Genomic DNA, 56181 nt, shown 5'->3' on the forward strand with positions numbered 1-56181 from the left:
AGAACGGCTTCGGAATGGACACCCACGTCGACATCCACGAAACGGACAGCGAACTTCGCGTCGTCGCCGACCTCCCCGGCGTCGAGAAAGAACACATCGACCTCGAGTGTGACGGCAAGACGCTGACGATCTCCGCCGGTAGCGACCACCACCAGTACGACGAACGGATCTCCCTACCCCAGCGGGTCAACGAACACACCGCCTCGGCGACGTACAACAACGGCGTCCTCGAGGTCGTCTTCGAGCCCGCCGAAGAATCGTCCGATATCAGCCTCGAATAACTCGACCGTCGCGGTCACAGCCGTTTTTGTCACCCAACCGTGACGAGCCTGGCCGCCGATCTGATACGGATTCTGTAACGATGTACCGGCGCAACCGCGACTCGTGGGGCGGTTGCGCCGGAATGACTGACAGTAAACCGTATGAGAGGGCCGTCTACCGAACGCCGCGAGACGGTCGTGTAGCGCATCGAATGGACGAGCTACCGAGGTGATCGGTCCGCCGTCGATCGGATCGCGTCCGCGAGCCGGTCGTAAAACCCGGGCTCGTACTTCGTCGCCTCGTCGATCGTCGGTCGTGCGTTCGTTTCGTTGACGACGAGTCGATCCTCGGTCTCGAGTACGTCGACGCCCAGAAACGGGATCTCGAGTTCGGCGGCGACCGCCTCGGCTAGCTCTATATGTGATGCGGGCAACTCGACGCCGCGGGCGTCGGCCCCTCGATGGACGTTGTGTTTCCACTGGCCCTCCCCGACCGCCGCCTCGGGGAGCCGTCGCTCGACCGCACCGACGTACTCGCCGTCTAACACCATCACCCGATAGTCGACCGCGTTCGGGAGGTACTCCTGGACGAGGAAGGATCGGTCGCCGGTCGCCCGGTAGTCGTGGGCCAACGAGAGGTAATCGCAGATGCCGAGAAACGAGTCCAGATCGTGAGCCTTCGCGACGCCGACGCCGCGCGTCGTGGAGTTCGGTTTGATCACGACGGGCGGCTCGAATCGCTCGAACGCCCCGATCAGTTCGTTCTCCGCGACGTCGTTCGAGACGTAGACCGACGTCGGGACCGGCAGACCGACTCCGCCGAGGCGCGTAAGCACCTCGGCTTTGTTCCGCGAGGTGAGCACCGCCTCGTGATCGTTCAGCCACGGAATCTCGAGGAGGGCGTCGGCGACGCCCCCTTCCATCAGCCGGCCGGGGTAGACGAAGCCGACGTCGTACTCCGCCGGCGACCAGGGCGGATCGTCGAGTGCGACGACGCGTTCGCTCGCGGGCACGTGGTGGACGCGAATGCCCCGCTCCTCGAGCGGTTTCGACATCCGCTGGAACGTCTCCTGGGCGTTGGCGACCGCCAGATCGATCATACTCGAGTGTCGCAGCGAGGGTAAAATACAGTGTCGGAGAAGGTACCTCCACGTAACCGTCGACGTTACCACGAGGTAAGATGAAACTTAGGTCGGTTGGCTCGGAAGAGTTTCTCATGGAAGGGAATGTTACGAGACGACGGTGGATGCAGCTCTCTGTCGGCGTCTCCCTCGGTGTGGTGGCGGGCTGTCTGGACGACGACTCAGCTGCAGACGGTGGAAACGGCAGTAGCGACGACGGAGCCGGGGCCGAAAGCGCCGACGACTCCGCGGGTGGGGCCAACGGCGCAGCCAGTGTCGGCGAGACGACATTCGGCGACATCGAGTTCGCGAACTCGTATGCGATAACGATGCGTTTCAGTGAACTCGACGGCACCGAGGGGGAGGTCGAAATGAACGGCCGCTTTTACCAGGGAGATTACTATCAGGAGATGACGGTGGACGGCCGGGTGATGGAGACGTACCTCGTCGACGGCGACGACTACGTCGTCACCGATGAGATGTGTATGAAAAACCCTGCACCGGAGGCAGACCCCGCGGAAGACGCAGGTCCGAGTGAAAACGCTTACGTCGAGAACCACGAGGATCGCGCCGGGGAACACGCCAACGTCGAGGCGGTCGGCACTGACACGATCGACGGCGAGGAGATGTACGTCTTCGAAATCGACGAGAGTGAAACGATCACCTACTACGTGAGCACCGAAACGGGCTATCTCCGTCGCATCGAGATCGAGGCCGGCACCATCGACTACCACTCCTGGGGGGAGATCGACCCGATCGACCCTCCGGAGATGGAATGTCAATCGTTCTGAGCGGTCCTCGCGACCAACTGGAATCTGTTTTGAGAGGAGAGCCCCACGACGGTAGAGCGGGGAGCCTGACAGTCCGTTCGCTCGAGACGGCTCTCGGCGTCTGTGACGACAGAAACGTGTCCGTTCGCTCGAGACGGCTCTCGGCTCAGGCGATGAGTTGCTCTTCGCCTTTCTCGACGACGATGCGACACGGCGGCGTGATCTTGTTGTAGGCACGGCGGAACGCCTCCTTGGCGAAGTCGGCGTCGTCGACGTCACACCAGATCGTAAAGATTCGGTCGCCCTTGTCGATTCGTGCGGCCGTGCCAACGATCTTGCCGAACGACTGACGCATTCCGTCGGAGACACGGTCTGCACCCGCGCCGGTCGCCTGCTTGTTCTCCCGGATGACGTGGTGGGGGAACTTGCGCAGGATCATCTTGTAGTTGCCCTCGCCGGCGTTTTTGAGCATGTGGCGGTTGGCCGACAGGCGCGAGGCCTCGAGCGATCCGTGGCGAATCTGAACCTCTTCTTCGGTGACGAGGCTGATCTGAACCGGGTAGTCGTCGGGCTCGGCACGGATGTCGCCCATCTTGTGCTGTGCGATCTTCGAACCGGGGATTCCAGTAATGTACTCGCGGCGCGTGTAGGCCGGCTTACTGATGTCCCGGTACATCGAGGCAGGTTTATCGGACATGGTTGTGATTACTTACGAAAACGGAAGCCTACCGAGCGGATAAAGCCTTCGAACCACGGATTCGGATCGAAGACCGCGAGACGGGGCAGATGGCACCTCTCGAGGGAACGGTCGGCTGGCCGCGTCTGGAAGCGTGTTCGGAAGAACAAAAGCGCGTGGTCGCTTTCACCGGCCGATGCCGACCGTGTACTCGCCGCCGTTTTTCTCGACGAGACCCTGACTCGAGAGCGTATCGAGGACGCTCAACACCGACATCTTGTTCATCGCCAGCGCCAGGTTGAGATCGTCGACCGTCGCGCCGTCGGCGGCCTCGAGGTAGAGATAGACGAGTTTCCCCTGCGGGGACTCGATGTCGGTCGGAAGGGTGTCGATCCGTTCGGTCGAAGGTTGCTGTTCCAACATAGTACGGACGATGCCGAATATCTGTATAAATCTATGGTGTGGTGGGTGAATATTATCTAATCGATACTATTGGGACTATATGTCTTGATATCTGGTCTCACGTACCGTGTGTCGCTCGGAGAGTCCGAGAGGTTGTAATTTGAACCCTGTAAACGGATACTGGGCCGTTGCTTTCGATCGATACCGTCTGCGGTCGTTGACGTTACAGTTGGTTCGATCGATGACTCGAGCAGGAAATTCTTCGATGGCGAACAGGAAATCTATACGATCGATGGTGTATAACCTGGCGACTCGAGGATGTATTAAGTGTTATAATACGGCCGAAAAGATCGTCGAATGGCGCTCTCGAGGCAGCAAATCGGCGGCGCGCTTAAGGTCGTTCCACCGGAATGAACTGGCATGATACGGAGTTTCCGGATCGGGTCGCTGTTCGGGATCCCGATCAAACTCGATCTCACGTTCTTACTGGTTCTCCCGTTGTTCGCGTATCTCATCGGGATACAGCTCGGGGCGGTCGCCGAGGTCATGAACCTGACACTCGATGCGGGAATCGACGTGGGTGCCGTCACCGAGGGGCCGATGCCGTGGATACTCGGGTTGGCCGCGGCGATCGGGCTGTTCGTCGGCGTCATCCTCCACGAACTCGGCCACTCGCTGACGGCCCAGCGATACGGGTTTCCGATCGACTCGATCACGCTGTGGCTGTTCGGGGGCGTCGCCGCGCTCTCCGAGATGCCCGAAGACTGGCGTCAAGAGTTCACCATCGCCATCGCCGGGCCGATCGTCTCCGTGCTCGTCGGCGTCGTCTCCTACGCGCTGTTTCTCGTGACTCCGGCGAGCCTGGACGGCGTGCGGTTCGTCCTCGCGTATCTGGCCGTCCTCAACGTCGCCCTCGCGGGGTTCAACATGTTGCCTGCGTTCCCGATGGACGGCGGCCGGGTGCTCCGTGCGTTTCTCGCCCGCTCGAAGCCGTACGCGAAAGCCACCCAGCAGGCCGCGACCATCGGAAAGTTCCTGGCGATCCTCATGGGTCTGTTCGGGCTCCTCGCACAGTTCAACATCATCCTCATCGGCGTCGCCTTCTTCGTCTACATCGCGGCTTCGAGTGAAGCCCAGCAGGTGACGATGAAAGCCGCGTTTCAGGACGTCACCGTCGCCGATATTATGACTCCGGTCTCCGGCCTCGATACCGTCTCCCCCAGAACGACCATCGCGGAACTGTTTCAGCGGATGTTCACCGAGCGCCACACCGGCTACCCCGTCGTCGAGAGCGACTCGTTCGGTGACGAGCGGTTGATCGGTCTCGTCACGCTGTCCGACGCTCGAGAGATCGATCCGGTCGAACGGGACGCGTACACGGTCGAGGACGTGATGACGACGGATCTGAAGACGATCACGCCCGACTCGGACGCGATGACTGCGATCGAACGTATGCGCGAGGACAATATCGGCCGATTGCTCGTCGTCGAGGGCCCGAGGACCGCTACCGAGGCCTCGAGCGGGGAGCCCGGCGACCTCGTCGGCATCATCTCGCGATCCGACCTGATGACCGCCTTCGACATCGTCCAGAAAAGCGGCGCGATCAATCCGGCGGGCCAGCCGCCGGCCGCGGACTGATACGGACTACTGTCAGTCATTGACGGTGCAACCGCGAGTCGTCGTTCGATTGCACCGGTACATCGTTACAGCAGACCGTATGACGATTCCACTGTCGGCGTCGAACGTCCGCGATCAGATCGATCCACGGCGGCCGCGAGCGAGCGACGTCCGCTCGGGCCGGGAAAACGGTGCGGAACGGCCGCCTCGAGTGCCGATACCAACATTCTTAACCGCAACCGGGGCCGAAGATTCGCCGATGCCACCGGCCATCGAGACGACGGATCTCGTCAAGGAGTACGGCGATCTGCGCGCCCTCCAGGAGCTGTCGTTGACCGTCGAGGAAGGGGAGTTCTTCGGTCTCCTCGGCCCCAACGGGGCGGGGAAGACGACGTTTATCAACACGCTGGTTGGCCTCGTCCGCAAGACGGGCGGCGAGGCGGAGGTGTTCGGCTACGACGTCGAAACCGAGTACCAGCAGGCCCGCGACGCGATCGGGCTCGCCCCCCAGGAGTTCAACGTCGACCGATTTTTCCCCATCCGCGAGGTGTTGATGCACAAGGCCGGCTACCACGGGATTCCGGAAGACGAAGCCGCAGAACGCGCCGACGAGGTATTGAAGCGAGTCGGGATCTACGACAAGCGAAACGAACGGTTCGACTGGCTCTCCGGCGGGATGAAACGCCGGTTGTTGCTCGCGCGGGCGCTGGTCACCGATCCGGATCTTCTGATTCTCGACGAGCCGACCGCCGGCGTCGACGTCCAGCTTCGACACGACCTCTGGGAACTGGTGACCGAACTCAACGAGGAGGGGACGACGATCCTGCTTACCACCCACTATATCGAGGAAGCCGAACGCCTCTGTGACCGCGTCGCGATCGTCAACGAGGGCCGAAAGGTGACCGTCGCGACGCCGGACGAACTGAAGACGCGGGGAACCGACACGATCTCGGTCCGCCTCGAGTCGCCGCCCGCCGTCGTTCCCGACCTCGACGGCTACGCCCAGGAAGCGACGCTCTCCGGCGACCGACTCGAGGTTCGCGTCGGCGATGGCGGCTCGACCGCACCGCAGTTGCTCAGCGACCTCGAGGCGATGGGCCACGAGATCGCCGATCTCGAGATTTCGCGGACCTCACTCGAGGAGATCTTCGTCGACCTCACCAGAAGCGAGGATCGGACGGTGACGCGGTCGTCGGCGTCGGAGTCGGGCGGGTCGGGCGCTGACGGCGAGAGGCCGGAAACGGATCACGATCGAAAGCGCGAGCAGGAGGGGGTCGCCTGATGCTGTCGGTCGGTTTTCGTGCGTTGTTCCGACGCGAACTCTTGCGTTTCGTCCGTCGCCCGAAGAACACGTTCATGCCGCCGGCGATCACGAACGTGCTCTACTTCGCCGTCTTCGGGCTCATCCTCGGCGGGCGGATCGACGAACCCGTTCCCGGCATCGGCTACATCCTCTTTCTGGTTCCGGGGCTCGTCGTGTTGGGAACCATTTCGAACGCTTTCGAGAACGCGTCGTTCTCGATCTTCCACGGGCGGTGGAACGAGTACATCCACGAGACGCTCACCTCGCCGCTTTCCTACGCCGAGATGGTGTTCGCCTACGTCGGCGCGAGCGCGGTTCGCGGGTTGATCGTCGGCGTCATCATCGCCGTCATCGGCCGCCTGTTCGTCCCGATCACTATCGCGAACGGGCTCTTTCTCGTCGCCACGATGGTCGTCATCGCCGCCCTCTTCGCGGGGCTCGGAATCATCGGCGGGCTCGTCGCTCGAGATTTCGACGATCTGACCGTCATGAACCAGTTCATCCTCCGACCGCTGGTGTTTTTCGGCGCGGTCTTTTACTCGTTGACCATGCTCGACCCCATCTGGCAGTACGTCTCGCTGTTGAATCCGATGGTCTACATGGTCGACAGCGTCCGATACGGTCTGCTTGGTTACTCCGATATGTTCGAGGTCGCGCCGGCGGCCTACGCCGAGATCGCGCCGCTGGTCTCACTCGGGGTCCTGGCGGCGCTCACCGCCGTCGTCCTGACGATCGACGTCTACCTGTTCAAGATCGGCTACGGGTTGACCGATTGATCCGGAGACGATCATCCCACCTCACCGCGCGCTCGAGATTCCAACGCGGGTCAAACGCCGCGGCCAATCAGCCGCATTCTGCGTCGCCAGTCGGCGGCGGAAGTCGCGTCGAGACCGACCGCACCGCCTCGAGTCCCCGTAGTTCTCCCCCACTGTCGGGCACCGTCGTGACCTCGAGATCCGGGAACGTCTCGCGAATTTCGGCGAGGCGACGTTCGTGACGTTCGTACCGGGACCGACAGCGCGAACAGTCGTCCTCGGGGTTCTCGAACACACGATTGACGACGATCCGCTCGACCGGAACGCCCGCCTCGCGGAGCCGGCCGACCAATCGCTCGGACTCCGCGATCGCCATCCGTTCGGGGATCACGACCACCCTGAACGCCGTCGTGTCGGGGTCGACCAGCAGATCCCGAGCGCGCTCGAGGCGGTCCTGGAGGGCCGCGAGATCGTCCGTCCCGCCACTCGAGCGGGTCATTACCGACATCGGGCCGAGCACCGCGCTCTTTGCGGCGGTACCGATCCGGCGAACCTGCGTTCGAAGGGAACGGGTCGTCTCGAGGGCGAGCCCCATCACCTCGGGCATGTCGAACAGCCGCAGGGTGTGTCCCGTCGGCGCGGTGTCGAAGACGACGACGTCCCAGTCGCCCTCGTCGACGTACTCGACTAACAGGTCGAGCGCGGCGATCTCGTCGCTCCCGGCCGGTGCTCCGGAGGCGAAGATTTGTCGTACCTCCTCGTCCGAGAGCCGGATGCCGGCGCTCCGGAGATCGGCCGCGAGCGCCCTCGCGATACGTTCGTAACGCTCCTGTTGTGTCTCGGCGTCGATCTCGACGGCCCAGAGGCTTCCCTCGCCGGCGGAAACGGCTGACTCGAGTTCGACCGGCTCCGGCCCGAGACCGACTTCGAACGAGTCCGACAGCGAGTGGGCGGGGTCGGTCGAGACGACGAGCGTTCGCCGACCGGCGTCGGCGAGTCCGATTGCGGTCGCCGCCGCGCAGGTCGTCTTGCCGACGCCACCTTTGCCGCCGTAGAGGAGACACTCGGTCATGGACTCGAGTATGGGGTCTCCGAGCTATAGTAGCCCTTGCACGCCTGTGCACACCTGACTGCCAGATCGATCGGCGGAGTCGTCACTATCGCCACTCCAAGTCACTGCAGACCGATCGAACGGTGGTGTACGTGAATGGAGTGACGGCCCCACCACGAAGTCGCAGGCAGTCACTACGTGTGTAGGGACCAGCCTTAGACGTCCGAGTCCCGAGAATCGAAACGAGCCTCATGAACGAATTTACCCCCGACGAGCCGGTGGACATCCTGCTTGTCGAAGACAACCCGGGAGACGTCCGACTCACGCTGGAGGCGTTCGAGTCGACGGACAGCGAGATCGAGTTTCACACCGTCACGGACGGGGAAGCGGCCGCCGAGTACGTCGCTCGAGACGACGAACTCGATATCCACCCCGACATCATCCTCCTCGATCTGAACCTCCCGCGCGTTGATGGGTTTACCTTTCTCGAGCACTTGAAACGCGACCTCGATTTCCCGCCGCCGCCGGTGCTCGTCCTCTCGAGTTCCGAGACCGAATCGGACATCCGCGAGAGTTACGAACGCGCCGCCAACGCCTACCTCACCAAGCCACAGAGTCCGGACGAGTTCGACTCGATGGCCCAGGCGATCGAGGACTTCTGGATCGAGTCCGCACAACATCCGCCGGCACCCTCGTAAATCGCCTCGGGGTCAAGCCCCGAGGCTTTCTCCTCATCCACTTGTAAACGGACCGGGTCGTCGCCCGGTATTGACTTCGACCGAGAAACGGAACCTGCCGACCTCGGTTTTCCGAACCCGATCGCCGATCAGAGGTCGACGCGGTCGAGTCTGAACATCGCGACCAGCGTCGGGACGATGATCCAGAACAGGAACACGATCATCGCGAACCAGTCTTCGAGGTAGAACGGAACGTCGTCGAACATCGTCTCGAGCATCATGACCGTCTGGTCGTCCAACCCGCCGAAGGAAGTAAACAGCGAGAGAACGCTCCAGTAGGCCGTTCCCGGATCGAGGCTCCGGTAAAAGAGCGCGAGCTGGGCGATCGTTTCGCTATCCGGGAGATACTCGAAGGCAATGAGGAGGTAGACCGCGACGAGGACCGAATCCCAGACGATATAAAAGAGGACGAAGACGCCGAAGATCGCGGCGCCGGCGATAGTCGTCGATCGCGTGAGCGAGGAGGCGGCGATCGCGATGCTCGTGTACGCGATCCCGTAGATAATCGACATGACGAGCAATCCGAGGTAATCGCCGATATCGAAGCTTCCGACCATCGCGGCGACGACGATGGCCGCGAGCGCGAACCCGACGGTCAACGAGAGAGAGAGCACCGCCGATCGGCCGATGAGTTTCCCGAGGAGCACGTCCTTTCGCGAGTGTGGAAGCGAGAGGAGGATCTTGATGCTCCCGGATTCGCGTTCACCGGCGATGGCTTTCCAGCCGAGCACCAGCGCGATAAGCGGGATCACGAGGCGGGTGATACTACCGACTTCCTCGATGAGCAGAGCAGTCGTCAGCCCTTCGGCCGCGATAACATCGCCGTCGAAGTACCAGAGGACCCCTGTAAACAGGACCAAGAGCATAAAGAAGAAGATGCTCAGTCCCCAGAACAGCCACGACCGGAACGAGTCCTTGAAGTCCTTTTTCGCGATAGCACGGACGCTCTCTAAGTTAACCGAACTCGAGGGGGAGACCGTTTCGTTTCCGTCCGCGTTGGTTGTTTCGGTGCTCATCGCGCTTGCACCTCTCGGCTCGCCGTGTACGTTTGGAAGACCTCATCGAGCGAGGCCTCGGTCGTCGAGAAGTCGTCGATCTCGATCCCGCGTTCCTCGAGTTCGCCGAGGACGGCGGTTTTCGACCCATCGACTTCGACGACGAGTTGCGGCGGATTCTCGCCGTCGACGACTGCATTCGAGACGTCCGGAAGCGAACGAACCGCCTGAAGGGCCTCGTCGTCGATCCGGTCGACGGTCACGCGAAGCGTTTCGCCCTCGCTGACCGAGTCGCGAAGCCCCTCGACGGAGTCGACGGCGACCATCTCGCCGTCTCGAAGGATGCCGACGCGGTCACAGACCGCCTCGACCTGTTCCATGACGTGACTCGAGAAAAAGACCGTCGCGCCGCGGTCGTTTTCCTCGCGGACGATCTCGCGCATCTCGCGGGCGCCGTTCGGATCGAGCCCGGTGGAGGGCTCGTCTAAGATCAGGAGGTCGGGTTCGCCGACCAGCGCCATCGCGAGCATGAGCCGCTGGGACATCCCCTTGGAGTAACCGCCGGCTTTCCTGTCGATGGCGTCGAGGAGACCGACGCGCTCGAGGAGGGTTTCGGGATCGTCCATCGAGCCTTTGGACTCGATCGCGAACTCGAGGTGTTCTCTCGCCGTGAGCCGGTCGTAGGTTTCGACGCCCTCCGGAAGGACGCCGGTCCGCGCGCGGATGTCGCGGCTGTGGGTCTGAGCGTTCATACCCAACACCTCGACCTGGCCGGCCGTCGGGCGGATGAAATCGAGGATGACGTTGATGGTCGTCGATTTACCGGCCCCGTTCGGACCGAGGAACCCGAACACCTCGCCTTCCTCCACCTCGAAGGAGAGCTCGGAGAGCGCGAGCGTCTGACCGTACGATTTGGTCAGGTCGTCGACTGTAATAGCGGGCATAGCTGTGTGGACACACCGTTTCCCGATAAGGTTTGTCACTCACGGCGGAAAATATACGGCAGTGTGAAACGGGAAAAATGGGGGCGAGAACGGAACGAACCGGCGGACGTCACACCGTTTCGTCCGGCTCGTACCGGTTCGCGGTCCGTTCTGCCTCCGTCGCGTACCGATCCCGTGTCTCCTCGTCGTCGACCGGCTCGAGTTGGTCTTCGGGTATCTCGACCGCGGCGGTGACGGGGGAGCCGGTTCGGAGCGACGCCGAGGAGCGCTCCCGTTGGTGGTATCGGGACCCGTCGGCGCTCGCGTAGACGATCGTCACGACGTTGCGGTCGCCGAATGCCCGCTCGACGAACCAACAGCGAACCGTCGACTCGCTCATGGACACACTGAGGAGGTCACGCCCCGAAAACGTACCGTTCCGTGCCAGGATCGGCCGGCAGAAAATGATGGTAGACCAAACATTCAATTACTGAGACGACTCACTGTGTGTCATGTCCACATCCGTTGGAACAGCGCTGATTACCGACTCGGGCGGGAATCCGGGTGAACGTGCCGCGGCGAAGGCGCTGGCACAACTTCCGGGGGAACGGGTGGACTTTTGCCAGGTCTTCTGTCCGGTGGAGTACGAGTTCGATCGGATCCTGGCGGGGATTCGCGACGTCGTCGGACCCGACGCGAAGCTCATCGGCTGTTCGGCGAACGGCACGTTCACGAACGACGCCGTCGAATACGGGGTCGCGGTCGGTCTCGTCACGAGCGACACGCTCTCGTTTTACACCGGCCTCGGAACCGGGCTTCGGGAGAACGTCTCACGGGCCGTTCGAGAGGCGGTCGGCGACCTGCCCGAACGCGTCGGCGACCACCCCTACGCCGCCGCGATCACCCTCCACGACGGTCTCAGCGGCGTCGGCGAGAAACTCGCACTGAGCTGTCAACAGAAACTCGGGCCTGAAGTATCCATCGCGGGTGGCTCGGCGGCCGACAATCACCGCCTCGAGTCGACGTACGTATTCTGTGACGGGGAGGTCGTCGAGGACGGTGTCGTCGTTGCTCTCATCGGTGCACAACAGCGACCCGTAGTCGCGGTCGCACACGGACACGAACCCCTGTCTGCACCGGTCGAGGTGACGCGGGCTTCTGGGCCGACCGTCTACGAACTCGACGGCGAGCCGGCGTTCGACGTCTGGAAAGATGCGGTTCGTGACACCGTCGCCGAGGAGTTCGGCGTCGCCATCGACGATCTCGACGCCGACTCGACGCTCTTACAGGAGATCCTCTGTGAGTTCGAGTTCGGAATCAACCAGGGCGACCAGTACAAGATGCGCTGGCCGTGGATCGAGGACGAGGAGGGTGCGATGCAGTTCGCCGTCGACGTCCCCGAAGGAACGGTGTTGCGGGTGATGCACGGGCGTCCGGAGGCCCAGATCGAATCTGCCGGTGAAACGATTCGCCGGGCGCTTGCGGACGCGGGTGACGTTCGGATGGCCGGCGCGTTCGTCTACGACTGTGCGTGTCGCGGCATCGTCCTTGGCGAGGAGTTCGAACGTGCGGTCGAGGAGATGGCTTCGGAGCTTTCGCTTCCGTTCGTCGGCTTCGAGACGTACGGCGAGATCTGTATGGGTCCTGGACAGTTCAGCGGCTATCACAACACGACGACCGTCGTCTTGTTACTCCCCGAGTGATGGATCACGACGAACTCGTTTCGACGTTCGGCGAAACCGTCGGCGTAGAGAAAGCACAGTCGTTGCTCGAGGACGCACTCGTCGACCTCGATCTCGAGCCCGCGGAATCGTACTCCAGTCACGAAGTCGCCGACATCTGCGAGACGATCGGCCGCCAGACCGAGGGCTACCTCGAGATCGTCGCAACCGAGATCCGCGTCCGCGAGAAGGCCCAGCGTCGTTTCGACGCGCTCATCGAGGAGCTCTCCGAACCCGTCGTCGCGGTCTCGTTTCAGCAATCAGCGCCGGTCGTCACCAGCGTCAACCCGGCGTTCGAAGCGACGTTCGGCTACGGCGAGGACGCGATCGGCCGGTCGCTCCCGGAGCTACTCACGCCGGCAGACGAGCGCACCGACTCGCTCGACGTCTGGTTTCGGTCCGGCGACGACTGCGGGACGGAACTCGATCGGCTGACCGCCGAGGGGGAGCGCCGAACGTTTCTCTTCCAGTCGGTCGTCGTCTCGGGGTTCGGCGGCGAGATCGAAGGCTACGGCATCTACACGGACATCACGGAGCAAAAACGTCGCGAACGAGCCCTCGAGCGCCAGAACGAACAGCTCGAGCGGTTCGTCAGCGTCGTCTCCCACGACCTTCGAAATCCGTTGACCGTCGCGCAGGGAAACGTCGAACTCGCACACCAGCTGAGCACCGAACCGGCGGTGACCGACCACCTCGCGGACGCTCTCGACGCCCAAGAGCGGATGGAACAGCTCATCGACGATCTGCTCGCACTCGCCAGCCAGGGTCGAACCGTCGACGACCCGCACTCGGTCGTCCTCGCGGAGGTGGTCACGAAGGCCTGGCGCTACATCGAGACGACGAACGTCGGCCTCGTCGAGGCGTTTTCCGAGGAGTTGACGATCGAGGCCGACGGCGACCGCCTCTGTCAGCTGTTCGAGAACCTGTTTCGAAACGCCGTCGAACACGGCTCCACGAGCCCTCGGTCGCAAACTCCCAAGGACGCCGTGGAGCACGGCTCCACGAGCCATGCAAAACCGTCAGGTTCTGCAGATGCGGTCGAACACGGAGGCGACGCCGGCGTGATCACGGTTCGCGTCGGGTGGGACGAGGGCGTCCTGTTCGTCGAGGACGACGGGCCAGGGATCCCGGCCGACGAGCGCGACGACGTGTTCGATCACGGTTACACGACGTCCTCGGAGGGAACCGGATTCGGTCTCGCGATCGTCGAGGCGATCGTGGATGCTCACGGCTGGGCGATCGACGTCGGCGAGGGAGTCGAGGGCGGTGCAAGGTTCGAAATCCGCGGAATCTCCGTCGGGAGCCGGCCCTGACGTACTTGGTTGTTGCGGACAGAGTCGGTATCGAACGGATGCGATGGGCCGACCGCGTCGACCAGTTGTTGTACGACGGCGAACGCGTCGAGCACCGCCTCGAGATCGCGACGGCGGAGATCGTCGTCACGAGCCATCGAGTGCTCACGTTTCCCTCCGGGGGTGACGGCCCGGCGTACCGGCACGTCAATCTCCCGAACGTCGGCGCGGTCGACCTCCGACGTACGGGACGGATCGGCTACCTGGTGTGGACGTTCGTCTCGGCGTTGCTCGGGATCGGGTTGCTCGTCACGAGCGTCGCCGTTAGCTTCGTCGATCTGGTTCCGACGCCAGACCTCGAGAGCGGCGAGACGAACGCGCCGACAAATCCCGCCGACGGCATTCTGAGCGCCGTCGAATCGACGCTCGCGCTCGTCGACCTCGCGGTCGTTGTGACCGGCGTCCTGTCGCTCACGATCGCCGCGGCCTTCGCACTGTTGTACGTCCGGTCGCGCTCACGTCGACTCGTGATCGAAGTCCGTGGCGACGACGACGTCGAACTCCCCGTCGCGGGAACCGACGACGTCGGCGCCGCCGTCATCGAACTCGAGGAGGCGATCCGGCCCGAACCCTCACTCGGCGCCATCGACGAACGCACGCCGAATCCGGATCGCGACCGACTCGAGGACGGTTCGACGGCGGACGATCGCCACCGGACGGTCCGCGAACGCGTCGACAGCCCGTTGGAACGAAATTCGCTGGACGACGCCCCGCAACAACGGGGCCCACTGGAGGACAGCCCGGAGGAACAGCGTTCGCTGGAGGACAGTTCGCCCGAGAGTGATTCACCAGCGGACGGCCTCTGGGACCGTGATTCGGTCGACTCAGGCGAGCCGACGGACAGTCCCGAGCCGACGGCGGATTTCTCGCCTCTCGAGTCGGCGGAGCCACCCACCGGCGGGGAGAACCCCCGAACCGACGGTCTCGATGGCGAGGAGTCGTCCGACGCCTTCGAGTGGGATCCCCTCGAGGGATCCGGTTCGGCCGAGGAGGAGAGCACAGAGCGGAATCTCGAGAGCGAACGGTGGTGGAGCAACGACGACGGTGGCGAGAGCGGCGGGGCCGACGAGGATGGCGGTGATGCCGGTAACGACGAGGATGGCGGTGATGACGGTGACGATGAGAGTGATGGGTGTGGGGACGAGGATAACGGTGACGCCGGTGACGGCGAGAGCAACCGGGGGTGACGCCGGTGACGGCGAGAGCAACCGGGGGTGACGTCGGTGGCGACGAGTGTGGCGAGGACGAGGGCGAGGGGTCAACCTCAAAGCCGCCGACTCCCTAGGGCCGCCGATGAACGCAGACGGGGTTCGCGAACGCGCGCGATCGGTGCCTCGTGAGCCCGGCGTCTACCAGTTTCAGGAGGGGGAAACGACGCTGTACGTCGGGAAAGCCGTCGACCTGCGAAGCCGCGTGCGGTCGTACGCCGACCCGCGAAGCGGGCGGATCCGGCGGATGGTCGAGCGCGCCGACGCACTCGAGATCGCGGTCACCGACACGGAGACACAGGCGCTGTTGCTCGAGGCGAACTTGATCAAGCGCCACCAGCCGCGGTACAACGTCCGGCTCAAAGACGACAAGTCGTACCCGATGGTCCAGTTGACCGGCCACGAAGCACCGCGAATCGAGGTGACGCGAGATCCGGACGGACGAGGAGACAGCACGTCGGGTGATGGAACCGGTGCGGCGACCGTTTTCGGCCCGTATACGAACAAAGGTCGGGTCGAGACGGTCCTGAAGGCGCTCAGGGAAACCTACGGCGTTCGCGGCTGTTCCGATCACAAGTACGCGGGCCGCGATCGCCCCTGTCTCGACTACGAGATGGGACTCTGTACAGCACCCTGTACCCGCGAGATCGACCTCGAGCGCTACCGCGAGGACGTCACCGCCGTCGAACGTTTCCTCGAGGGCGAGACGGGAATTCTCGCCGATCCCCTGCGCCGAGAGATGGAGGCCGCCGCGGCGGACCGGAACTTCGAGCGCGCCGCCAACCTGCGGGACCGCCTGGAGACCGTCGAGGCGTTTCACGGTGAGGGCGGCGAGGCGGTTCAGTCGGTCGGCGACGAGCGCGCGGTCGACGTTCTGGGCGTCGCGATCGAAGGGGAAACGGCGACAGTCGCCCGTCTCCGCGCCGAGAGCGGGAAACTGGTCGATCGAGAACGCCACGCACTCGAGGCACCGGGGTCGTCGGAACCTCCGTCTGCAAGTGGCGGTCCGGCGAGCGTGTCCACCGACGAAGCGGGCGACAGCGGTCTGGGTGGCGTCCCAGCGGTCCTCGCGGCGTTTCTCGTCCAGTACTACGCGGAGCGCGACCTCCCCGACGCGCTGTTGCTCCCCGAACGCCACGGCGACGAGGAGGTCGCGGCCTGGCTCGAGGCCGAAGGTGTCTCCGTGCGAGTACCCGGCGCGGGCCGGGAGGCGAAACTCGTCGAACTCGCGTTGAAGAACGCTCGACGGAACGTCGGCGGGCGCGACGAGTGCGGGATGCTCGCCGACGCCCTCGAGATCGACGCGGCCCGCCGAATCGAGGGGTTCGACGTCAGCCACGCCCAGGGGAGTTCGGCCGTCGGGAGCGACGTCTCGTTCGTCGACGGAAGCGCGGAAACGGCCGACTACCGGCGCAAGAAACTCGACGATCGCAACGACGACTACGCCAACATGCGGACGCTCCTCGAGTGGCGTGCGCGACGGGCGGTCGAGGGTCGAGACGATCGGCCCGATCCCGACTTGCTCGTGATCGACGGCGGCGAGGGCCAACTCGAGGCCGCCCGCGACGCGCTCGCGGAGGTCGGCTGGGACGTACCGACGATCGCGCTCGCGAAAGCCGACGAGCGCGTAATCACGCCGGAGCGAGAGTACTCTTGGCCCGACGATGCGCCACACCTGCACCTCCTCCAGCGCGTTCGTGATGAAGCCCATCGCTTCGCCGTCCAGTACCACCGGACCGTCCGCGACGAGGTGAAGACGGTCCTCGACGACGTTCCCGGCGTCGGCCCGGAGACGCGAAAGCGGCTGTTGGGTCGGTTCGGAAGCGTCGAAAACGTTCGAGAGGCGAGCCTCGAGGACCTCCGAAGCGTCTCCGGCATCGGCGAGAAGACCGCGGCGACGATCAAGTCGCGGCTATAAACTCACGGGCCGATCACGTCGCGGCCGCACTCGAGACAAGATCCACGCGGTCGAGGGCGAGATTCCGCGAGTCGAACGGCTCGAGTCGTCCTCGGGCAGTAACGCGACACCCACGGACAGTGCTATGTATCTCGGCGACGTACGGAAACTCGTGTCAAACGACGACTCGCTCGACGATTTGCTCGACGAACTTGACAGCCAGCACGACCTCGAGGCGGCCGAACAGGTGTTATCGGTCAGGATGGAAAGCAGACGCTACGGGAAGCCGGTGACGATCGTCGAGGGATTCGACCTCCCCCAGTCGGAAATCGACTCGATCGCCTCGGATCTGAAAAGCGCGATGGGAACCGGTGGCACGACCGACGACGGCCAGATCGAACTCCAGGGCGACCACCAGGATCGAGTTCCACCGTTACTCCGCGAGCGAGGGTTCGACGTCCGAGACTGAGCCAGGTCGAGAGTCAGCTGACGGTTTGAGCGTCTCTGTCCGGCTCACTCGAGGTCGGCCCGACCGCTCGTCGCGCTTCGAATGCGATCGCGAAGTGCCTCGCTTTCGGCGATTGGAACTCGAACGCTAAAGGAGACGTCGGCCTGGTAGTCGGCGTCGAACTCGTGGCCTTCGCTCTCGAGGATCGACCGGATCGTTCCCGAATCGTCGTACTCGACCGTGATCGCGACGGTCTCGTGTGGTCGCCGTTCGACGACGCCCGCTTCGTCGACGGCGTCTTTTACCGCCTTGGAGTACGCCCGGACGAGTCCGCCGACGCCTAAGTTCGTCCCGCCGTAGTAGCGGGTGACGACTACTGCACAGTTCTCTACGTCTCGCTGTGTGAGGACGTTCAGCGCCGGCTTTCCAGCGGAGCCGGTGGGTTCGCCGTCGTCGCTCGAGTACTCGCGAAGCAGGTCGCCGTCGGCGTCGGCCCGCACCCGGTAGGCCGGGACGTTGTGCGTCGCGTCGGCGTACTCCGTACGAACCGCGTCGACGAACGACTCGGCGTCCTCGATGTCGCTGACCGGCCGAGCGTGGCCGATGAACTCGGAGCCCTGAACGACGAACTCGGTCGTTGCAGGTTCCTCGAGTGCGCGATACGTTCGACTCATAGGCGGCCGTCACCGACGAGTCGTCCGTCGCGTCTCGTCGTCTCCGTCGGCGAGTCGTCGATCATACCGACGAGTACGACAGGCCGAAAAATGAGAACATCGGTCGACCGACCCGCCCACCACTCTATTTGTACTCTTCCCGCTAGCATATACCATGGACGATCTCGCCCTCGAACGAGCGTTCGGAGACGAACTGATCGGCGGCTGTCGGACAACGGTCGGCGACGAGCTTCGGAGCATCACCTACTTCACCGAGGACGGCGTCGAACAGCTGTATCTCCGGTCGGACTTAGAGCAGACGGCCGACTTGGTCGGCTTCGCGGATCACGAACGCCTCGGTTTTCGCTCCCAATCCGCGTACCGAAACACCCAACTCGGCGGCTACGGCGCGACGATACGGATGTTCGAGAACGGCTATCTGACTCGAGTTATCCGCGGTGATCACGGCGTCTGGGTGACGACGGACGATCTCTCGATGGAGCGGTTCGAAGAACTCTCGAGCGTGCTCGCGTCGATCCTCGACGACGCTCAGCCGGCAACCCAGGCCGAGACTGAAAGCGGTTCCGAACCGGCAAGCGACGGGTAGTCGTTCGATTGAGGGCGAATCGAGGACTACTGGATTTCGATCTTTCGGACGAACTCGAGGTTGCGTAACTGCGTGATCGCCTCGCCGGGGAGATCCTCGTCGGTGACGAGATACAGGCGGGGTTCGTCGGTGAACTCCGGATCCTCGCTGATCGTCTGTCGGATCGAGATGTCGTTGTCGGCGAGCGTTCCCGTGACCGTGGCGACGATTCCCTTTCGCTCTGGGTCGGCGACGGCGATCGACAGGACGGTCAGGTCGAGGACGGGCGCGAGATCCATCAGGCTCGGCACCTGCGAGATGTTCTGGAAGATTCTGCGGAGTTCGGGGTCTTCGAGGATGACGTCGGTCGTCGAGTCGACGACCCGTCGATCGACGTCGATCTCGCGGGCGATGCCCGTGTTCGGAATCTCGATGCCGCCCGAAACGACCCGACCCTCGTCGTTGACGGAGAAGCCCCGCTCGAGCAACAGGCGGATGACCGCCTGCTGACTCGGCGATCCTTCGAACTTCTCCATAATCTCGTCGAACATTTGTCGGACGTACGCGTTCGGGCCTATAATGATCGGTGGTTGACGCCGCTCGATTCTAGTAGCCACTGCAGGTCTTGCACACCTGATCGCCAGACGAGCGCGGTTCGGAGTGTGCGCGGTTCGGAGCGAACGGAGTGAGCGAGAACCGCGTCAATGCGAACGGGGAGGAACGACCCGTGAGCGAACGGAGTCGTTCGAACGACCAGCGGTCGTTCGTGATGACGAAAATCTTCGATTTTCGAACCATGAACGAAAACCGCGTCAATGCGAACGGGGAACGAACGTGACCCGTGAGTTCGGCGATCAGTGTGTGAATCGTTTCAGTTGTTACTTTAACCCGTCCCGTCACCGGTCGTCAGCCGACCACCGTCTGACTGACGTTTTTACGGCACCGAACCGTATCGTCGACCATGCGCGCGCTTCGATGCTGTGACTTCTGTGGAGCCGACGCCGTCGGGACCTTCGAGATCGTTCCGCCGGAACTCGAGCCGAGCGAGGACGAACAACGCCGCGTCGTCCTCTGTCCCGATTGCCGGGATCGCCTCGAGGCGCTTCTCGAACCGCTCCTCGTCCGTGCGGGCGCCACTCGGGGACGAGACGATGCCGAAGGCGCTTCGGCGGGCGACGGTGAGTCCGATTCGCCGAAAACCACCGTTGTGTCCGCGAACGAGCCGTCGACGCGTCGGTCTCCAAGCCACGGGAGGACGTCCTCGGACGGCGAGACCGATTCCGACTCGCGGACCGGAATCACCCTCGGGCGCGACGACGAGGCGGATGGAAACGACTCCGATGCGGACGAACCGGAGGAAGGCGATGGCGACGCCGAGTCCGTCCGATCCGTGGAGGCGTCGGCGGGCACGACGGCTCGAGCCGAGGAACCGTCGCCGAATACGACCGACTCGAACGAGCGCGAATCGGGGTCGACGGCGGACTCGGGCCAGTCGGCGACGAACGCGACGTCGGCGACGCCAAGTGGTTCGGGAGAGCAAGCGAGACCACCACAGGGATACGCCAAAGCGATTCGACTGCTTCGAAACCGCGAGTTTCCGATGGAACGTGCGGCCGTCGAGACCCTGATCGCCGGCGCGTATGACCTCGAGTCCCACGAGACCGAGAAGATCGTCGATCACGCACTCGAGGACGACGAGTTCGTCGAACGCGACGGGGCGCTTCACCGCTCGTAGGAAGTGGCCACGTCGCCGGCGGAACGGCTTTCATACGGATTGCTGTCCCGATTTACCGGCGGTGAGTCGAACCGTGTGAGACGACTCTCGATAGAGGAGTGCAGCGAGTCCACCGTTGCAACCGCGACCCGGGTCGCGGGTGTGCCGAAACTGACTGACAGTAAACCGTATCAGACGGACTGCTGTAAGATATCAAAGCGTTCCTTTCGTACTGGGCATCCCGTCGCGGCGCTCGTCGATCCGGGTCGCGTCGTCGAGCGTCCGCGCGAGCGTTTTGAACAGCGCTTCGACCTCGTGGTGGGCGTTCTCGCCGTCGACCGCGAGGTGAAGCGTCAGTCCGGCGTTCATCGCGAGCGACTCGCCGAAGTGTCTCGCCATGTCGCTCGTGAACTCGCCGATCTCGTCCTGGGAGAACGAGCCGTCGAAGTAGAATCGCGATCGCCCGCTTACGTCCACGACGGCATCGGCGACGGCCTCGTCGAGCGGAACTCGCCGATCCGCATAACGGACGATTCCCGATCGGTCGCCGAGAGCCTCGTCGATCGCCGTGCCGAGGACGATCGCGACGTCCTCGACCGTGTGGTGGTCGTCGATCTCGAGGTCGCCGTTACACGCTACCTCGAGGTCGAACAGGCCGTGTTTGGCGAACGACGTCAGCATGTGGTCGTAGAAGCCGATCCCTGTCTCGACCGTCGCCGTTCCGTCGCCGTCGATCCCGATCGTACACTCGATCGACGTCTCCGCCGTCTCGCGCGTTACGGTCGCCGTGCGCTCGCTCATGTCGAATCGATCGCACCACCGATACAAGGCGGTTGCGCTCGCCGCCGACACTCGTCCCTGTCTGGGTTCTGTTCTTTACTATTCTATGCGATATCAACGCCACTCTCGTCGATATCAATTATTGTCCAAATAGTCAGAAATTCGCTTAGATTGGATTATAAAACGTCTCGAGGATTCTAGAACTGTCTCGAAACGACCTTCATCACGGCCTACGCCGATGAAACGGATCGAAACGGAGCCAATATTCTCTCCGTTATATGATGGAAGGGACGAATGTCGTTCGTAAGAAGAGGTGCTCCGAACCGATGTCAAACCACTCTCCACTCCCGAACGAATCCATCGGTCCGTCCGGTCCCGAGACGGATCACAAATCCGGGAGCCGTCGTCTCGTTCGCTCGCTCAAAGGTCCCGCACAGTTTCTCTCGTTCTGGGTCGCGATCGCGCTCCCGTTCGTCCACCTGCCGCTTCTCGCACAGGGACTGGGCGATCCTCAAATCACCCTCACGTTTCTCACCCTCCTGTCGGTCAACGTCCTCGCGCTGTACGTCGGCCACGGTCACAATCAGGAGTGAACGCTGCCGTCCAAAAACGGGGGAACTCCGAATCGGTTATTTCCCTCCCGCGACGATACTCGATGATCGATGAGGATTCGCGTCGACTGGCGCTCGAGTTGTAGTCTCACCGGGACGGTACTGAAGTGGCTCGCCGTTCCGCTAGTCGTTCCCGCCGCCCTCGCGCTCGTCGACGGCGACGATCCGGTCCCCTTCGTCGTCGCGATCGCGGTGACGATCGTCGCGGGCATTCTCTTGGAGCAACTGAGCGAGAATCGCGAACTCGGTCAGCGGGAGTCGTTTCTGATGGTCGCGTTGACCTGGCTGGGCGTCGCGTTCGTCGGCGCGATCCCCTTTCTCCTCGCCGGCCTCGGCTCGGGCGGCGAATCGTCGTTTTCGGGGCTCGTCGACGGGCCAGTCAACGCCTTCTTCGAGAGTATGAGCGGGCTGACGACGACGGGTGCGACGATAATGAACGGCTGGGACTTCGAGAACCAGTCGCGTGCAGTGTTACTCTGGCGCCAACTCATCCAGTGGCTCGGCGGACTCGGCATCCTGGTCGTCGCCATCGGATTGCTCTCGCACCTGATGGTCGGTGGCGCACAGCTGATGGAGACCGAGACCCAAACCCGAAACGTCAGGAAGCTCAGACCACACATCTCCGAGACGGCGCGGCTCATCTGGACCATCTACGTCGGCATCACGCTTCTGGCGATCGTCGTCTTCTACGGACTCCACTTGCTCGGCCTCGCACCGAACATGACGCTGTTCAACGCCGTCTCACACGCGTTAACGAGCGTCGCCACCGCCGGGTTCTCGCCAGAACCCCAGAGCATCGGCGCCTTCGCCCCGATCGTCCAGTGGTCGATCATGCCGTTCATGATCGTCGGCTCGACTAACTTCGTTCTGCTCTATTACCTCACGCAAGGCGAGTTCGACCGGCCCATCAACTCCGAGGAACTCCGATTTTACCTCGGTACCCTCGCGTTCTTCGGCGCGATCGTCGTCGCCATCCTCGCGTTCGATCCCGACATCGAGAAGGGTCTCGAGCCGACGATCCGCCACGGCCTGTTCAACGTCGTCTCGCTGGTGACGACGACCGGCTACGCCTCGACCGACTTCAACCTCTGGACGCCGGGCGCGAAACACGCGCTGTTCCTCTGTATGTTCCTCGGCGGGATGGCCGGGAGCACGACCTGTTCGATCAAGTCGCTTCGCTGGCTGGTCGTCCTCAAGGCGTTCAAGCGCAACCTCTTCACCGCGGTTCATCCCGACGCCGTCCGCCCGCTTCGCGTCAGCGGCGGCGTCGTCGACGAAGAGACCGTCAACGACATCTTCGGCTACGTCATGCTCGCCATCGTCATCTTCTTCGTGCTCACTATCTTCCTCGTCGTCGACGCCGCTCGAGCCGGCGAGTTCGTCGGCGAGTTCGAGGCGCTCGGCGCCGCGGCCTCCATCTTCCTCAACATCGGCCCCGCGTTCGGGATGGCCGGCCCGATGGACAACTACGCCGGCTTTCCCGCGAGCTCTCGAGCGGTCATGATCGTCATGATGTGGATCGGCCGAATCGAGATCGTCCCCGTGCTCGTCTTGCTGTTGCCGGCGTTCTGGCGCTCCTAGACCGGTTCGACGTTGCGTCTCTCGGTCGGTCTCGAGCGCTCTCGTTCGAATCGCGAAACCGCTCGCTGGTCGCACTCGTCAGCGGATGCTGTTCGCGAAATTCCAACGTGTTGGGGAAGGCTATTCGACGCTGTTCGCCCAGGTCGAAGGTATGAACGTCGAGACGACGACCGCGAGGTGGCGACCTGTGACGAAGGGAGGAGGGAGCGTAGAATGATGGCCTCGAGCGCGGGCGTGTGGCTCGCCGATCCGGTCCTCTGGGTTCACGTCCTCGCAGGGGTTCTTGCACTGGCCGCGGGACTCGCCGCGATCGTCACGAGGAAAGGCGGCCGTCGCCACAACGTCGCCGGCAGGGCGTACGCGCTGTCGATGGTCGTCGTGGTCGTTACGGCAGTTCCGCTGGCGGTCTGGACGGAGAACTGGTTCTTGCTGGCCATCGCTGTCTTCAGCGGCTACCTCGTCTTCGGGGGCTACCGCGTGATCGCCCGGCGACGCACCGGGTTGACCGCGCTGACGCCGGTCGATTACTCGGGACACGGCTCGATGGTGGCTGTCGGCGGGTTGATGGTCGCATTCGGCGGGTGGCAGATGATCACCGGTCCACCCGGCCTCGCGCCGGCACTGGCCGTCTTCGGGGCGATCGGTGCCGGGTTTGCGGTCCTCACGCTACTCGAGTTCCGATCGCCACCCGCCGAACGTACGCCGTGGATCGACTGGCACGTCGGCTTCATGGGCGGCGCGTACATCGCGACCGTGACCGCGACGATTACGGTCAACCTGACGATGGTCCCGCCGCTGGTCCGGTGGCTGGGTCCGACCGCGGTCGGCGTCCCGCTCATCGTCTACGCGACCCGAACGTACGGGCCGCGGTTCACACCCGCGGCGTGATTCCGGTGCGGCCGGTCGCCCGAGATCGAGACACCAGGATCGGGTCACCAACGACGCCGTGACCGAAGTCATCGATCAGCCGAAGACGATCAGTCGTCGACTTCGTCCTGTGTCTCCTCGAGCGTGAACTGGCCCTCGTAGAGTGCACTCCCCACGACGGCGGCCGCCGCGCCGGTGTCGGCGAGCGCCCGGACGTCCTCGAGGGTGGCGACGCCGCCGCTCGCGATTACCGGAATCTCAGTCGCCTCGACGAGTTCCCGGACTGGTTCGGTCGCGACGCCCTCGAGTTTCCCTTCGACGTCGACGTTCGTAAAGAGGATCGCGCCCGCGCCCAGTTCCTCGTATCGTTTCGCGGCGTCGACGGGCGAGATTCCCGCCCCTTCGGTCCAGCCTTCGACGACGACTTCGCCGTCTTTCGCGTCGAGACTGACGACGACGCTACCGGGGTACTCCTCGCTAATCTCCGCGACGATTTCTGGCTCTTCGACCGCCGCCGTGCCGAGGATGACGCGATCGACGCCGCGCTCGAGTAGGTCGACGGCATCGTCGACGGTGCGAATGCCGCCGCCGAGTTGGGTCGGCACGTCGACTTCCTCGACGACGGCGTCGATCGCCTCGGCGTTTTGCCGTTCGCCCTCGAACGCGCCGTCTAGGTCGACGAGGTGGAGTGACGACGCACCGGCGTCGATCCACCGCCGAGCGGCCTCGACGGGCTCGCCGTAGGTCTTCTCGGTTCCGCGCTCGCCCTGGACGAGCTGGACGACCTCGCCGTCCTGTACGTCGACTGCTGGAATCACGTCGAACCCGCGTTCGCCAATGGATTCCTGACTCGAGTCGTTCATACGCGTGTGAGTGCGTCCGACGGGAGTAAAGGCGACGGTTTCGCGACCCCGTCCGAACGCGACACTCGAGTGCTGGGCGGGAACCGCGGATCGTTGGGAGGTCGGGCCTGGTCACGGAAGCGTAAGCGATGCATTGTAGTCACAACTGAAACGGTTCACACGCCGATCGCCGAACTCACGGGTCACGTTCGTTCCCCGTTCGCATTTTCGCGGTTTTCGTTCATGGTTCGAAAATCGAAGATTTTCGTCATCACGAACGACCGCTGGTCGTTCGAACGACTCCGTTCGCTCACGGGTCGTTCCTCCCCGTTCGCATTGACGCGGTTTTCGTTCATGGTTCGAAAATCGAAGATGTTCGTCATCACGAACGACCGCTGGTCGTTCGAACGACTCCGTTCGCTCACGGGTCGTTCCTCCCCGTTCGCATTGACGCGGTTCTCGCTCACTCCGTTCGCTCCGAACCGCGCACACTCCGAACCGCGCTCGTCTGTCGATCAGATGTGCAATGGCTTTCATACAGTTTGCTGTAACGATGTACCGGTTCGACCGCAGAACGAGTCGCGGTCGCACCGGAACTGACTGACAGCAGACCGTATCAGTGGCTACTATCGAAGGCGGATAACTGACAGAGACGATACAGAGAACTCCAGTACTTATTTTATCGGAACAGTCGTACTGTTTGTCGATGGTCGAAACGCTTCTACTGGTTGGTATCGTCGCTTCGGTCTTCGTCGGGTTCAACATCGGCGGATCGTCGACGGGGATTACGTGGGGGCCATCGGTCGGCGCCGGTATCGTAAAGAAGACGACTGCGGCGGCGGTCATGACTGTCTTCGTCTTTCTCGGCGGGATTACCGTCGGTCAAAACGTGATGGAGACGCTCAGCGAGGGCATTATTACGATCGACCTCACGCTCTCTGCAGGGGTCGCCGTCCTCTTTTTCATCGGGTTGGGAATCCTCGTCGCCAACATTTTCGGCGTTCCCGTCCCGACGTCGATGACGACCGTCGGCGCAATCGCCGGATTGGGGCTTGCAACCGGCACGCTCAACTACGCGACTATCGCGGAGATCATCTCGTGGTGGGTCGTGACTCCGATCATCGGCTTCTGGATCGGCGGCATCATCGGTCGGTACATCTATCCGGAAGTCAACCGGCGAGTGACGATCGAGAAAACTGATGGTCCGTTGTTTGCCCTCGATCGACGAGGCTCGATTCCGAAACTGGCGCTCGGACCGAACACGACCTGGTCGGAGATCGGGACAACGGCAGTAGTTCTCGCTATCGGTTGTTACATGGCGTTTAGCGCCGGAGCGAGTAACGTTCCGAACGCCGCTGCGCCGCTGGTCGGCGAAGCTGGCTTAGAGGTAACGACCGCGGTTATTATCGCCACGCTCGCGATCGGTCTCGGCGGGTTCACGATCGCGCGACGAACGATGGACTCAGTCGGTGGCGAATTGAGCGACATCCCCCTGCTCGCGGCGCTGTTCGTCATGATGACTGCGTCCACGATCACGACGATCCTTTCCTGGATCGGTATCCCGATCAGTCTCGTGATGGCGACGGTGATGACGATCGTCGGGATCGGCTGGGGCCGAGCGACCCGCCCGATCACCTTTCGCGAAGCTGTCACCCGCGAGCCCGAACTAGCAGAGCGTGAGATCGAACTGGGTGCGATCGTCGCCGAAGAGGAAGAAGACGAACCAGCCCCTCCGATCGGTGAAGAAGAAACCGAAGAAGTGCTCCACGGAAGCGATCTCTTCAACCCTCGAGCGGTGATCAAGTACGTCTCGATGTGGATCATCGGCCCGTCGATGTCGACGATTCTGGCCTACGGGTTCTTTACGCTCCTTCCGGGAGTCGCCTGACGGTGGGGGTACTTACGTCCGTGGCTGTCGTATCTCGATCTATGCTATCAAAAATTCTCGTTCCCATGGACAACTCCGAGCACGCCGCCTCCGCCCTCGAGTACGCACTCGAGGCCCACCCCGACGCCGACGTCACCGTTCTCCACGTCGTGGGCGTTCCCTCGATGATGATGGGCGATGCAGTCGCGCTTACGCTCGAGGACGACATTAGCGACGCCGCCGCCGAACGCGCCGAGCCGGTCTTCGACCGCGCCCACGAGGTCGCGGACGAACGGAACCGAGAGGTCGAGACGATCGTCAGCATGGGCCATCCAGCCCGGAACATCATCGACCGTGCCGAGGAGTACGATGCGATCGTACTCGGCAGTCACGGCGAAGACTGGAGGCGTGCGACACACCGGTTTCTCGTCGGCAACGTCGCCGAGACGGTGTCGAAGCGATCGCCGGTCCCGGTGACGATCGTCCGCTGAGGTCCGCGAAAGGCCCGTCCGATCGGTTACGACTCGGACTCGTCTTCGACCGACTCCTCGACGATCTCTTCGACCTCGTCCTCTCGAGGGCGTCGATCGACTCGCTCGTCGACGGCTTCGACCTGCTCCTGGACCGCTTCGACCTGCTTTCCGACGGTTTCACCGACCGTTTCTTCGACGGTCTCACCGACCGTTTCTTCGACAGTCTCGCCGACCGTTTCTTCGACAGTCTCGCCGACCGTTTCTTCGACAGTCTCGCTGACCGTCTCCTCGACAGTCTCACCGACTGTCTCCTCGACCTGTGCCTGGACCCCTTTGACTTGTTTTTCGACGGTTTTGCCGACGGTCTCTTCGACCTGTGCCTGGACGCCTTCGACTTGCTTCTCGACGGTTTCACCGACGGTCTCCTCGACAGTCTCTCCGACGGTCTCCTCGACCTGTGCCTGGACCTCCTCGACTTGCTTCTCGACGGTCTCCTCGACGGCCTGGGTCATCCAGTCCGGATCGAACCGAGCCATCTTCCAGACGACGTGGACGACGTACGATGCGAACACGCCGACCCCGAACGCGATCCCGACGTTCGTATCGAGCGTCGCGATCAGAACGATCGAGAGTGCGATCAACGCGCCGTAAGCGAGATCGACAACTGCGTCGACACGGACCGGGCTCAGCATCGTCGTTCGTCACCCTTCAGCCTCGAGTCATCCCATCCCCGACGACCAATATGGCCGCTTCGAACCGATCGACAGATCGATTCGATCCGTTCCCCGTCCGTTCCCAACCCGCGTTCCCGATTGGAGTACATGCTACCAGTTCGTACGGTACGTCCAGTTGAAATTCTTTGGTCCGGTATCCGAGTTGCGCTTCGTCACCTCGAGTTGGCGGACGTCTGTCGAGTAGTGTTGCCCAGACCACGCACTCGAAGGTGACGAACCGAACGAGCGGATCGATGCGGTGATCACTCGCTCGCGGCCCGGATGTGCGCTCTCGCCCCCTCGGGAATCACCCACACTCGAACTTCACGCCTCCGGGATCGCCCACCCTCGAACAGGCGAGTTTTTACCGCCGGGTTCCGTGACTATCTACTGTGACGGAAGTACTGCTCATCGTGGGGTTGCTCGTCGCGGTCTTCGTCGGCTACAACATCGGCGGCGCGACGACGGGTCCCGCGTTCGGGCCTGCCGTCGGCGCCAACGTCATTACGAAACTGATGGCGGCGGCACTGATGTCCGTCTTTTTCTTCCTCGGGGCGATCACGATCGGTCCGGCGGTCGTGGACACGCTCGGCCGAGACCTCGTCAACGACACCGCGATCTTCACCCTGCGTTCGAACGTCGCCGTCCTCTTTTTCATCGGCGGCGCGTTGTTTCTCGGCAACTACGTCGGCGTCCCCGCATCGACCTCGATGACGGCCGTCGGCGCGATCGCCGCCCTCGGCCTCGCGACCGGCGAACTCGACTGGGGCGTACTCGGTCAGATCGTCATCTGGTGGGTCGTCGCGCCGATCATCGGCTTCTGGGTCGCCGGCGTCGTCGGGCGGTACTTCTACCCGCGGATCAACGAGTGGATCGCGATCGAAGCCAGCCACGACGGCCGTCAGATGATCACCGTCGACCGCTCGAGCGGTATCCCCCGACTTCGCTTCGGCGACGGTGCGGATCGCCGCGAGATCACCGGGGCGTTCGTCGTCGTCGCGATCGGCTGTCTGATGGGCTTTTCCTCGGGGACGAGCAACATCGCCAACGCGATCGCGCCGATCTACGGCGCCGACGTCGACATGGTCGGGCTCTTGGGACTCGGCAACGTCATCGCGGTCGACACCGTCGCCGGCGTCTCCATCGACATGATCCTCCTCGTCGTGATCGGATCGGCCGCCGTCGCAATCGGCTGTTTTACGATCGCCCGACGAACTCTCGACACGCTCGGAAACGACATCACCAACCTGCCGCTGACCGCGGCGATCGTCGTCGCGGTCGTCAGTTCCGTCATCGTGATCGGTCTCTCCGCGATCGGCATCCCCGCAAGTTTCGTCGTCATCGCCACGATGAGCATCATCGGACTCGGCTGGGGCCGAGCGACGCGGACGACGACGATCCCCGACGCCGCTCGAGGCGAGGAAACCCCGGTCTCCGTCGGCGCGCTCACCGCGGAGGGGGAAGGCGAAACCTCCCCCGAGATCGGTGAGGAAGATCCCGAAGACATCCCCAGCGCGTCGGACCTGTTCAATCCGTCGACGACCGCCCGCGTCATCCTCATGCAAAACGTCGTCCCGCTCATCTCGACGGTCGGCGCCTTCCTCACGTTCCGGTTCGTCCCGATCTTCGGGTTCTAAGCTCGCATCGCCCTCGAGTGCTCGCTTGCAAGCGACCGGCGTCGAACCGGCGACGAACGATCAGCAAATCGTCGTTCGGGAGTCGAGTTCCGGGTCAGGTCGTCCGCAGGGTATCCGTACTCGGCTCGTACACCTCGCCTTTCTGTTTGAGTTTCTCGATCTCGTGTTCGGCTTTCGAGTGGTCCATTCCGATCTCCTCGGCTCGCTCCAAGACGATGTCGACCGGCGCCCCGTCGTCGTACTCCTCCTCGATGTCGCCGATCAACTGTTTTATGTTCTTGATCCGGTCTCGCTGGGACTTCGACGTCCCGGCTTCCACGATGTCCGCGTCGAACTCGCCGGTTTCGGGATCGACGCCGATGTCCTGGAGACACGATCGAACGATCTCGATCACCTGCTCGGCGTCCGAGCGCTCGACCGTATCCGACAGCCGAACCCGGGCGCTGGCCTCCGAGAGTCGGACGAGCGCCTCGAGCTTTCGCGCCGTGACCGGAACCGGCGCGTCCTCGTCGGTCCCCTTCGAGCGCAAGTCGACGTAGAACTCCTGAATCGCCTCGCGGGCCTCTTCGGTCATCCGCGGGTGGCAGTTTTGCTTGGCGAAGGCGATGTACTTGCGCAGGAGCTCCGCCTCGATGTCGGGATCGACCTTCTCGGTCATCTCGTCGATCTCGTCTTGACCCACGTCGAGCGACGGCATGTGCTCGCGTTGGGTGGTCAACTCGCCCGCATAGTTGGTCGTGAGGATGTGCTTTGCGAGGTTCCTGTCTTTCTCTTCGTCGGGCTGGTCCGTCACGGTGAAGATCAGGTCGAAGCGGGAAATGAGCGCCGGCTCTAAGTCGATCTGCTCGCCGATCGGCTCGTACTGGTCGAAGCGGCCGTACTTCGGGTTCGCCGCGCCGAGCAGCGAACAGCGGGACTTGAGGGTGGCGTTGATACCCGCCTTCGAGACCGAAATCTTCTGTTGTTCGAGGGCCTCGTGCATGGCGGAGCGGTCCTCAGAGTTGTGGACGACCATCCCGTTCGCGATGAAGTTGTGGGTGCCCTCTACCGTGAGGTCGTAAACGTGCTCCCAGCCATCTCCGTCGATCCGCCGAATATCGACTATTTCTTTCGGTTCGACGTCACGGAGGCTTGAATTGCCGTCTGTTCTAGCAGTTACAGCACCGCCATCTGCTGCAACGGCTGGTCCGTTATGTGGCGCAAGCGTCTGATCACCGACCTCGAGGTCCGCTGCGCTTCGCTCGAGGATCGATCCGTTCTCTTGAACGAAGAATGGATGATCTGGCGTTGCGCGGAGTTGCTCTCCGTCTTCGGTGACGACCTCGATCAATTCCGAGGGCGCTTCGTACTGATGAACGGCAGTAACTGACCGTTCGACGATCGCACCCGAATCAGTCATCGTCCGGACAGTCAGGTCGACGTCACGGATCGTTCGACCGTTCTCGAGTTCCTCGACTATTCCCTCTGCTATCGCGTTTTGCGCGAGCTCTTGAATTGGTCTGGTTTCACTACTGGTATGAACAATAGTCTCTCCAGTGACACATCTCATCTTGTCGAGTTCGTCGACTGCAGCGATGCCCTGATCGGCAAGAACTAAAGCGCCGGCTTCGAGCGTCCACTGCTGTCCATCGCCGAAATCATCCCTCACAGCCGCAGCGGTGAGGCCGGCGCTGGAGCTCCCTTTACCAGAGGTGTAGACAGACCGTGGTGCAATATTTTGAATATACCCCAACATCTGGGAGTTGTGCGAGATGACGCCGTTCGAGATGTAGTTGTGAGTTCCGTCGATTTCGAGGTCGTACACCCAGTCGTAGTCGGGTTCGAGCGTTTGGATCGAGACGATGCGATCGGTGTCTGCAGAACGGTGTTCGATCACTGACCCACCGTCGGCCAGTACGTCGGTAGCGGCTGACTGGGCGATGAGTTTCTGCCCCGAACTCGTGACAGCGACTCGATCACCGGTCGACAGCCGCTCGGCACGCACCGCCCGAAAACCGTCGGGAGTCGGGCAGAACAACGGATGCGACGGCGTCACCTCGAGTTCCCGTCCGCTCGAGGTTCGAATCCGATACATTCGATCGGGAGCCTCACGTTTCCAGACTTTCGTCGCCTGCTGGGGGGCAATCGAGCCATCGTCTTGCAGGGATGGTACCTGGAGATCGACTTCGTCCCACCAGCCGTCGTCGATCGGCTTCGGGTCCTCGAGATTATCTTCGACGAGATCACGAATCGGAACGGTCCGTCCGTCTGCGAGTGTGACTTTCGTATCGCCGCGAACGCATTTTCCGGTACCCGGATCCCCGATCAGGAGCATGTGCAGGTCCCCACGAATCCTCGAGCCGTCGGGTAACTGTTTCGTCACCCCCGAAAAGAGCTGGAGGATCATCGCGAGTTTCTCCTGGTCGTAGCCGTAGATCGAGGGTGCGATGGAGGCGATCATCCGCTCGTAGACCCCATCATCGTTCGAGATCTCGTAGATGCGCTTTTTGTCCTCGTCGGTGATGTTCATGTCCTCGAACTGCTCTTCTTCGATCTCGACGGACATCCCCTCCATGTAGAAGTCGAAGACGGGAGACTTGTCCTGGCCGTCACCCTGTTGCTCTAAGCGGAGGACGCCGGTTCCCGAGACGTTGTCGCCGGGGGTGACCTGGCCGGTGATGTCGTCCTCGATGTGGACGTCGAGCGATTGGGGCGTCTCGCCACCGCGCAGTCCCTCGGGGCTCTCCTGGATGCGGAGTTTTTGTGAGTCGACGAACTCCGACTGGTCGAAGTTGACCTGAAACGGGCCCTGGCGTTCACAGCCCTGACACTCGTGGGGTTCCTGAAAGTCGCCGCTGGACTGGGGAATGCGGTTGAGCGTTCCACAGAGCTGACACTCGAAGGCGGCCTCTTCGATTTTGGGTCGGACGTCGGTCGCCTTGCGAACGATTCCCCGGACCTGGACGAGGGAGTTCATGTCGCGGGCGCGGATCTCCCTGATCTCGGGCGATTCGGTCTCCGGGAGGTTCTGGATGCGGACGTGGGCCTGCCCGAGGCTGACGTCGATCGGGAGGTCGTACAGCCGAAGCGCTTCCTCGGCGTAGCGCTGGAGCTGTTCGGGCTGGGCCAGGTAGTCGTCCGCGAGGTCGGGATCGAATCGGTACAGATCCTGCCAATCGATCGAAAGCGAGCGCTGTTCGTTGGGGTATCGTTGCGCAAGCTGTTTGATCTCGTTGTCGTAGTAGTTGCGGAAGAACTGCTCGAACGCGTCGACGAGTTCCGTATTTCCCGCTTGCGCCATTGCAGTGGTATACGGCTCTCATCGGGTATAAATGATGGCAAAGCGGGGCGAAACTGATCGCCCTCGGGCCGCGTCGACCGGTCGTTCGTACGGATCGCCGTACCGGGTTGCCTGATAACCGCGAACGGTTCGCGGACGTCGCGGCAAGACGTACGCCAACCCGTATCACACGCCGGGCCCTGTATTCCCTCGACCGGACTGCGGCCTCGATTGTTTCATCGTCGCTCGATCGTATATATTTGTATCCAACGTGCTTTGGCATGACCGGAGGCGATTCTCCGTGTGTTGTGGAGGTCGGTCGGTCCGAAACGTCCGTGAGTCGTTGCTCGAGGCCACCACTTCCCGACGGGCGGGCTGTGACGCCACCGAGGCCGACCCGGCGACGTCAGCCGGGTGGATCGACCAGAACCGATGTCGAGTCGGTGTCGGTCCGCTCGGCTTCGTCGACCACCGTTACCGACGGTTCGTGCTCGCCGACCGCGGGCGTATACCGAATCCTCGAGTCGGTCGTCACCCGGTCGGTCGATCCATCGCCGTCGAGATCCCAGCGATACTCGACGGCACCCGCCGGGACGGTGCTGTCGCCGGCGTCGAGGGTCACCGGCGTCCCTTCGAGCAGCCAGTCGCGGTTGCTCGAGAGGGCGGCCTCCGGCGGATGGCTCTCGATGACGACCGTCTCGGTACGGTTATCGTCCGCGACGCTGACGTTTCTGGCGACCGGTTCGTCGACGTACGGGCCGTCCTCGGGTGGCTCGACGACGATGCTAGTGGGGCCCGCCAGCACGACGCCACGAGCGTCGTCCTCGCCGATCGATAGCGCCCCGCTCGATCCGGTCTCCGCCGTCGCCGTCACCTGTCGGTGTTCCCCTCGATAGCCGACGCGAACGGTCGCGTTCGGAACGGACTCGTTTCGGTCGTCGACGACGCGGACGTCGAGTCGCCGCGGTTCGGGGAGGGTTCGATCGACCGTGACGTCGGTCTCGGCGTCGACACGACCGAGATCGACCATCGCCGGGCGATCGTCGTCGGCCGGTTCGCCGATCGACCAGGGCTCGCCCGCGTCGGGGACGATCTCCCGCGGAGTGCCGCGGCGATACGAGAGGTCGTACGACTCGTTTTTCGCTACCTCGAGTTCGAACGCTCCGTCTTCGTCCGTCCGAACGACGGTCCCGGTGTCACCGTCGACGGGTGTCACGACCACTGAATCGTTGTCCGCGGGCGTTCCGTTCGCGGTCCGGAGCTGGCCGCCGATCGTCCGGGCCGACGTGTTCGGCGCCGAGCCGACGTAGAACGCGTTCGTCGTCATGGTCCGGCTTCGATCGTCGCGAATCGTCTTCAGTTCCGTCGCCAGACTCACCGTCTCCGCGCTATCGGGTACCTCGAGCGTGGCGGTGAGCAGGTCGCCGTCACGGCCGGTCGAGGCGCGTTCCCAGTCGGTCTCCCCTTCCCAGGGAGGCGCCTCGATCTCGCCCGTCGCGTACCAGACTGTCGGGCCCGAAACCGAACTCAGTTCGTCCGCATCGATCGTGACGGTGACCTCGCCGGGATCGACCGCGTTGGTCGCGTCGGTATCGATGACCGAGACGTCCCGGACGAGCGGCGGCCGCTGATCGATTCCGGGCTCGTAGCCGTGGATCGTCACCTCCGTCAGCGTCGTCGTCGAGAGCCTGTTACCGGGAGCCGAGCCGTTCGCTCGGATCGTCACCGACTCGCCGTGTTCGACGTCGATCTCCGAGATCGACAGGTCGGGGCCGCCGCGGGCGGTCTCGATCCGCTCGCCGTCGACGTCGACGGACATCGTGTGTTCGTCAGTCGTGGTGAACCGCGTCCCAGCGCCGTCGGCGATCGGCCGGCTCTCTACTGTCGCGTCGCCGTCGTCGATCGAGACCTCCTCGACGAGCGCGATCATCGGGTGTGCGAGGACATCGACCGACTCGGAATCGTCCTCGAGAACGGCCCGCCAGCCGTCCCCGCGTATCTGGCGCTCGTGGACGGCGCCGTCGACGTCTCGATGGACGCGCTGGGTTTCCCTGTCGCCGAGTTCGAACCAGTACAGCGACGGGTTGTTCCAGACGGTTCGCACCGTCGTTCGATCCTGCACCTCGAGCGTCCGATCCCGGGTCGTCCGGTGGATGCGGTAGGTCGTCGTCTCGAGGTCGTCGGGGTGGACCTCGACGGGTGACGTCCAGTAGGCAGTCGACTCGGCGTGATGGAGCTGGAAGACGTCGGCGCTGTCGAGGCGGTCGTCGGAGCCCGACGCCGGTGCGAGCAGATACGTCGTGGAGATCGACGTCTGGGGATCCTCGGAGACGCGCACCGTCCGGTTGTCCGCGTCGAGTAACGTCCGCGAGAACTCCGCCCTGTCGCCGTCGGTGTCGGTACTCATCGAGGCGGCGACGGAGTGGTTCGCGAGCGGCCCGTACTCTTCGACGATCGGTCCCGCGTCGACGCCGACGGAAATCGTCTCCGATTCCTCGAGGACGACGTGCTCCGACCCGTCGACCGCGATGCGCTCCGAGAGCATCACGAGCGAACCGGTTCGGTCGTCGACGCCGGCGGACCAGAGCACGTAATCGTCGCTTCCCGCGACGAACGAGGCGCGTCCGTCCTCGAACTCGAGCAGTTCCGAGCGGCTATCGTCCTCGCTGAAGGCGAGTAACGCGTCGCCCTCGACTGTACCGCCCGTCGAGAGCGGTCGTTTCTCGACGGTTACGACTCCGCCGCGGACGAACCCAACGGCGATCGATCGCGGTTCGCCGTCGACGTCGTATCGGATCTCGCCCGCGTGAGCGCCACCGTTCTCCGTCCGGCTCCCATCGACCGTCACCGCGAGATCGGCCCGTTCGCCGGGCGAGAGCGCGAGTTCAGATCGGTTCACCGAGACGGCTTCCGCCGCGTCGATTCCCTCCTCGACGTTCCGAGTCGTCGTCTCGAACGAGAGGTCGTGACGACGGTCTCCCCGATTCTCGAGAGTCACCGTCCGCGTCACGGTCTCGTTCGGGCCGACGATTCCAGCGTCGACTACGCCGTCGCTCGCGACGACGTCGGCCTCGAGTGTGCGATCGACGTCGAGTTCACCGCTTCCGCTCGCGTAGGCGTTCGCGCCCTCGAGCGGGCGCGCCGTGCTCGTCAGCCGACCTTCGAGTTCGGCCGGCGACAGCGTCGGCTCGGCCGCAAGCGCCAGCGCCGCGACACCGGCGACCTTCGGGGCGGCGAAACTGGTCCCGGTTCGCGTGGTGTAAGCGTCGTCTCCCGACCCGTCGTAGCCGGCGCTCGGACCGACTACATCCTCGCCGGGCGCGACGAGCTCGGGTTTGAGGTGGCCCTCGAGCGTCGGTCCCTGCGAGGAGTGCGTCGAAACCGCCCCGTCAGCGTCCGTTGCACCGACCGTGATCGCCTCCGGTTCGGTTCCCGGCGTTCCGATCGTCCGGGGTTCGCCGTCGTTGCCAGCCGACGTGACCACGACGGCGCCGCTGTCGACCGCCCACGCGACGCTCTCGGCGATCCGTTCCTCGTCAGTCCCGCCGAAGTCGAGGCTCAACAGGACCACGTCGGCGTCCGCCTCGTCGACGGCGTACTCGATTCCCGCGGCGATTCGGTCGGCGTCACCCTCGCCGTCCTCCCGTAGCACCCGGACGTCGACGAGATCGACGCCGGGTGCGACGCCGACGTGACGCCCGTCGCTCGCCTCGCCGCTTCCCGCGAGGACGCCCGCGACGTGGGTTCCGTGGCCGTACTCGTCGCGCTCCGCGCTCGCTTCTCCCTCGGTGAGGTCGATCCTGTCGACGACGGACCCCTCGAGGTCGGGATGGTTGTCGTCGATCCCCGTATCGACGACGGCGACGGTGACCGATTCCCCCGTTCGGTCGGTCTCGCTCCAGGCGTCGGAGGTGGAATTCGGCGCCGACTCGACCGAGTCGACGCTTTTGCCCGGCTCGTCGCCCGCCGGAAAGAGCATCGGCTGGTCCCCACCGACGTTCGTGAGGGGAACTGCGAACAGAGCGACCACCGCCACGACGAGCGCAACGGCTGAGACGACGATCAGGGTGGACCGGATGGAGGGCATAGGTGGACCACTATGATGGAGGGCATACTATGAAGTCACGTACACGGGGCTGAACGGTACGTAAATAAAAGAGTAAAGACACCATAACCGTTTTTATCGGAAGAAACGGTTCCTCCGGAGACGTCACTCTCTCGAGGGCGCTATCGAAACAACCGATCTCGGTCGTCCGGTGCGTCGACCGCCGCCATCACTGTCTCCCCTCGAGTGACCTCGCTCGAGTTCCGCCCGCGGCCCCTGCGGTCGGTTCGCGCCGCCCGGTTTCGACTGCGGCCAGCCACTCGTCGACGGTGAGCGTCCGTTGGTCACCCGTGTTTCGATGTTCCGTCCGCGGAATCACGTCACGAAGCTCGGCCGTCTCCGACGGCGGACCGTCGTACAGCGCGAGCGCCACGACCGGAACCCGAACCAGTTCGTCTGACGCGGAGTTAGAACCGACGTCGAGCGGGGACGACGGTCGTTTTTTCCGTCTGAATCCGGGCTCGAGCGAGCACCCACGTCGCTCGGCCCACCGTTCGAACTCGCCGAGCAGTTCGCTACGGTCCGTCCGGTCCGACCTCCGAGCGAACGCGTGGCGCTCGGGTGGCCAGTGTTCGATTCGACACCCACCGAGGTGTCCCCGCTCGTCGAGTCGGCTGAGTCGCTCGGTGACGGCTTCGACCGTGCCAGCGACCGGACCGGGAACGCTCGATCGGACGTAACAGACGACGTGACACTCCGTCGGCGAGTCGACCGTCACTGTTTCGGCGGTGGCTGTCTCACCGGCTGGCATACCCGCCCTCCGTACGCCGGGCGTACTCCCTCGAGACGAGCGACTCGAGCGTTGGGAGGAGGGTAAGTTTCGAAAGCCCTAGCAACCGCTGGAGCTCCGACAGCGTGGTCTCCCCGGTGACGAGAAGTGCGACGTAGACGAGTTTGGTCTGTGGAGAGGTAAGATCGTTCGGCACTGCCAGTTTCTGTTCACTCGTGGACATCATAGCCAGCCAAGACGGCAACGAGTTAACACATAAAGGTTGGGTGAGTGATGTGTACGTATCTCACGACGGATCGAGTACTACTCTTCTCCGGAGTCGCCGACGCCGACGAGGTCGAACTCGAATCCGGCGCCTGCCTCGCGTGCACGCTCGTAAACGACCCGCGCCGCGGCGACGTCCTGAATCGCCAGCCCGGTCGAATCGAAGACGGTGACGCTCGTCTCCGGCGTTCGGCTCGGTTTCGATCCGACGACGAGTTCTCCGATTTCGCCGTAGATGTCGCCGGCCGTGAGCACTCCGTCGGCGAAGGGGACGTTGATCTCGCCGGAGTGGGTACACTGCTCGTAATCGTCGATGACGATCGTCGCCGACTCGAGCAGTTCGTCCGACAGTTCGTGTTTTCCCGCGGCGTCGGCGCCAATCGCGTTTACGTGGGTCTGTTCGCCGACGTCCTCGAGACCGACGATCGGCGTTTCGACGGGCGTCACCGTCGAGAGTACGTCGCAGTGGCCGGCCTCCGAAACCGATCCGCCGCGAACGTCGAACTCGTTTGCGTACGCCTCGAGGAAGCGTTCGACGCGTTCGTCGACGGTGTCGGCGACGACGACCTCCTCGATCGGTCGAACCGCGGCGATGGCCTCGAGTTGCGTGTACGACTGGACGCCGGCCCCAACGATGCCGAGACTCGAGGCGTCGTCGACGGCGAGATAGTCGGTCGCGACGGCGGCCGCGGCGCCGGTGCGTTTCATCGTCAGCGTCGTCCCGTCCATGATCGCACGCGGGAAGGCGGTCTCGGGGTCGGAGTAGATCATCGTCCCCAACACGGTGGGAAGATCGTACTCCGTGGGGTTGTTCAGGTGGACGTTGACCCACTTGACGCCGGCGGCGTCCCACTCGCCGGTGTCGAGGTACGCCGGCATCGACCGGAAATCTCCATCGTACCGCGGTAGCTCGATGTAGGATTTGACCGGCATCTGCGTGTCGCCGCGTTCGAAGGCGCCGAAGGCTTCCTCGACGGCGTCGATGACGTCCTCGAGTTCGGCGAACTCGTCGACGTCGCCGCTGTCCAACAAAAGCGTATGCATACCTGCGAATATCGCGGGACACTACTTAGTTCGTCGGCATCCCGACGCCGATCGACGGACGAGGCTCACTCGAGGATAAAACGCCGTTCGGGAACGACAACGTCGCGAAACAGCAAATGTGATGGGCCGACTCGAGCGGTAGTGTCTCCCGCCGCGAGGGCCGTAGGCCCGAGCGGGCCGACGACCGATGTTGAGGGACGCGAAGCGTCCCGGAACGGAGGGAGGAGTGCTTTTGTACTAAATTTTGCCGAGTGCGCGGCGAAGCCGCGCACGTGGTTCGAAAGGCGCGAAGCGCCTTTCGTCATCAAGCGAAACCGAAGGTTTCGCGGACATCGCGAATCTCCGATTCGCTCAGTCACGAGAGAGCGAAGCTCTCTCGAACGACAGAGCAAAATTTAGCCTCACATCATGCCGCCCATGCCACCGCCCATGCCGCCCATGCCGCCGCCCATACCGCCGCCTGGGCCACCGGGCATCTCCTCGTCATCGTCGTCGTCGGCGACGGCGAGGTCGCCGGCGGCGATGACGTCGTCGATGCGCAACAGCATGACTGCGGCTTCCGTGGCGGACTCGATCGCCTGGGTCTTCACCCGCAGAGGCTCGTAGACGCCTTCTTCGCCCATGTCGATCGTGTCGCCGGTAAAGGCGTCGAGGCCGGCGGCCTCGTTGCCGCCGTCGTGGTCGGCGCGAAGCTCCACGAGGGAGTCGATGGGGTCGAGTCCAGCGTTCTCGGCGAGGGTTCGTGGGATGACCTCGAGCGCGTCGGCGAACGCCTCGACGGCCAGCTGTTCGCGGCCGCCGACGGAGTCGGCGTAGTCGCGCAGGGCAAGCGAGAGTTCGACTTCGGGCGCGCCGCCGCCGGCGAGCACTTTACCGTCCTCGATGGTCGTCCGAACCACGCCGAGGGAGTCCTCGATGGCGCGGTCGACCTCGTCGATGACGTGCTCGGTGCCACCGCGGAGGATGAGGGTGACGGCTTTGGCGTCTTCGACGTCCTCGACGAAGATGCGCTGGTCGCCCGCGATGTCCTGTTGGGCGACGCTCCCGGCGAAGCCGAGGTCGTCCTCGGAGACGTCGTCGACCGAGGAGACCGGTCGGGCACCGGTCGCGCGGGCCAGCTGGGTCTGGTCGCTGGATTTGACGCGGCGGACGGCGATGATGCCTTCCTGGGCGAGGTAGTGCTGGGCCATGTCGTCGATACCGCCGTCGACGAAGACGACGTCGGCGCCGACGTCGGCGAGCGCCTCGGCCATCTCGCGTAGCTGTGCCTCTTCTTGCTCTAAGAACTGCTCGAGCTGGTCCGGGTCGGTGACGTTGACCTCGGCGTCGATCTCGGTCTCTTTGATCTCGAGGTCGCCGTCGATGATCGCGACGTTGGCGTCCTCCGCGAAGTACGGCATGTTCTCGGAGACGCGTTCCTTGTCGACGATGACGCCCTCGACGAGTTCGGAGTTCTCGATGGAGCCGCCGACGACCTTCTCGACTTTGATGTTGTCCGTGTCGATGCCGTCCTCGTCCGCGACGGACTGGATGGCGTCGACGACGAGTTCGGAGAGCAGGTCGCGAGCGCTCTCTGCACCCTTGCCGGTCATCGCCGTCGCGGCGATCTGGTGGAGAATTTCGTCGTCGTCTGCCTCGACGTCGATGGCGATCTCCTCTAAGGCCTCGGTCGCCTCCTCGGCGGCCTGGCGGTATCCCTGCGCGAGCGTGGTCGCGTGGATGTCCTGCTCTAGGAGGTCCTCGGCCTGGCTCAGCAGTTCACCGGAGATGACGACGGCGCTGGTGGTACCGTCGCCGACCTCGTCTTCCTGGGTCTCGGCGACTTCGACGATCATGTCGGCCGCCGGGTGGTCGATATCCATCTCCGAGAGGAGTGTGACACCGTCGTTCGTGACGACGACGTTACCCGTCGAGTCGACGAGCATCTTGTCCATGCCCTTCGGTCCGAGCGTCGTTCGTACGGATTCGGCGACGGCCTTGCCGGCCTGGACGTTCATCGACTGTGCGTCTTTGCCCGAGGTCCGCTGACTGTCCTCCGAGAGAACGATGAGGGGCTGGTTACCCATCTGTTGTGCCATAGTCACGGAAAGATTGATTGTTATTCTATATAAGTCTTTTGAGTGCGCACAAGCCGAATGCCCCCACGTGGGTATCGTGTCGCAGTTCCAGGGGAGTTCACCCGGCGACGTTTATACTATCGTCGCCGTGTCGACAACGCAAGCGACGTGCTCCACCCGAAACGAGCGAGTTGCGGTCCTCTGGATCCGGGTATGGCGAGTTCAAGCCGACTCGAGATGCCGCCGACGAACGTAGGATCGATTCGCCGTTCGACCGATCGGACGAACGATCAGGCTTCTTCGGAGCCTGAACCGGGAAACCGGTGGTACTCCATCCCCTGGTGTTTCATCTCGTTGTGTCGCTCCTCTAAAAACGAGTAGACCGCGCCGTGTGGCGCGCCATCTAGGAGCATCTCTGCGGCGCTACGGACGGCGTCGACCTGTTCGGGCGTTCCGATGATGCCAAGCGTCGAGCCGTAGATGACGACCGACGCACCCGAGAGCTCCTCCATCAGCTCGCGGGTTCGTCCGGCTTCGCCGATGAGTCGCCCCTTCTGTCGTTTCATGTCGTTTTTGTTTCGCGAGGCGGCGTCGATATCGACGACATCGAACAGCATCATATCGTCCTCGAGGAGTCCCAACGCATCTTCCGGCGGGAACCCACGCCCGATCGCACGGACGATCTCGGGGCCTTTGAGGCCGCGAACGGGGTCGCCGACGGCGTCGACCGCGACAGAGCCGTTCTCGGAGTCGATGTCCAGTCGGACTTCGGCTTCCGCCTCGATTTCCCGCATCGTCTCGCCGCCCTCGCCGATGAGAACACCGATTCGGTCCTGCGGAATCTTCACGTGCTGCATGTGCCCGGCTACTCGCTCAGCGAGGTTAAGGGCTTGGTCCTGAGGTGCTCATCCGTCCGCTCGTCGGTCCTGCCCGCTCGCGTCCTCCCGTCCGCTGTAGTAGTCACTGCACGTCATTGTACACCTGATCGCCAGACGAAAAGTGCGGTTCGGAGCGAGCGCGGTTCGAAGTGAGCGAGAACCGCGGGAAAGCGAACGGGGAACGAACGTGACCCGTGAGCTCGGCGATCAGTGTGTACATCGTTGCAGTTGTTACTATAGTATGAGTCAGCCCGAAACGCTCATGGAAAGAATCTGATGTAAATTTTCACCGACATCAATCTCATCGAAGATATTGGCAATTGCTGACACACGAATCGACTCTATCCCTCGGTGTTGAGTGTCCGGCGACGGTACAGTTATTGCCTTCGCTCCTTATCTTTCGAAGGCGTGACTAACGGTGGTGTGTGATACGATCGATGAGCAGTAGTTCCACTCGGATACCGATCGATTGCCTCGACGATCCCGTCTTCGTCTTCGACGAACGCGGTCACATCCTGGAGTCGAATCGAGCGGCGATGGAGGCGAGTGGGTACTCCGAGAGCGAACTCGAGTCGATGGCCATCGATCGGGTCGTCGACGGACCGGAGACGTTGACCATCGCAGACGCAGTCGAGCGGTGTTCCGATTCCGACGGCCGCGTTCGTCTCGAGACGACGTTCGCCACGGCCGACGGCGAACGAATCCCCGTCGACTGTACGGTGTCGAAATTGGCGGCCGAATCCGGTGACTCTCGTGCCGGAATGGTGGTTGCCCGCGAGGTCGCCGATCGAACGGCTCTCGAGGACCGACTCCGAAAGAAACGCCACTTCATCGATCAGCTCTTTCATCGGGTTCCGACGGCCCTCTACGTCAAGGATACGGACGGCCGCCACGTTCGGATGAGCGACTACGATATCGCACCGAGCGACGCGATCGGGCGGACCGATCTCGAGATCTACGATCGGGACCTCGCCGAGGAGACGTACGCCGACGATATGCGGGTGATTCGGACGGGAGAACCGATCCTCAACAAAGAAGAGTACAACCCGAAAGATCGGGAGTGGACGCTCACGTCGAAAGTGCCGTGGTACGACGAAGACGGCGAAATAAACGGGTTGATCGGCGTCTCGAGGCTCATTACCGAAAAGAAAGAGTACGAACGCGCGATCGAACGCCAAAACGAACGGCTCGATAACTTCGCCAGCATCGTCTCTCACGACCTTCGAAACCCGCTTAACGCTGGGATGGGCTACCTCGAGTTAGTCGCAGACGACTGCAACTCCGAGTACATCACCCAGGTCGAGCAATCGCTCGAGCGAATGGATGCGTTGATCGAGGATCTGCTGGAGCTCGCTCGACAGGGGCGGTCGATCGACGAGCGAACGACGGTTTCGCTGGAATCGATCGCCGACGACTGCTGGGATTCCGTCCGCGCGTCGTCCGCGTCGCTTCGCGTCGATTCGGACGGAACGCTCCAGGCCGACCCGGAGCGGTTGAAGCAAGTCTTCGAGAACCTCTTTCGGAACGCCGTCGAACACGGTTCGACGAGCCCTCGGTCGCAAACTCCCGAGGACGCCGTGGAGCACGGCGCCACGAACGTGACGGTGACCGTCGGACGAACTGCCGACGGCTTCTACGTCGAAGACGACGGGTCAGGGACATCGGCGGACGAACGCGAGCGACTGTTCGATCACGGGTACACGACGAGCGACGACGGGACCGGGTTCGGGCTCGCGATCGTCGAGGAGATCGTCGACGCACATGGCTGGCAGATCGACGCTCACGAGGGAATCGACGGCGGACTCCGATTCGAGATTACCGGCGTCGACCCGGACTAACACTGCCGTCCGTTTCACACCGATCGCTAGGTAACTCGAGAATTTCGAAGAAACACGACCACGACGGCACTCGAACAGATCCGGGACAGCCCGGCGTGTTCACCGTATTCCAATCAGTTACGAACCGGAGCTGTGGCTCGCGTGCTCGAGTCCTGTCTTATCGCGCGTTTGTGAAACCAGTATTCGCTCGGAGCGTCCGCTCCTCGCGAGAAGGTAGTTTCACAAAAGCGCCGAAGCCAGGACTCGAACCTGGGACAACCTCGTTAACAGCGAGGTGCTCTACCATCTGAGCTACTTCGGCTCGATTTCACGTAGTCGGGTGCATTTGATAGGGCTTTCGTTTTGCCTTCCGTCGGTTCGATACGCTTTCACGCATCGCTCGAGTACGGTCTCTCGATGAGCGACGAGGACGCCGACCGCGACGACTCCACGTCCGAGGAGGGTTCCGAGTGCGACGACCCACTGGACGACCGCATCCAGGACGTCATCGAGACGGTTCGCGACCGGGTCGATCCCGACGAGGACGAACGCGCACACCTCGAGGGCGTCGCGGATCGCCTCCTCGAGCGAGCCGAGCGCGCCGCGACCGAGCGCTGTCCGGACGCCGACGTCTTACAGGCGGGTTCGTCCGCCCGCGGGACGTGGATCAGCGGCGACCGCGACATCGATGTCTTCGTCCGGTTCCCGCCGGAACTCGACCGGGAAACGCTCGAGACGTACGGACTCGAGGTCGGCCACGAAACCCTGCCGGACGGCCACGAGGAGTACGCCGAACACCCCTACGTCAAGGGCAAACTCGAGGGGTTCGACGTCGACGTCGTCCCCTGTTTCCGCCTCGAGTCAGCGACCGAGATCCGATCCGCAGTCGACCGAACGCCCTTCCACACGCAGTATCTTCGGGAACAGCTCGACGACGAACTCGCGGCCGACGTCAGAGTGACGAAGGGCTTTCTGAAGGGGATCGGCGTCTACGGAAGCGACCTCCGAACGCGGGGATTCAGCGGTTATCTCACCGAACTCCTCGTCTGTGAGTACGGCGGCTTTCGCCCGTTTCTCGAGGCCGTCTGCGATTGGCATCCACCGGTTTCCCTCGATCCGGAAGGCCACGGACAGGCCCGGTTTACCGACCCGCTCGTCGTCATCGATCCCACCGACCCCGAGCGCAACGTTGCGGCGGTCTGCTCGGCTGAAAACGTCGCTCGTCTCCAACACTACGCGCGCGCGTTCCTCGAGGAACCCGACCTCGAGCTCTTCGAGACCGACGAACCGAAGCCGCTGACCGAATCCGAACTTCGGCGCCACCTCGAGCGACGCGACACGACGCCGGTCGCCGTTCGGTTCGACGCACCCGACGTCGTCGAGGATCAGCTCTATCCTCAGCTTCGAAAGTCACTCGACGGGATCACACGGGGACTCGACGACCGCGGTTTCGACGTCCTGCGCGCGACGGCGTTCGCCGACGGCTCCTGTGTCGTCTTCACCGAACTGGCAGTCGACCGTCGACCGGCTATCGAACGCCACGAGGGGCCACCGGTCCACGTCAGCGACCACGCACGGGGTTTCTACGACGCCTACGACGACGACCCCGACGCGTACGGTCCGTTCCTCGATGGTGGCCGGTACGCCACCGAGCGCAACCGGGAGTTTACCACCGCCCGGGCGTTTCTCGAGAGCGATCAACTGTTCGACGTCGGCCTCGGTGTACACGTCGAGACGGCTCTCGAGGACGGCTACGAGGTTCTCCTCGGCGAAGACGTCCTCACACTACTCCCCGAGTTCGGACGGGAGCTTCGCTCGTACTTCGAGCCGACCCCGTAAACCAAGCGCGGGCGGGCCACTATCGGCGCCGACCGCCACAAGCCCGTCCGGCAGAAATTATAGTAACAACTGAAACGATGTACACACCGATCGTCGATCCGTCTGGCGATCGGGTGTGCATTGATTTACAGTGGCTACTATAGTTTCTCGCAATCGCGTCGACCGTTACGACTCGACTTCGTCGTCCAGACCGTGGGCGTCGACGACGTCCTCGAGTAGCGATTCGACGGCGTCGTCCGGCGCTCGGTCCGGTTCGATCGGCTCCCGACCGTCGAACGTCTCGTGGACGATCGCGACGCTGTCCGCGAGAACGTCGAGGCCGTACCCGCCCTCGAGGACGAACGACAGCGCGGCGTCGGTCTCGTCGGCGAGCGTCCGCAGTCGGTCGGTCATCAACGCGTAGGCCTCCGTCGACAGACGGATTCGGGAGATAGGATCGTGGCGATGCGCGTCGAACCCCGCGCTTACGATCACCAGATTCGGATCGAACGCCTCGAGCGCCGCGGCGATCGGCCCCTCGAGCGCCGCGAGATATCCGGGGTCGCTCGTCCCGGCGGGCATCGGGAGATTCATCGTCGTTCCTTGGCCGTCACCGTCGCCGATCTCGTCGGCGTCGCCGGTTCCGGGGTACAGCCCCTGCTCGTGGAGCGAAACGAAGTAGACGTCGTCGCGGTCATAAAAGATATCTTGGGTCCCGTTGCCGTGGTGGACGTCCCAGTCGACGATCGCGACCCGGTCGACGTCGTACTCCTCGTGGTCGAGTGCGTGCTGGGCGGCGATCGCCGCGTTGTTCGCAAAGCAAAACCCCATCGCGTCGTCGACGACCGCGTGGTGGCCCGGCGGACGACCCAACGAGAACGGCATCTTCCGGCCGTCGGCTCCCCCGAGCGCCGCTTCGACCGCCCAGCAGGCGAGTCCAGCGCTATGCCGGATCGCGTCCCACGTCTGCTCGCTCGCCGTCGTATCCGGATCCCAGTTGCCACCGCCGTCGGCACAGAACGCCTCGACGGACTCGACGTACTCCCGATCGTGAACGGTACCGATCGTCTCGAGATCGCAGGGGTCGGCGTCGACGTACTCGACGCCGTGTTTGCGCTTCAGTCGTTCCCGGATGGCCCGCAGCCGGTCGGCCGTCTCGGGGTGGCGTGAGCCGGGATCGTGCCCAAGACAGACGTTGCTGTAGCCAAATTGCATCTCACTCGAACAGCGAGAAGTACGTCTCGATGTCGTCGTCGATGATGGTTCGCCGGTCGGCGTGTCGCGCGAGGATCGCCGCCGCCCGGGCGACGTTGTCGGCGTAATCCTCGAGGATGTCGGCGAGCGCGATCCGCGCGTCCATCGAGACGCGATACCGATCGTCGATCTCCAGTCTGGCGATCCGGTCGACCGGCGCGACCGGCAACTCGAGGTCGTCCTTGTCGACTACCGTTTCGACCTCGAAATCGGCGGCCATCAGTGTCTTCCGGCCGTCCGCTGTCGCCCGTTCGGCGGCGTCGATTGCGAGCGCGCTTCCGTGTTCTTGTATCCGCGTTGCGAGTTCCCTGGAGGCGTCAGCGCTCACCCGAAGGTCGTCCGCGTTCCGCCTGATGATCGTATCCACCGGCGCGAACGGGAGTTCGACGTTCATACCTTGATAGGCGAATCTAACTCCCTTAACGCTTTTCCTAGCGTCCGATGAGGTTCCTCGAGCGCTCAGAAGACGTCGCTGGCCTCGAGGCGTCCGTCTGAGACGACACCCCGTACCGTGATCTCTTCGCCGAGGCCGACGTCGGTATCCGTCTCGACGCTCATCGTCGTCTCGCCGTCGTCGAGGACGACCGGATCCCCGGCCTGGACGACGACGCCGGTAAACTCGACTTCCTCGCCGTCGTTCGTTCCGTCCGCCTGCTCCGTCTCGGCACCACTCTCCGTGGAGCCATCCTCGACGTCGGTCTCGGTCCGGTCGTCGGTCGATCCGGAGTCCCCTCCGTCGTCCGCAAACGCTGACAGCCCCTCGCTCCTGGTACCCTCCGTCGCGTCCGCTTTCGTATCGCGTTCAGTATCCGACTCGAGCACCGTGATCGTCGACTGCCAGCCGGCCGACGCCTCGAGGTCGTCCTGCCAGCCGTCCTGGATCTCGACGTCGCCGAGTGCGACCTCGTCGCCGGGGCCGACATCCAGGTCCGCTTTCTCGCCCCAGAGTGCGACGCGGATGTCACCGGTCGCGTCCTGGACGCGGACGTTGCGAACCTGCCCCTCGGAGCCGTCGTCGCGGTCGAACGTTCGCTTCGGATCCGCCGAGCGGACGACCCCTGCAAGGTCGACCGTCTGGCCAATCTCGAGATCCTCGATCGGGGTACTCTCCGGAACGTACTCGACGTCCTCGTCGACCTCCTCGATCGCGCCGCGGTTGCCGACGTGAACCTCGAGAGTCCCGTCGCGTTCGCGGACGTAGCCGTCGATCACCTCGATCGTCGTGTCGGGGTCGATCTCCTCGGCGAGGTCGGCTCGTTCGTCCCAGAGGGTGACGCGTACGCGTCCGGTCGAGTCGCCGACGACGAGGTTCGACACTTTCCCCTCGGAGCCGTCGTCACGGTCGAACGTTCGGACGCTGTCGGTATCGAGGACGAGCCCGACGAGGTTGACGTTCGAAAGGCCGAGTGAGAGGCTCTCGACCGTATGTGTATCGGAGATCTGTACGTCAACCTCGGTGTCGTCGTCGGGTTCGACGTCGTCGACGCTCACCTCGACGCCCGAGAAACCTTCCTTGGGTCGGCCCTTGATCCGGAGCACCTGTCCCTCCTCGAGTTCTTCGGTGGCCGCCTCGGCGTGGTCGTCCCAGAACGCGGCGCGGACGGAACCGGTCTCGTCTGCAACTTCGACGTTGACGACGCGGCCGTCCTCGTCCTCGCCGTCGCGTTCGAACGTTCGGACCTCGCCGATGCTCACCACCTTGGCGACGAACTTCGCCTCTTCCATCCCGGGCTCGATGTCGGCGATGCCGCCGACCTCGCTCTCGCCGACTTCGTGAGCGACGAGCATCGCCGCCGTCTCTTCGTCCGCGAGTCCACCCATCTGCTCGACTTTCGCCTCGACGGCCTCGCGAAACTCCTCGAGGGAGACGTCGGCCTCGAGGTCCTCGTAGACGCCCTCGATGTCGCTCATTCTATGCTCGTGCATGCGTAGCCCGCGCATAAGCGTTGTCCATTCGTCCCGCTCGAGGCGGTATCTCTCGAGATTCGGCGGCGCGTTCGTCGTCCGTTTCTCGGGGCAAGACGGGCGAGTAGAGGCGCCTCGAGGTGAACACCGTCGGATCCGCGATCATACCTCTGCTGGCTCCGGATTCGTATATAAACTCTCGTGTCGATCGGCCGCGACGTTCGAGTTGGGTTCGAAAGGGCTTTAATACTGACCCGGCTACGGGTAGATGAGTCCTGATAGGGTAGTGGACTATCCTCTTGGCTTGCGGAGCCAGGGACCGGAGTTCAAATCTCCGTCAGGACGCTCACTCCTTTCGAGTGCTTCACGTTGTTCAGCACTCGCTTCGTCGTTCGGTCCTGACGTGCCCAACACTCACTTCGTTCGCGTTGGACTCCGTCAGGACGCTCGACAGTCAATGCACACACGCTCACGATAGTCTCCGGATCTGTCTGTGAGCGGTGTGTGAATCGCTTCAGTTGTTACTATACGTAGTTCCGAAGCGCCTCGAGCACGGCGTCCGATTCGCTCACTCATCGCCGTGGACGACCGTCGCGTCCGAGACCGACGCGCCCTCGAGGAGGCGAACGACGCCGCGGTAGGCGAAACAGGTGATAACCTGCTGGCAGACCTCTCCGTCCTCGAGCGTCGAGTCGAGACCGACGTCGACGGAGACGTCGTCGCCGTCGTAGTCGACCGCACGGAAGACGACCTCGTGACACGGCGTCGGTGCGACGAGACGTCCGGCGAAGCGAATCTCGTTTCCGTCGATTTCGACGTCCGTCGCTCGGTTCTCTCGTGCTTCGCTGGATCGATTGCAGTCGACTCGTTCTGAGGAAACCGTGGCCTCGAGTACGGAAACGTCGTCGCCGACGCCGGTGTGAACGACGGAGAGGTCGGTGTAGCCACTCGAGTCGGGAAGCTCGAAGGCCTCCTCGTAGTCGGCACAGGAGACGACGTCCGGACAGCCGTTTTCGTCGTTTCGCTCGGAGCCGACGGTCACCGAAAGCGATCCGTCACCGCCTTCGGCGTCCTCGAGAACGGGTTCGTGACACGGCGTCGGCGTCGTGAGCCGCCCCGCGGCGATCGCTCGTCGATCGGACAACTCGAGGGACGTCTGGACGTCCGCACACCGCCACTCGGCTTCGGCGTCGTCAACCGATTGGGATTCGTTCGAGCGGTCGTCGGTCGCGAGCGCGGAGGTACTGAGTCCGGTGGTTGCGAGTACGATACCTGTCGTGGATCGAAGGATGGCTCGGCGTGATGGGGTCATCGATGTTCTATCGTCCGATGTGCGGGCGAGTCGGTTGCACATCGAGGAGATCCACCACGTTCTCCGACTAATTTTCGCTGGCTATACAGTTTGGGTCAATGAACGTCTTGGGAGAACAGCGGGGCACGGTCGATCGAAAGAGCGGCCGCTCGAGGGTCGAAAACGGGTGAGAGGAGTAAGCCCCCTTCTGTTCGTCCCGGCATTCGGCTAAGCGTTCGTACCGTCCGCGGGGATGCCGCGGGGCGTTCGGGCTACCACGGCACGAACTTGCACCGGTGAGGGTTCGCCGTTCCATCGATCCTCGGCCGTCTGTCCGCAGTCGACCGTGTCGTACACAGTCCGCGGTTTCGAACCGCGAGCTTCGACTGCGGGCCCGTCAGCGGGTCAACTCCCCTTCCTCGCGGTCGGGTTCGCACGCATCATCGGTCGGGCCGAGACGTGTCGTTTCTGTTCCAGAGCCAGCGGTCTCCCACTCCGGACTTGCGTCCGGTCACCTGCCCGAACAGGTGGGGGGACTTTCCTCGCGGGCGTTGGGCAACTCGGTGAGTCGGGCAACGGTACGCGTGGGGCGACTCGAGGAGTCGATCCACGGTGAACGATTCCGCCGTCGCCGGCGAAATCGCCGCGGCAGCCAGGCTCTCTCTCCCACGTCCAGTAGGGTCTTCGGTCGAATAAGTCCCCCGGTCGCTGTCCTGGTTTGCCTCTCGAAACGAATGGAAGCGTTTTAGGACGACTACTCCCATGTACTGGTGTATGTCCCAGCGACAGGGCGTCGACCTTTCCTACGAAGACGGGGCGCGAGCCGTCAAACTCGCGCGTGAAGCCGTCGAATCCTACGTAGAACACGGCCAGCGAGAACAACCGGGGAGCATGCGAGAAGCTTTCTACGAGCGAACGGGGGCGTTCGTTCGCCTCGAGTCCACGCGGGGTCGCGGGAGCCTGCGCGGCTGTGCGGGTGGGTATCGCTCGGGCGACCAGCTCGGCCACGTCATCGTCGACGCGGCGATCGAGGCCGCGAGCGAGGACTCCTGTGGCTCGGAAGTGAGCCCGTCCGAGCTTCCGAACCTGACCATCTCGGTCTGTGCCGTCAGAAACGTCGTACTCACGGACGATCCGCTCGCCGACCTCGAACTCGGCACACACGGCGTTGCGATCGACGGCGGCGAGGGTGGCTGGCTCTATCCCACCGTTCCCGTCGAGAACGGCTGGAGCGAGCGCGAGTACCTCGACCGGACCTGCAGAAAGGCCAAACTCGCGCCGACGGCGTGGCAGGACGACGACGTCATCGTCACCCTCTTCGACGGACAGGTCTTCCGCGAGCGGGAGGCCGGCGGGAGTATCGAGGAACTCTGAGATCGACGCAGTGCGATCCCGTTAGTCGTCGGTGTCGACCGACCGATCGTCGAACGCGCCGAGCAAGACGGCGTTCAGGATGGCACCGACAGCCGCCGCGATGTTCGCCACGTGGAGCGAGACGAACGCGCCGACGACGCCGAGTGCTGCCACGACGAGCGCCGCTGGGAGGGTTTCGACCTGGTACTGGCCGACCGTGTATGCGACGTGTGGCTCCGCGTACACCAGCGGCGCGGCCAGCATAGCAGTGACGACGGCGACGATCGTGACGAGTAGCGTGAGCGCGAAGATCCCGTAGACGAACCTGGCGAGGACGACTACGAAGCTGGTCCAGGTTGTCGGGGCGGTCACCAACGCGGCGAGCGCGTCGGCGTAGCCGTCTTCGGCGCGAAGCAGGCTTCGATGGTTGTCGCTTCGGAGGGCCGCGGGCAGCGGGGTCTCCACGCCGACGAGGTGCGTCGCGAGTACCGCCTCGAGGGCGGCGAGTGCGAGCACGGCGAGAAGCGTTCCGAACAGAATCGGGATGCCGACCAGCGTGATCGAGAGGCCGACGCCGAGCGAGAGGCCGGTGACGACGGCGACGAAGTAGACCGTCCCGAGCGGGAACGCGAGTGCGAGGTACAGCAGGTTGACGTACGTCTGTCCCCGGAACGGGACGCCGAGGAACCAACGTAACGGGCGATCCCCCGGGCCGTCGGAGCCGTCCTGGACGAACAGGGAGGCGGAGTGAATCGAACTCATGGCGCACTCAAGACGACGCGTCGAACCCGCGTATAACGGGCCGCCGAGTTGGTCGGTCGCCAACCCTGCGAAAGAGTCATATACGTGCGTTCGTCCCGCCGGAAATACCGGGGCCGACGTCGGCTCGAGTCGGCCTCGAGCGGCGGTACCGACGGTTCGAGTGTGGCTGTTCGCGTCTCGAGTATCGTAGCCACTGCAGGTCTTGCACACCTGATCGCCAGACGAAAAGCGCGGTTCGGAGTGTGCGCGGTTCGGAGCGAACGGGGAGGAACGACCCGTGAGCGAACGGAGTCGTTCGAACGACCAGCGGTCGTTCGTGATGACGAAAATCTTCGATTTTCGAACCATGAGCGAGAACCGTGGAATAGCGAGCGGGGAACCCAGTGACCCGTGAGCTCGGCGATCAGTGTGTACATAGTTGCAGTTGTCACTATCGGTTTTCGTTCTCAGTAGTGGAACGTACGATAGATCGCCGCCAGGCCGAGGGTGTGTGCGAGCGTGATCGCGAGGAGCGCTTTTGCATCGGTGAGATCGACCGCCGGGCCGACGAGGTAGAGGACCAGGTAGGGGACGACAGCGATGCAGACGATCCCGATCGAGAGCGCGCGCATCGTCGGGCTGTCGTTTCGCCGGAACCCGCGGTAAGCGATGAGGGCGACGAACAGTCCGAGGACTGCCGTGAGACCGGACGCGAGCGCGGTGATGGTTTCGAGTGGCATGGTTATCTCGAGTAGACGACGTACAGGATGACGATCAGCCCGGACAGTTCCGAGAGCGTCGTGGTCAACAGCTGTGCGGACAGCGGAATCGTCGCGACGTTACCGACGAGTAGCCGGATGAACATCGGCGCCGGCGCGAGCAGGAACATCCCGACGGCGAGCAACAGGATCGGCCGAGCCTTCGTTCGCCGGTAGCCCTCGACGAATCGGTAAGTGACGAGCACCGAGAGGACCAGTGCGACGAAAAAGGTCGCGATCGCCGCGAGGACGACGAACGTCGAGCCGCCCTCGACTTCGATCTGGAGGGGGGCGACCGGGAGGCTCCCGAGGCGCGTGGTGGCCTCGAGCGTCCCGGTCGACGTGATCGAACCGACCGTCTCGGGCGTCGAACCCGTCGCTCGAGCGAGCGCCGCGAGCGTTCCGGTGGGTGGCGTGTGTGCTCCGATCATCCGGTAAACTCCTCGTACAGTCGCGTGAACGTGTCCGCCGGCTCCTCCTCGGCGTAATCGACCTCGACGTCGAAGCCGTCGTCGGTGACGTCGATCGCGACGCCCTCGAGTCGAGCGACGTACACCTTGTAGTGGTGACCGTTCGGATCGAGTCGTTGCTGGTCGGCCAAGAGCCCGCGCTCCTGGAGCCGGTCGATACGCCGGTAGATCGTCGACGGGTCGGCGTCACAGGCGGCCGAAAGCGACTCCGCCGACTGCGCCTCGCCGTAGGTCTCGAGGATAATGGTTCGAGCGTACTCGTCGTCGAGTAAGGCGAGTAACTCCTCCGTGTCGGGGTCGAGACGGCGACTCATCGCTGGAGAGGGCCTCGAGGGCGAATCCCCGTCGCTGGAAGCCGTTCCGGGGCGTGGTGGCACCGATCGTCGTCGACGACCCCGGTCGAACCCCTCCCCAGCGATGATGGTTGCCGTGTCGACACGTCGCACGAAAATCACGTTGGGAACGGGATAACCGTTCGGGTTTCGGTCACCAGATCGATCCGACGTGCTATCGATTGTGGCCGACGACACATCGTTTCTCGAACATTTATGTCGTGCGAACGAGCTACTGGCTGACGTGAACCTCCGGTCGCCGTCCTCGTCGATCGGTCGGGTCGGAACCGTGTTCCGATCGATCGTCGCGAGTCCGTTTCGCCCCCAGACCTATCGCAACCTGCTGTACCTGCTACTGGTGTTTCCGCTCGGGACGGTCTACTTCGTCTTCCTCGTCGCCGGCCTCTCGCTCGGCGTCGGCCTCTCGATCACGCTGGTCGGAATCCCGATCCTGCTGTTCGTCCTCCTCGCGAGCCACGGGTTCGCGGCGTTCGAGCGGGAACTCGCCCGGCGACTCCTCGGGGTCGACATCGTCTCGCCCAGCTACGCGTTTCTCGAAGATCGGGACGCCACTGCGAGAGTGCGGGCGCTCGTCCTCGGCCGGGAGACGTACGCGGCGGTCGGCTATCTCGCGAGCAAGTTCGTCGTCGGTATCGGTGCGTTCGTCTTGGTGACGCTTCTGTTTTCGATCGTGATCGCACTTCTGGCGATGCCGCTTTACTACGACCAGCCGAACGCACAGGTCGGCCTCGTACTCGAGGAGCCCGTCCAGTTTACGTCCTCGATCCAGCTTCCGTGGGACGGGCTACTCGTCGGCCTCGAGATCGGACTCTCGATCGTCAGCTGGGAGGTCACCAGCTTCGCCGATGCGCTCGCCTTCTCGGCGGTCGGCGTCGTCGCGCTCGTCGTCTCGCTGGCGATCTGCAACGCGGTCGCCTGGCTCCTCGGTCAGTACACCCGCCTGTTCCTGGGTCGGCCGTCGGTCCAGTAAACCGGGACAGCAGTCCGTATCATACGAACTGCTGTCCGTCATTTCCGGTGGGGCCGCGCCAGGTCCTGCGAGGCCACCGGTACATCGGTACAGCAGTCCGTATCAGCCGTTCGTAACGTCGCTTTCCGGATCGGTCGTCCGATCACCGAAGTCGACCGCCGCGGCGTCAGCCAGACACCGCTCGGTCGCCTCCTCGAGATCGAACTCGCGGACGATCTCGCCGTCGCGGAGCAGGGGCTCGAGCAACGGCTCGCCGCCGTCCGGCGGTTTCGCGTCGGCAAGGGCGATCTGGTGGCCGCCGTCGGGCGTCCGGTACACCTGCTTTTCGCCGGAGAGCTTGCCGCGCTTGGAGACGGGCGTGCCCTCGTCGCCGGACTGCGTCCGACCGTTCGAGGCATCGTCCGCCCCCTCGCTGATTTCGACGATGTCGAGGCTGAAGTCCACCGAGTCGGCGCCGGTGATGTGACTGCCGACGCCGAAGCCGTCGGCGACGTCCCGCAGGTTTCGGATGGCCTCCGGATCGAGGCCGCCGCTACAGAAGATGTCGACGTCCTTGCGGCCTCGAGCGTCGAGTTCCCAGCGAACCTCCCGGACGATGTGACGGAGGTCGCCCCGGCGGGAACTCGTGGTATCGATGCGAACGCCGTCTAGGTCCTCGCCGAGCGTCTCGGCGGCGAGCAGGCTCTCGCTTTTCTCGTCCCAGAAGGTGTCGACCAGTGCGATCCGCGGAACGTCCTCGGGGACGGCCTCGTCGAAGGCCGTCCACGCCTCCACCTGGTTCCCTTCGCCGAAACAGAACATGAGGGCGTGGGGCATCGTTCCGCCCGGCTCCTTCCCGAGGATCTCACCCGCCGCGACGTGCGAAAAGCCGTCGAGGCCGGCCAGCAACGCGGCGCGTTCGACCGTCGCGGCGATCGACGGATGGACGTGACGCGCCCCGAAAGACAACACGGTCGAGTCGGGTGCGGCCAGGCGCGCTTCGAGTGCCGCCGTCGCGAAGCCGCTTGGCTGTGACAGAAATCCTAACAGGGAGGTCTCGAGTTCCGCGAACTCCAGATAGGGGCCCTCGATCCGCATCACCGGCCCGCCGTCGAACAGCTGTCCGTCGGGAAGCGCGTCGACGTCGACGTCGCGGCCCTCGAACAGCGTTGCAACGTCTTCGATGCCGGTGAAGACGTCGAACGATCCGGTCGGGAACTGATCGGCGGTCACCTCGGCGACCACGCGGGGATTCTTCCCGGCGTGCTCGAGGGTGGTCCGCGTGCGCTCGAAGTAGGCGTCGGTCGCGGCTCCCTCGAGAATCGCCTCGGCGGAGACGGTTCCGAACGGCTGTGACATAGCGTCGGTTTTCCGCGGGAAGCAAAAAAGCTACCCGTCTGGCGGTTTCCTCGTGTCGCTTCCCGGGTCGTTCTTCCTCGTGTCGCTTCCCGGGTCGTCCGCGATAGTGACAGGGTGCCGATGTCGAACGGACGACACTCTCGCTTACGCCGGCGGACCGGCCACGGCAACGGCCGGTTTCGCACTCGCCGGGCCGACCGTCGGCGTTGGCGGTTG

Annotated in this window: 53 protein-coding genes, 2 tRNA genes and 1 other RNA gene (2 of these 56 cut by a window edge); 24 read left to right on the plus strand and 32 right to left on the minus strand. The window is 63.6% G+C overall.

What is annotated here, in order from left to right:
- A protein-coding gene (locus AB7C87_RS14170; RefSeq protein WP_369730129.1) for an Hsp20/alpha crystallin family protein crosses the window boundary here: on the plus strand, positions 1-281 show its 3' portion. The gene continues 121 nt to the left of window position 1, outside the view; only the last 281 of its 402 coding nucleotides appear in the window; the start codon falls outside the window, past its left edge; it ends in the stop codon at positions 279-281.
- Positions 282-481: 200 nt separating this feature from the next.
- Here AB7C87_RS14170 and AB7C87_RS14175 read toward each other — a convergent pair whose 3' ends face one another.
- On the minus strand, positions 482-1360 hold the full coding sequence (locus AB7C87_RS14175; protein ID WP_369730131.1) for an ATP-grasp domain-containing protein: 879 nt from the start codon (positions 1358-1360) through the stop codon (positions 482-484).
- Between the two features lie 146 nt (positions 1361-1506).
- Between AB7C87_RS14175 and AB7C87_RS14180 the strand changes: the two genes are divergently transcribed.
- A complete protein-coding gene (locus AB7C87_RS14180; RefSeq protein ID WP_369730133.1) occupies positions 1507-2172 on the plus strand; it encodes a hypothetical protein in 666 nt (221 codons plus the stop codon).
- Between the two features lie 145 nt (positions 2173-2317).
- Here AB7C87_RS14180 and AB7C87_RS14185 read toward each other — a convergent pair whose 3' ends face one another.
- Both AB7C87_RS14185 and AB7C87_RS14190 read right to left on the minus strand, forming a co-directional pair.
- A complete protein-coding gene (locus AB7C87_RS14185) occupies positions 2318-2848 on the minus strand; it encodes a 50S ribosomal protein L16 (RefSeq protein ID WP_160048674.1) in 531 nt (176 codons plus the stop codon).
- Between the two features lie 165 nt (positions 2849-3013).
- Positions 3014-3250, minus strand: coding sequence for a MarR family transcriptional regulator (locus AB7C87_RS14190; protein ID WP_369730134.1), 237 nt, complete (start codon positions 3248-3250; stop codon positions 3014-3016).
- Between the two features lie 399 nt (positions 3251-3649).
- On the opposite strand from AB7C87_RS14190, the gene AB7C87_RS14195 reads away from it, so the two are divergent.
- The 3 genes from AB7C87_RS14195 to AB7C87_RS14205 all read left to right on the plus strand — a co-directional run bounded on the left by AB7C87_RS14195 (position 3650) and on the right by AB7C87_RS14205 (position 6925).
- On the plus strand, positions 3650-4867 hold the full coding sequence (locus AB7C87_RS14195; protein WP_369730135.1) for a site-2 protease family protein: 1218 nt from the start codon (positions 3650-3652) through the stop codon (positions 4865-4867).
- A 238-nt stretch (positions 4868-5105) separates the two neighbouring features.
- On the plus strand, positions 5106-6128 hold the full coding sequence (locus AB7C87_RS14200) for an ABC transporter ATP-binding protein (RefSeq protein WP_369730136.1): 1023 nt from the start codon (positions 5106-5108) through the stop codon (positions 6126-6128).
- Positions 6128-6925 (plus strand): ABC transporter permease, encoded by a 798-nt coding sequence (locus AB7C87_RS14205; protein WP_369730137.1) that lies wholly within the window; start codon positions 6128-6130, stop codon positions 6923-6925. Before AB7C87_RS14200 ends, AB7C87_RS14205 begins: the two co-directional genes overlap by 1 nt.
- 67 nt (positions 6926-6992) lie before the next feature.
- On the opposite strand, the gene AB7C87_RS14210 is transcribed toward AB7C87_RS14205, so the two are convergent.
- A complete protein-coding gene (locus tag AB7C87_RS14210) occupies positions 6993-7976 on the minus strand; it encodes an ArsA family ATPase (RefSeq protein WP_369730138.1) in 984 nt (327 codons plus the stop codon).
- Positions 7977-8206: 230 nt separating this feature from the next.
- Between AB7C87_RS14210 and AB7C87_RS14215 the strand changes: the two genes are divergently transcribed.
- Positions 8207-8653: a response regulator gene (locus tag AB7C87_RS14215; protein ID WP_369730139.1), complete on the plus strand. Its 447-nt coding sequence runs from the start codon at positions 8207-8209 to the stop codon at positions 8651-8653.
- Between the two features lie 128 nt (positions 8654-8781).
- On the opposite strand, the gene AB7C87_RS14220 is transcribed toward AB7C87_RS14215, so the two are convergent.
- From AB7C87_RS14220 to AB7C87_RS14230, 3 genes are all read right to left on the minus strand, one after another.
- The gene (locus tag AB7C87_RS14220; protein ID WP_369730140.1) at positions 8782-9708 is read right to left on the minus strand and encodes an ABC transporter permease; all 927 of its coding nucleotides are present in this window, start codon (positions 9706-9708) and stop codon (positions 8782-8784) included.
- A complete protein-coding gene (locus tag AB7C87_RS14225) occupies positions 9705-10631 on the minus strand; it encodes an ABC transporter ATP-binding protein (protein ID WP_369730141.1) in 927 nt (308 codons plus the stop codon). The genes AB7C87_RS14220 and AB7C87_RS14225 overlap by 4 nt, the downstream gene beginning before the upstream one ends.
- 109 nt (positions 10632-10740) lie before the next feature.
- Complete coding sequence (locus AB7C87_RS14230; protein ID WP_369730142.1) at positions 10741-11010, minus strand: DUF7967 family protein; 270 nt, start codon at positions 11008-11010, stop codon at positions 10741-10743.
- A 112-nt stretch (positions 11011-11122) separates the two neighbouring features.
- Here AB7C87_RS14230 and AB7C87_RS14235 point away from each other — a divergent pair, with 112 nt between their 5' ends.
- The 5 genes from AB7C87_RS14235 (at position 11123) to AB7C87_RS14255 (ending at position 17257) form a co-directional block, all read left to right on the plus strand.
- Complete coding sequence (locus AB7C87_RS14235) at positions 11123-12313, plus strand: FIST signal transduction protein (RefSeq protein WP_369730143.1); 1191 nt, start codon at positions 11123-11125, stop codon at positions 12311-12313.
- Positions 12313-13644, plus strand: coding sequence for a two-component system sensor histidine kinase NtrB (locus AB7C87_RS14240; RefSeq protein ID WP_369730144.1), 1332 nt, complete (start codon positions 12313-12315; stop codon positions 13642-13644). The genes AB7C87_RS14235 and AB7C87_RS14240 overlap by 1 nt, the downstream gene beginning before the upstream one ends.
- Positions 13645-13682: 38 nt before the next feature.
- Positions 13683-14870, plus strand: coding sequence for a hypothetical protein (locus tag AB7C87_RS14245; RefSeq protein WP_369730145.1), 1188 nt, complete (start codon positions 13683-13685; stop codon positions 14868-14870).
- 106 nt (positions 14871-14976) lie between these two features.
- The gene (locus AB7C87_RS14250) at positions 14977-16809 is read left to right on the plus strand and encodes an excinuclease ABC subunit C (protein ID WP_369730146.1); all 1833 of its coding nucleotides are present in this window, start codon (positions 14977-14979) and stop codon (positions 16807-16809) included.
- A 151-nt stretch (positions 16810-16960) separates the two neighbouring features.
- Positions 16961-17257 (plus strand): SUI1 family translation initiation factor, encoded by a 297-nt coding sequence (locus tag AB7C87_RS14255; RefSeq protein WP_369730147.1) that lies wholly within the window; start codon positions 16961-16963, stop codon positions 17255-17257.
- A gap of 44 nt (positions 17258-17301) precedes the next feature.
- Here AB7C87_RS14255 and AB7C87_RS14260 read toward each other — a convergent pair whose 3' ends face one another.
- Entirely contained in the window at positions 17302-17910 is a 609-nt protein-coding gene (locus AB7C87_RS14260) for an IMPACT family protein (protein WP_369730148.1), read from the minus strand.
- Positions 17911-18064: 154 nt separating this feature from the next.
- Between AB7C87_RS14260 and AB7C87_RS14265 the strand changes: the two genes are divergently transcribed.
- A complete protein-coding gene (locus AB7C87_RS14265) occupies positions 18065-18496 on the plus strand; it encodes a DUF7522 family protein (protein ID WP_369730149.1) in 432 nt (143 codons plus the stop codon).
- 26 nt (positions 18497-18522) lie between these two features.
- Here the strand turns inward: AB7C87_RS14265 and trpY are convergent, their stop codons facing one another.
- Positions 18523-19026, minus strand: coding sequence for a TrpY family transcription regulator (trpY, locus tag AB7C87_RS14270; RefSeq protein WP_369730150.1), 504 nt, complete (start codon positions 19024-19026; stop codon positions 18523-18525).
- Positions 19027-19436: 410 nt separating this feature from the next.
- Between trpY and AB7C87_RS14275 the strand changes: the two genes are divergently transcribed.
- On the plus strand, positions 19437-20210 hold the full coding sequence (locus tag AB7C87_RS14275) for a DUF8528 domain-containing protein (RefSeq protein ID WP_369730151.1): 774 nt from the start codon (positions 19437-19439) through the stop codon (positions 20208-20210).
- Between the two features lie 192 nt (positions 20211-20402).
- Here the strand turns inward: AB7C87_RS14275 and hisB are convergent, their stop codons facing one another.
- Entirely contained in the window at positions 20403-20990 is a 588-nt protein-coding gene (gene hisB, locus AB7C87_RS14280; protein WP_369730152.1) for an imidazoleglycerol-phosphate dehydratase HisB, read from the minus strand.
- A 305-nt stretch (positions 20991-21295) separates the two neighbouring features.
- On the opposite strand from hisB, the gene AB7C87_RS14285 reads away from it, so the two are divergent.
- From AB7C87_RS14285 to AB7C87_RS14295, 3 genes are all read left to right on the plus strand, one after another.
- Positions 21296-21562: a DUF8028 family protein gene (locus AB7C87_RS14285; protein WP_369730153.1), complete on the plus strand. Its 267-nt coding sequence runs from the start codon at positions 21296-21298 to the stop codon at positions 21560-21562.
- Positions 21563-21631: 69 nt separating this feature from the next.
- The gene (locus AB7C87_RS14290) at positions 21632-23161 is read left to right on the plus strand and encodes a TrkH family potassium uptake protein (RefSeq protein WP_369730154.1); all 1530 of its coding nucleotides are present in this window, start codon (positions 21632-21634) and stop codon (positions 23159-23161) included.
- Positions 23162-23374: 213 nt separating this feature from the next.
- Positions 23375-24049 (plus strand): hypothetical protein, encoded by a 675-nt coding sequence (locus AB7C87_RS14295; protein WP_369730155.1) that lies wholly within the window; start codon positions 23375-23377, stop codon positions 24047-24049.
- A gap of 89 nt (positions 24050-24138) precedes the next feature.
- On the opposite strand, the gene hisA is transcribed toward AB7C87_RS14295, so the two are convergent.
- A complete protein-coding gene (gene hisA / locus AB7C87_RS14300) occupies positions 24139-24891 on the minus strand; it encodes a 1-(5-phosphoribosyl)-5-[(5-phosphoribosylamino)methylideneamino]imidazole-4-carboxamide isomerase (protein WP_369730157.1) in 753 nt (250 codons plus the stop codon).
- A gap of 685 nt (positions 24892-25576) precedes the next feature.
- Between hisA and AB7C87_RS14305 the strand changes: the two genes are divergently transcribed.
- Together AB7C87_RS14305 and AB7C87_RS14310 are read left to right on the plus strand one after the other, a co-directional pair.
- Positions 25577-26758, plus strand: a complete 1182-nt coding sequence (locus AB7C87_RS14305) for an inorganic phosphate transporter (RefSeq protein ID WP_369730158.1) — start codon at positions 25577-25579, stop codon at positions 26756-26758.
- Positions 26759-26799: 41 nt separating this feature from the next.
- Entirely contained in the window at positions 26800-27228 is a 429-nt protein-coding gene (locus AB7C87_RS14310; protein ID WP_369730159.1) for a universal stress protein, read from the plus strand.
- Between the two features lie 26 nt (positions 27229-27254).
- On the opposite strand, the gene AB7C87_RS14315 is transcribed toward AB7C87_RS14310, so the two are convergent.
- The gene (locus AB7C87_RS14315; RefSeq protein ID WP_369730160.1) at positions 27255-27902 is read right to left on the minus strand and encodes a hypothetical protein; all 648 of its coding nucleotides are present in this window, start codon (positions 27900-27902) and stop codon (positions 27255-27257) included.
- A gap of 413 nt (positions 27903-28315) precedes the next feature.
- Between AB7C87_RS14315 and AB7C87_RS14320 the strand changes: the two genes are divergently transcribed.
- A complete protein-coding gene (locus AB7C87_RS14320) occupies positions 28316-29560 on the plus strand; it encodes an inorganic phosphate transporter (RefSeq protein WP_369730162.1) in 1245 nt (414 codons plus the stop codon).
- 94 nt (positions 29561-29654) lie between these two features.
- Here the strand turns inward: AB7C87_RS14320 and AB7C87_RS14325 are convergent, their stop codons facing one another.
- The 7 genes from AB7C87_RS14325 to AB7C87_RS14355 all read right to left on the minus strand — a co-directional run bounded on the left by AB7C87_RS14325 (position 29655) and on the right by AB7C87_RS14355 (position 41876).
- Entirely contained in the window at positions 29655-32840 is a 3186-nt protein-coding gene (locus AB7C87_RS14325) for a cell division protein (RefSeq protein ID WP_369730164.1), read from the minus strand.
- Positions 32841-33225: 385 nt separating this feature from the next.
- Positions 33226-36906, minus strand: coding sequence for a S8 family serine peptidase (locus AB7C87_RS14330; RefSeq protein ID WP_369730165.1), 3681 nt, complete (start codon positions 36904-36906; stop codon positions 33226-33228).
- A gap of 187 nt (positions 36907-37093) precedes the next feature.
- Positions 37094-37675 carry an HTH domain-containing protein gene (locus tag AB7C87_RS14335; RefSeq protein ID WP_369730166.1) on the minus strand — a complete coding sequence of 194 codons (582 nt, stop codon included), beginning with the start codon at positions 37673-37675 and terminating at the stop codon, positions 37094-37096.
- Positions 37662-37880, minus strand: coding sequence for a MarR family transcriptional regulator (locus AB7C87_RS14340; RefSeq protein WP_369730167.1), 219 nt, complete (start codon positions 37878-37880; stop codon positions 37662-37664). Before AB7C87_RS14340 ends, AB7C87_RS14335 begins: the two co-directional genes overlap by 14 nt.
- Positions 37881-37957: 77 nt before the next feature.
- Positions 37958-38962, minus strand: a complete 1005-nt coding sequence (locus tag AB7C87_RS14345; protein WP_369730168.1) for an ornithine cyclodeaminase family protein — start codon at positions 38960-38962, stop codon at positions 37958-37960.
- 401 nt (positions 38963-39363) lie between these two features.
- Complete coding sequence (gene thsA, locus AB7C87_RS14350; protein ID WP_369730169.1) at positions 39364-41028, minus strand: thermosome subunit alpha; 1665 nt, start codon at positions 41026-41028, stop codon at positions 39364-39366.
- 281 nt (positions 41029-41309) lie between these two features.
- The gene (locus tag AB7C87_RS14355) at positions 41310-41876 is read right to left on the minus strand and encodes a KH domain-containing protein (protein ID WP_369730170.1); all 567 of its coding nucleotides are present in this window, start codon (positions 41874-41876) and stop codon (positions 41310-41312) included.
- A gap of 458 nt (positions 41877-42334) precedes the next feature.
- Between AB7C87_RS14355 and AB7C87_RS14360 the strand changes: the two genes are divergently transcribed.
- Entirely contained in the window at positions 42335-43735 is a 1401-nt protein-coding gene (locus AB7C87_RS14360; RefSeq protein ID WP_369730171.1) for a PAS domain-containing sensor histidine kinase, read from the plus strand.
- A 228-nt stretch (positions 43736-43963) separates the two neighbouring features.
- Here AB7C87_RS14360 and AB7C87_RS14365 read toward each other — a convergent pair.
- Positions 43964-44036 (minus strand) — tRNA-Asn (locus tag AB7C87_RS14365).
- A gap of 95 nt (positions 44037-44131) precedes the next feature.
- On the opposite strand from AB7C87_RS14365, the gene cca reads away from it, so the two are divergent.
- Complete coding sequence (cca, locus tag AB7C87_RS14370; RefSeq protein ID WP_369730173.1) at positions 44132-45553, plus strand: CCA tRNA nucleotidyltransferase; 1422 nt, start codon at positions 44132-44134, stop codon at positions 45551-45553.
- 165 nt (positions 45554-45718) lie between these two features.
- On the opposite strand, the gene AB7C87_RS14375 is transcribed toward cca, so the two are convergent.
- From AB7C87_RS14375 to AB7C87_RS14390, 4 genes are all read right to left on the minus strand, one after another.
- A complete protein-coding gene (locus AB7C87_RS14375) occupies positions 45719-46747 on the minus strand; it encodes a histone deacetylase family protein (RefSeq protein ID WP_369730174.1) in 1029 nt (342 codons plus the stop codon).
- A gap of 1 nt (position 46748) precedes the next feature.
- Entirely contained in the window at positions 46749-47180 is a 432-nt protein-coding gene (locus AB7C87_RS14380) for a histone family protein (protein ID WP_369730175.1), read from the minus strand.
- Positions 47181-47245: 65 nt separating this feature from the next.
- Entirely contained in the window at positions 47246-48697 is a 1452-nt protein-coding gene (locus AB7C87_RS14385; RefSeq protein WP_369730176.1) for a single-stranded DNA binding protein, read from the minus strand.
- A 1-nt stretch (position 48698) separates the two neighbouring features.
- Positions 48699-48857, minus strand: coding sequence for a hypothetical protein (locus AB7C87_RS14390; protein ID WP_369730177.1), 159 nt, complete (start codon positions 48855-48857; stop codon positions 48699-48701).
- A gap of 106 nt (positions 48858-48963) precedes the next feature.
- On the opposite strand from AB7C87_RS14390, the gene AB7C87_RS14395 reads away from it, so the two are divergent.
- Positions 48964-49036 (plus strand) — tRNA-Arg (locus AB7C87_RS14395).
- A gap of 223 nt (positions 49037-49259) precedes the next feature.
- Here AB7C87_RS14395 and AB7C87_RS14400 read toward each other — a convergent pair.
- Together AB7C87_RS14400 and rnpB are read right to left on the minus strand one after the other, a co-directional pair.
- Positions 49260-50003 (minus strand): hypothetical protein, encoded by a 744-nt coding sequence (locus AB7C87_RS14400; protein ID WP_369730178.1) that lies wholly within the window; start codon positions 50001-50003, stop codon positions 49260-49262.
- Between the two features lie 170 nt (positions 50004-50173).
- Positions 50174-50544: RNase P RNA component (rnpB, locus tag AB7C87_RS14405), an RNA gene on the minus strand.
- 212 nt (positions 50545-50756) lie between these two features.
- Here rnpB and AB7C87_RS14410 point away from each other — a divergent pair.
- Entirely contained in the window at positions 50757-51356 is a 600-nt protein-coding gene (locus AB7C87_RS14410; RefSeq protein WP_369730179.1) for a TIGR00296 family protein, read from the plus strand.
- Positions 51357-51377: 21 nt separating this feature from the next.
- Here the strand turns inward: AB7C87_RS14410 and AB7C87_RS14415 are convergent, their stop codons facing one another.
- The 4 genes from AB7C87_RS14415 to AB7C87_RS14430 all read right to left on the minus strand — a co-directional run bounded on the left by AB7C87_RS14415 (position 51378) and on the right by AB7C87_RS14430 (position 53618).
- Positions 51378-52097, minus strand: coding sequence for a sensor domain-containing protein (locus AB7C87_RS14415; RefSeq protein ID WP_369730181.1), 720 nt, complete (start codon positions 52095-52097; stop codon positions 51378-51380).
- A 446-nt stretch (positions 52098-52543) separates the two neighbouring features.
- The gene (locus tag AB7C87_RS14420) at positions 52544-52816 is read right to left on the minus strand and encodes a DUF7521 family protein (protein WP_369730182.1); all 273 of its coding nucleotides are present in this window, start codon (positions 52814-52816) and stop codon (positions 52544-52546) included.
- A gap of 2 nt (positions 52817-52818) precedes the next feature.
- Positions 52819-53265 (minus strand): DUF7521 family protein, encoded by a 447-nt coding sequence (locus AB7C87_RS14425; RefSeq protein WP_369730183.1) that lies wholly within the window; start codon positions 53263-53265, stop codon positions 52819-52821.
- Entirely contained in the window at positions 53262-53618 is a 357-nt protein-coding gene (locus tag AB7C87_RS14430) for a helix-turn-helix domain-containing protein (protein WP_369730184.1), read from the minus strand. The genes AB7C87_RS14425 and AB7C87_RS14430 overlap by 4 nt, the downstream gene beginning before the upstream one ends.
- Before the next feature lie 262 nt (positions 53619-53880).
- Between AB7C87_RS14430 and AB7C87_RS14435 the strand changes: the two genes are divergently transcribed.
- A complete protein-coding gene (locus AB7C87_RS14435; protein WP_369730185.1) occupies positions 53881-54627 on the plus strand; it encodes a sensor domain-containing protein in 747 nt (248 codons plus the stop codon).
- Between the two features lie 102 nt (positions 54628-54729).
- Here the strand turns inward: AB7C87_RS14435 and AB7C87_RS14440 are convergent, their stop codons facing one another.
- Together AB7C87_RS14440 and AB7C87_RS14445 are read right to left on the minus strand one after the other, a co-directional pair.
- The gene (locus AB7C87_RS14440; RefSeq protein WP_369730186.1) at positions 54730-55965 is read right to left on the minus strand and encodes a nicotinate phosphoribosyltransferase; all 1236 of its coding nucleotides are present in this window, start codon (positions 55963-55965) and stop codon (positions 54730-54732) included.
- Positions 55966-56109: 144 nt separating this feature from the next.
- A protein-coding gene (locus AB7C87_RS14445; protein WP_369730405.1) for an Hvo_1808 family surface protein crosses the window boundary here: on the minus strand, positions 56110-56181 show its 3' portion. The gene runs 1323 nt beyond the window's last position; 72 of the gene's 1395 nt are visible here — the last part of the coding sequence; the start codon falls outside the window, past its right edge — the gene reads right to left on this strand; its stop codon occupies positions 56110-56112.

Origin of the sequence: Natrarchaeobius versutus (assembly GCF_041205745.1) — an archaeon.
In the GTDB taxonomy this organism is placed as follows: Archaea; Halobacteriota; Halobacteria; order Halobacteriales; family Natrialbaceae; genus Natrarchaeobius; species Natrarchaeobius versutus.

Excerpts from the sequence above, each read along its gene's own strand:
- AB7C87_RS14330 (WP_369730165.1), bottom strand. The coding sequence starts at position 36,906 with ATGCCCTCCATCCGGTCCACCCTGATCGTCGTCTCAGCCGTTGCGCTC.
- AB7C87_RS14420 (WP_369730182.1), bottom strand. The coding sequence starts at position 52,816 with ATGCCACTCGAAACCATCACCGCGCTCGCGTCCGGTCTCACGGCAGTC.
- trpY (WP_369730150.1), bottom strand. The coding sequence starts at position 19,026 with ATGTTCGACGAGATTATGGAGAAGTTCGAAGGATCGCCGAGTCAGCAG.
- AB7C87_RS14390 (WP_369730177.1), bottom strand. The coding sequence starts at position 48,857 with ATGATCGCGGATCCGACGGTGTTCACCTCGAGGCGCCTCTACTCGCCC.
- AB7C87_RS14215 (WP_369730139.1), top strand. The coding sequence starts at position 8,207 with ATGAACGAATTTACCCCCGACGAGCCGGTGGACATCCTGCTTGTCGAA.
- AB7C87_RS14325 (WP_369730164.1), bottom strand. The coding sequence starts at position 32,840 with ATGGCGCAAGCGGGAAATACGGAACTCGTCGACGCGTTCGAGCAGTTC.
- AB7C87_RS14430 (WP_369730184.1), bottom strand. The coding sequence starts at position 53,618 with ATGAGTCGCCGTCTCGACCCCGACACGGAGGAGTTACTCGCCTTACTC.
- AB7C87_RS14200 (WP_369730136.1), top strand. The coding sequence starts at position 5,106 with ATGCCACCGGCCATCGAGACGACGGATCTCGTCAAGGAGTACGGCGAT.
- AB7C87_RS14285 (WP_369730153.1), top strand. The coding sequence starts at position 21,296 with ATGTCAAACCACTCTCCACTCCCGAACGAATCCATCGGTCCGTCCGGT.
- AB7C87_RS14375 (WP_369730174.1), bottom strand. The coding sequence starts at position 46,747 with ATGCAATTTGGCTACAGCAACGTCTGTCTTGGGCACGATCCCGGCTCA.
- AB7C87_RS14290 (WP_369730154.1), top strand. The coding sequence starts at position 21,632 with ATGAGGATTCGCGTCGACTGGCGCTCGAGTTGTAGTCTCACCGGGACG.
- AB7C87_RS14195 (WP_369730135.1), top strand. The coding sequence starts at position 3,650 with ATGATACGGAGTTTCCGGATCGGGTCGCTGTTCGGGATCCCGATCAAA.
- AB7C87_RS14315 (WP_369730160.1), bottom strand. The coding sequence starts at position 27,902 with ATGCTGAGCCCGGTCCGTGTCGACGCAGTTGTCGATCTCGCTTACGGC.
- hisA (WP_369730157.1), bottom strand. The coding sequence starts at position 24,891 with ATGAACGACTCGAGTCAGGAATCCATTGGCGAACGCGGGTTCGACGTG.
- AB7C87_RS14220 (WP_369730140.1), bottom strand. The coding sequence starts at position 9,708 with ATGAGCACCGAAACAACCAACGCGGACGGAAACGAAACGGTCTCCCCC.
- AB7C87_RS14190 (WP_369730134.1), bottom strand. The coding sequence starts at position 3,250 with ATGTTGGAACAGCAACCTTCGACCGAACGGATCGACACCCTTCCGACC.
- AB7C87_RS14180 (WP_369730133.1), top strand. The coding sequence starts at position 1,507 with ATGCAGCTCTCTGTCGGCGTCTCCCTCGGTGTGGTGGCGGGCTGTCTG.
- AB7C87_RS14335 (WP_369730166.1), bottom strand. The coding sequence starts at position 37,675 with ATGCCAGCCGGTGAGACAGCCACCGCCGAAACAGTGACGGTCGACTCG.
- AB7C87_RS14385 (WP_369730176.1), bottom strand. The coding sequence starts at position 48,697 with ATGAGCGACATCGAGGGCGTCTACGAGGACCTCGAGGCCGACGTCTCC.
- AB7C87_RS14240 (WP_369730144.1), top strand. The coding sequence starts at position 12,313 with ATGGATCACGACGAACTCGTTTCGACGTTCGGCGAAACCGTCGGCGTA.
- AB7C87_RS14415 (WP_369730181.1), bottom strand. The coding sequence starts at position 52,097 with ATGAGTTCGATTCACTCCGCCTCCCTGTTCGTCCAGGACGGCTCCGAC.
- AB7C87_RS14345 (WP_369730168.1), bottom strand. The coding sequence starts at position 38,962 with ATGCATACGCTTTTGTTGGACAGCGGCGACGTCGACGAGTTCGCCGAA.
- AB7C87_RS14440 (WP_369730186.1), bottom strand. The coding sequence starts at position 55,965 with ATGTCACAGCCGTTCGGAACCGTCTCCGCCGAGGCGATTCTCGAGGGA.
- AB7C87_RS14250 (WP_369730146.1), top strand. The coding sequence starts at position 14,977 with ATGAACGCAGACGGGGTTCGCGAACGCGCGCGATCGGTGCCTCGTGAG.
- AB7C87_RS14410 (WP_369730179.1), top strand. The coding sequence starts at position 50,757 with ATGTCCCAGCGACAGGGCGTCGACCTTTCCTACGAAGACGGGGCGCGA.
- AB7C87_RS14295 (WP_369730155.1), top strand. The coding sequence starts at position 23,375 with ATGATGGCCTCGAGCGCGGGCGTGTGGCTCGCCGATCCGGTCCTCTGG.
- AB7C87_RS14400 (WP_369730178.1), bottom strand. The coding sequence starts at position 50,003 with ATGACCCCATCACGCCGAGCCATCCTTCGATCCACGACAGGTATCGTA.
- AB7C87_RS14265 (WP_369730149.1), top strand. The coding sequence starts at position 18,065 with ATGGACGATCTCGCCCTCGAACGAGCGTTCGGAGACGAACTGATCGGC.
- AB7C87_RS14310 (WP_369730159.1), top strand. The coding sequence starts at position 26,800 with ATGCTATCAAAAATTCTCGTTCCCATGGACAACTCCGAGCACGCCGCC.
- AB7C87_RS14185 (WP_160048674.1), bottom strand. The coding sequence starts at position 2,848 with ATGTCCGATAAACCTGCCTCGATGTACCGGGACATCAGTAAGCCGGCC.
- AB7C87_RS14425 (WP_369730183.1), bottom strand. The coding sequence starts at position 53,265 with ATGATCGGAGCACACACGCCACCCACCGGAACGCTCGCGGCGCTCGCT.
- AB7C87_RS14210 (WP_369730138.1), bottom strand. The coding sequence starts at position 7,976 with ATGACCGAGTGTCTCCTCTACGGCGGCAAAGGTGGCGTCGGCAAGACG.
- AB7C87_RS14275 (WP_369730151.1), top strand. The coding sequence starts at position 19,437 with ATGCGCGCGCTTCGATGCTGTGACTTCTGTGGAGCCGACGCCGTCGGG.
- AB7C87_RS14230 (WP_369730142.1), bottom strand. The coding sequence starts at position 11,010 with ATGAGCGAGTCGACGGTTCGCTGTTGGTTCGTCGAGCGGGCATTCGGC.
- AB7C87_RS14305 (WP_369730158.1), top strand. The coding sequence starts at position 25,577 with ATGGTCGAAACGCTTCTACTGGTTGGTATCGTCGCTTCGGTCTTCGTC.
- AB7C87_RS14205 (WP_369730137.1), top strand. The coding sequence starts at position 6,128 with ATGCTGTCGGTCGGTTTTCGTGCGTTGTTCCGACGCGAACTCTTGCGT.
- hisB (WP_369730152.1), bottom strand. The coding sequence starts at position 20,990 with ATGAGCGAGCGCACGGCGACCGTAACGCGCGAGACGGCGGAGACGTCG.
- AB7C87_RS14355 (WP_369730170.1), bottom strand. The coding sequence starts at position 41,876 with ATGCAGCACGTGAAGATTCCGCAGGACCGAATCGGTGTTCTCATCGGC.
- AB7C87_RS14175 (WP_369730131.1), bottom strand. The coding sequence starts at position 1,360 with ATGATCGATCTGGCGGTCGCCAACGCCCAGGAGACGTTCCAGCGGATG.
- AB7C87_RS14360 (WP_369730171.1), top strand. The coding sequence starts at position 42,335 with ATGAGCAGTAGTTCCACTCGGATACCGATCGATTGCCTCGACGATCCC.
- AB7C87_RS14260 (WP_369730148.1), bottom strand. The coding sequence starts at position 17,910 with ATGAGTCGAACGTATCGCGCACTCGAGGAACCTGCAACGACCGAGTTC.
- AB7C87_RS14245 (WP_369730145.1), top strand. The coding sequence starts at position 13,683 with ATGCGATGGGCCGACCGCGTCGACCAGTTGTTGTACGACGGCGAACGC.
- AB7C87_RS14340 (WP_369730167.1), bottom strand. The coding sequence starts at position 37,880 with ATGATGTCCACGAGTGAACAGAAACTGGCAGTGCCGAACGATCTTACC.
- AB7C87_RS14235 (WP_369730143.1), top strand. The coding sequence starts at position 11,123 with ATGTCCACATCCGTTGGAACAGCGCTGATTACCGACTCGGGCGGGAAT.
- AB7C87_RS14225 (WP_369730141.1), bottom strand. The coding sequence starts at position 10,631 with ATGCCCGCTATTACAGTCGACGACCTGACCAAATCGTACGGTCAGACG.
- cca (WP_369730173.1), top strand. The coding sequence starts at position 44,132 with ATGAGCGACGAGGACGCCGACCGCGACGACTCCACGTCCGAGGAGGGT.
- thsA (WP_369730169.1), bottom strand. The coding sequence starts at position 41,028 with ATGGGTAACCAGCCCCTCATCGTTCTCTCGGAGGACAGTCAGCGGACC.
- AB7C87_RS14380 (WP_369730175.1), bottom strand. The coding sequence starts at position 47,180 with ATGAACGTCGAACTCCCGTTCGCGCCGGTGGATACGATCATCAGGCGG.